A 56,263-nucleotide genomic window follows, 5' to 3' on the forward strand; every position below is an offset into this window, starting at 1 on the left:
GAATCGGACGAGCTCTTCCTCGCCACCGATGAGGACCGCGAGGGCGAGGCCATCGCCTGGCACCTGCAGGAGGTCCTCAAGCCGAAGGTCCCGGTCCGCCGGATGGTCTTCCACGAGATCACCAAGGACGCGATCCAGGCCGCCGTCGCAAACCCGCGCGAGCTGAACAAGAAGCTCGTCGACGCCCAGGAGACCCGGCGCATCCTCGACCGCCTCTACGGCTACGAGGTCTCGCCGGTCCTGTGGAAGAAGGTCATGCCCCGGCTGTCCGCCGGACGGGTGCAGTCCGTGGCGACCCGGCTCGTCGTGGAGCGGGAGCGCGAGCGGATCGCGTTCCGCTCCGCCGAGTACTGGGACCTCACCGGCACCTTCTCCACCGGCCGCGGCGGTGACGCCGCCGAGCCCGGCACCTTCGCCGCGCGGCTGTCCTCCGTGGACGGCCGGCGGGTCGCCCAGGGCCGCGACTTCGGCTCGAACGGGCAGCTCAAGGACGCCGCCCAGGTGCTGCACCTGGACGAGGCGAACGCCCGCGCGCTGGCCGCCGCCCTCGCCGACACCTCGTTCGCCGTGCGCTCGGTCGAGTCCAAGCCGTACCGCCGCTCCCCGTACGCCCCCTTCCGCACCACGACCCTCCAGCAGGAGGCGTCGCGCAAGCTGGGCTTCGGTGCGAAGGCGACCATGCAGGTGGCGCAGAAGCTGTACGAGAACGGCTTCATCACCTACATGCGTACGGACTCCACGACGCTTTCCGACACGGCCGTCACCGCCGCCAGGGCGCAGGTCACCCAGCTCTACGGGGCCGACTACCTGCCGGAGAAGCCGCGCACCTACGCGGGGAAGGTCAAGAACGCCCAGGAGGCGCACGAGGCCATCCGTCCTTCGGGTGATCGTTTCCGCACTCCCGCGGAGACCCGCCTGACGGGCGACCAGTTCCGGCTGTACGAGCTCATCTGGAAGCGGACCGTCGCCTCCCAGATGAAGGACGCGGTGGGCAACTCGGTCACCGTGAAGATCGCGGGACGCGCCTCCGACGGCCGGGACGCCGAGTTCAGCGCCTCCGGCAAGACGATCACCTTCCACGGCTTCATGAAGGCGTACGTCGAGGGCGCCGACGACCCGAACGCCGAGCTCGACGACCGCGAGCGCCGGCTGCCGCAGGTCACCGAGGGCGACGCGCTGACCGCCGATGAGATCACCGCCGACGGCCACGCGACCAAGCCCCCGGCCCGCTACACCGAGGCGTCGCTGGTCAAGGAGCTGGAAGAGCGCGAGATCGGCCGTCCGTCGACCTACGCCTCCATCCTCGGCACCATCCTCGACCGCGGCTACGTCTTCAAGAAGGGCACCGCGCTCGTCCCGTCCTTCCTGAGCTTCGCCGTGGTCAACCTGCTGGAGAAGCACTTCGGCCGGCTCGTCGACTACGACTTCACCGCCGCCATGGAGGAGGACCTCGACCGCATCGCCCGCGGCGAGGCCCAGGCCGTGCCGTGGCTGCGCCGCTTCTACTTCGGCGAGGGCTCGGGGGAGGTCACCGGCCGTGCCGCCGAGGCGGGCAACGGCGACGGCGACCACCTCGGCGGCCTCAAGGAGCTGGTGACCGACCTGGGCGCGATCGACGCCCGGGAGATCTCCTCGTTCCCCGTCGGCGAGGGCATCGTGCTGCGCGTGGGCCGATACGGGCCTTACGTTGAAAGAGGGGAGCGCGGCGCGGAAAATCACCAGCGCGCGGACGTTCCCGAGGACCTGGCGCCGGACGAGCTCACCGTGGCGTACGCGGAGGAGCTGTTCGCCCGGCCGAGCGGCGAGTACGAGCTGGGCACGGACCCGGAGTCGGGCCACCCGATCGTCGCCAAGGACGGCCGCTACGGGCCGTACGTCACCGAGGTGCTGCCCGAGGGCACGCCGAAGACCGGCAAGAACGCGGTGAAGCCGCGGACGGCGTCGCTCTTCAAGTCGATGTCCCTCGACACGGTCACCCTCGACGACGCGCTGAAGCTGATGTCGCTGCCGCGTGTGGTCGGCACCGACGCCGAGGGCGTGGAGATCACCGCGCAGAACGGCCGCTACGGCCCGTATCTGAAGAAGGGCACGGACTCGCGCTCCCTGGAGACCGAGGACCAGATCTTCAACATCACGTTGGAGGAGGCCCTCGCGATCTACGCGCAGCCCAAGCAGCGCGGGCGGGCCGCGGCCAAGCCGCCGCTGAAGGAGCTGGGCACCGACCCCGTCAGTGAGCGTCCGGTGGTCGTCAAGGACGGCCGCTTCGGCCCGTACGTCACGGACGGCGAGACCAACGCCACGCTGCGCCGCGACGACGACGTGGAGACGATCACGCCGGAGCGCGGCTACGAGCTGCTCGCGGAGAAGCGGGCCAAGGCGCCGGCCAAGAAGACCGCGAAGAAGGCGGCCAAGAAGGCTCCGGCCAAGAAGACCGCCGCGAAGAAGACGACGACCGCCAAGAAGACGGCGGCGAAGAAGACGACGACGGCCAAGTCGGCCGCCACGAAGAAGACGGCGGCCAAGAAGACCGCCGCCAAGACGGCGGCCGCGGCCCCGGCGGAGTAGGCGGGGCGGTAGCGAGGCGTTGGGCGGCGGGCCGGATTCCGGTTCCGCCGCCCGGCCGTTTCCGCAGGCGGGCGCCGCTCGTCGTTCGATCAGGTGTTCGCGGCGGCGGTTGGTATTCAGGCGCTCCGGATAGGCTGGCAGGATGACGCGAGCCGAGCAGCCAACAGTGGTGACCTCTCCCCCAGGGGCACTGGCCGCGGACTCCCGCGAGCGTGCCGTCCGCGCCCTGCTGCGCATCCCCTCCTTGCGGCGGCTGTGGAGCGCCCAGGCCGCCGGGGGCGTCGGTGACGCCCTGGGCCTGCTGGTCCTGCTGCTGCTGGCGCTCCAGGCGGCCGTCACCGCCGGGTCCTTCGGCGGCGGGTACCAGGGGGCCGCCTTCGCGGTCGCCGCCGTACTCGGCGCGCGCCTCCTCGCGACGCTGCTCCTGGGCGCCGTCCTGCTCGGCCCCCTCAACTCGCTGCTGGCTCCCTCGGGCCCGCTCGACCGGCGCTGGACGATGGTCGGCGCCGACGCCGTTCGGGCCCTGCTGCTGGCCGTCGCCCCGGTGTGGATCGACTTCACCGAGAGCAAGGCGCTGGCGTCGCTGCTGGTCACGGCCTTCCTCCTGGGCGTCGCCGAGCGCGTGTGGACCGTGGCCAAGGACGGCGTGGCCCCCACCCTGCTGCCCCGGCCGCCCCTTGAGGGCGCCGCCGTCCGGCCCGTCCCGGACCACGGCGACGCGCTGCGGCGACTGACGCTGCGCACGTCCTTCGTCGCCCTGCCGGTCGCCGCGGCGGCCCTCGTCGCCATCACGCTCGTGAGCAACCTGCTGGGGTCCGGCATCGACTGGTTCCACCAGCACCAGCCGGCCCTCGGCTCGTACCTCGCGGCGGCCCTGTTCAACGCCTCCGGCGTGATCGTGTACTTCCTGTCCCTCCCCGGCGCGCGTGAGACGACCGCGCGCTCCCCGCTGGAGGGCCTGCGCCGGCCCAAGCACGAGCAGGCGCCCGACACGGGGCGGACGGGCGGCATCCCCGTCTTCGTCCTGTCCTGCGCGGCCGTCGCCGGCGCGGTCGCCGCGGCCTTCGGTGTCGCCGTCCTCCAGGCCTACGACCTGGGCGGCGGCCCGGTCGCCAGCGGCCTGCTGGCGCTCGCCCTCACCGGCGGACCGGTCGTCGGCATCCGCGTCGCGGGCCGGATCCTGCCCGGGTTCTCCCGCCGCAGGCTGCTGGCCCTCTCGCTCGCCGTGGCGGGCGTCGCCCTGCTGGCCGCCGGGCTGGTGCCCGACGCCACGACCGTGCTGCTGCTCGTCCTGATCGCGGGCGTCGCGGCCGGCGTCGTGGCGAACACCGGCCACACCCTCCTCGACCAGGAGACCGAGGAGGAGCGGCGCCCGCGCACCACGGAGCACCTGCACGCGGTCGTCCGGGTCACCGCGGCGCTGGCCGCGGTCGCCGCCCCCGTCCTCGCCGCGCTCATCGGCCCGCACCGGGCCGAGAGCGGCAACTTCGTCTTCGACCACGGCGGCGCGGCCTTCACACTGATGCTGATCGGCGCGCTGCTGCTGCCGGTGGGCGCGCTCGTCCTGGGCAAGACCGACGACCGGCACGGGGTGCCGTTCCACCGCGACCTGCTGGACGCCGTCCGTGACGGCGACCCGGTCGAGGCGACGGCGGCCAACGGCTTCTTCCTGGTCTTCGACGGTGGCGACGGCGCCGGCAAGTCCACCCAGGTGCAGGCCATCGCCGAATGGATCCGGTCCAAGGGCCACGAGGTCGTCGTCACCCGCGAACCCGGCGCCACGGCGATCGGCAAGCGGCTGCGCGCCATCCTGCTGGACGTCGCGTCGGCCGGGCTGTCGGACCGGGCGGAGGCGCTGTTGTACGCCGCCGACCGCGCGGAACACGTCAACGCCGTCGTCCGGCCCGCCCTGGAGCGCGGCGCGGTCGTCATCTCCGACCGCTACATCGACTCGTCCGTCGCCTACCAGGGCGCCGGCCGCGACCTGTCCCCGACCGAGATCGCCCGGATCAACCGCTGGGCGACGGAGGGGCTCGTCCCGCACCTGACGGTGCTGCTGGACGTCTCGCCGGAGACCGCGCGCGAACGCTTCACCGAGGCGCCCGACCGGCTGGAGTCGGAGCCCGCCGAGTTCCACGAGCGGGTGCGGAAGGGCTTCCTCGCCCTGGCCGCCGCCGACCCGGCGCGCTACCTCGTCGTCGACGCCGGGCAGGAGCCCGAGGCCGTCACCACCGTCGTGCGCCACCGCCTCGACGAGGCCCTGCCGCTGTCCGCCCAGGAGATCGAGGCCCGCGAGGAGGCCCGCAGGGCCGCCGAGGCCGAGGCCCGCCGCAAGGCGGAGGAGGAGGCGGCGCGCAAGGCCGAGGAGGAGCGGCTGGAGCGCGAACGCCAGGAGCAGCTGGCCAAGCTGCGCGCGGAGGAAGAGGAGCGCAAGCGCCGGGAGGCCGAGGAGGCCCGCCGCCTGGAGGCCGAACGGCAGGCGGAGGAGGCGCGGCAGCGCGCCGAGGAGGCGCGCCGGCTCGCGGACGAGGAGCGCCGTCGCCGTGAGGCGGAGGAGCGCGCCCGGGCCGCCGAGCAGGAGCGGCTGCGCAAGCAGGCCGAGGAGGAGGCGCGGCTGCGCGCCGAGGCCGAGGAGCGGCGCCGGGAGAAGCAGCGGAAGGCCGAGGAGGCGCTGCTGCGCGCGGAGGCGGCGCGGACGGCGGCGGATGGTGCTGCTGCGGACGGTGTTGCCGCGGGCGAGGCCGGCGCTGATGATGCTGCCGGTCCTGATGACGTGCCCACGGTCGAGCAGTCGGCGGTGAAGGCGGAGGCGGCTGATCTCTCGAAGCGGGCGAAGGCGCCGGACGCGGAGCGGACCGAGCAGCTCCGGGTCCCGCCCGTGCACCGGCCGGACCCGCGCGAGACGCTGCTCATGCGGGACGCCGACGAGACGGTGACCGTTCAGTCGCCGCTGGTGCACCGCAAGGATCCGCGGGAAGCGGACAAGGGATCGACCCACGCCGAGGAGGCCGGTGCGGAGGACGTGACGGCCGTGCTGCCGACCACCGGTCCTGCGCGGCCCGCCAAGGAGCCGGCCGGCGAGCCCGCCGGTGAGCCCGCCGGAGCCGAGGACGAGACCGCGTACCTGCCGCCCGTGCGCTCGGACGAGCCCGCGCCGGCCGAGGGCGCTGCTGCTGCCCCTGCTGTTCCTGATGCCGTCGATTCCGGTGGTGCCGAGGACGAGACGACGGTGCTGCCCCCGGTGCCGACCCTTCCGCCGCCGGTGCAGCGGGTCACGTGGGGCATGCGGTCGGGAAAGAACGACGCCTCCGCTGACGCCGACGCGGCCGGTACTGCCGCGAAGGCCGTCGGCCCGACGGACGCCGGGCGGGCCGAGGACCCGGTGGACCGGGTTCCGGACTGGCTGTTCCGGCCCGAGGAGTCCGGCGGTGCCGTGGCGCCGGCGGGTTCCGAAGAGCGCGCTCCGGCGGACGACGCGGACGGCATGCGCACGCGCGAGATGCCGCGCCCCGGCGCCGAGGCGGACGCCCCGGCGGACGCGGCGGACAAGGAGCGCAAGGCCCGGCGCCGCCCGGAGTGGGCCGAGGGCCGACGGGAGGGCGACGACGCCGAGGCGCCGACGCTCGCCGACGACCTCTTCGGCCGGCACGACGGCGACAGCGACGGTGGTCCGGGCGGCGCTTCCGGGCGGCGCAAGGGCCGCTGAGCGACCGCGGGCGCCCGCCGCTTACGGGCGGGTGGACCGCGGCGGGAGCCTGGCCCGGGCCCCGTTGTCAGTGGTCTGCCCCACAATGGGTGACCGGGCAGACCGCAGGACGAACGGGCGCGGAGGACAGCCATGGCGGTATGGGACGACCTGGTCGGACAGGACCGGGTCACGGAGCAGCTCTCCGCTGCCGCCTGTGACGCGGACGCGCTGGTCACGGCCGTGGAAGCCGGTCGCGCGGCGGGGCAGGACGCGGCGCCCGCCGACGTGTCCGGCTCTAGGATGACGCACGCGTGGCTGTTCACCGGACCGCCCGGTTCCGGCCGGGCGACCGCCGCCCGCGCCTTCGCGGCGGCCCTGCAGTGCGTCAGCCCGGACCGGGCGCTGCCCGGCGGCGGCCCCGGCTGCGGGTTCTGCGACGGCTGCCACACGACGCTCGTCGGCACCCACGCCGACGTCGAGATCGTCCGTACGGACCTGCTCTCGATCGGCGTCAAGGAGACCCGCGACCTCGTCCGGCGCGCCCAGCTCTCGCCGGCCGGCGGCCGGTGGCAGGTGATCGTGCTGGAGGACGCCGACCGCCTCACCGAGGGCGCGGGCAACGTGCTGCTCAAGGCCGTGGAGGAGCCCGCTCCGCGGACCGTCTGGCTGCTGTGCGCCCCCTCGCTGGAAGACGTGCTCCCGACGATCCGCTCCCGCTGCCGGTCCCTGACCCTGCGCACGCCGTCCACCGCGGCCGTCGCGGACGTGCTCGTCCGGCGGGACGGCATCGAGCCGGAGCTGGCCGGCCGGGTCGCCCGCGCCACGCAGGGCCACATCGGCCGGGCCCGCCGCCTGGCCACGGACGAGCGGGCTCGCGCGCGCCGCGCCTCGGTGCTCAAGCTGCCGCTCCGGGTCGACGACGTGGGTGGCTGCCTGAAGGCGGCGCAGGAGCTGATCGACGCGGCGGCCGAGGACGCCAAGCAGGTCGCCGAGGAGGTCGACACCAAGGAGACCGAGGAGCTGAGGGCCGCCCTCGGGGCCGCGGCCGGCACCGGCGGCCGCCTGCCGCGCGGCACGGCCGGCGCCATGAAGGAACTCCAGGACAAGCAGAAGCGCCGGTCCACCCGTACCCAGCGCGACAGCCTGGACCTGGCCCTGACCGAGCTCACCGGCTTCTACCGCGACGTCCTCGCCCTCCAGCTCGGCTCCCGCGTCGAACTGGCCAACGACGACGACCGGGACACCCTCCGGCGCATCGCCTCCGCCTCACGCCCCGAGCACACCCTGCGCCGCATCGAGGCCATCGCCGCCTGCCGCCAGGCCCTCGACCGCAACGTGGCCCCCCTGCTCGCCGTCGAGGCCATGACGATGGCCCTGCGGGCGGGGTGAGGCCAGAGACGGAGAGCGGAACGGCCGGGCACTTCGATGCCCGGCCCGCGCGGCGCCGCCTGTGCCACAACGAAAAAACCCAGGTCACACTGGGTGTGACCTGGGTTTCGCCGGAGCCGCCTGCGGGATTTGAACCCGCGACCTACGCATTACGAGTGCGTTGCTCTGGCCAACTGAGCTAAGGCGGCAGTGCTGCCGGGCCGAGATCGGCATCAGCAGCGGGCCCAAGTCTACACAGTTCCGGAGGGTGCTCCGTACCGGGCGGTCCTACGGGCTGATGAGCAGGCCAGAGCGGGGGCGGGGAAGGGGGGTCAGGAGCAGCGGAGGCCGGAGCGAGGGGGTGTGCCGGTGAGGAGGTAGGAGTCGATCGCGGAGTCCACGCAGGAGCTGCCGCGGGTGTAGGCGGTGTGGCCGTCGCCGTCGTAGGTGAGGAGGTGGCCGGAGGAGAGCTGGGAGGCGAGGGAGCGGGCCCAGGGGTAGGGGGTGGCGGGGTCGCGGGTGGTGCCGACGACGAGGATGGGCGCCGCGCCGCGGGCCGTGATGCGGTGGGGGTGGCCGGTGGCGTGCGTGGGCCAGTACGCGCAGCTCAGGGAGGCCCAGGCGAGGACTTCGCCGAGCACCGGCGAGGCCTTGCGGAAGGCCGGGAGCGCCTGGCGGACGTCGTCCGGGCCGTGGAAGGCGGGGGGTGCGTCCAGGCAGTTCACGGCGGCGTTGGCGGCCATGAGGTTGGAGTACGAGCCCTTCGCGTTCCGCTCGTAGTAGGCGTCGGAGAGGGCGAGGAGCACGGAGCCGTTGTCGGCGGCCGCCAGGGCCAGGGCCTTGCGGAGGGCGGGCCAGGCGGCCTCGTCGTACATGGCCGCGATCACGCCGGTCGTCGCCAGGCCCTCGGTCAGCCGGCGCGGCTGGCCGGTGGGGAGCGGGTGGGCGTCGACCTTCGCGAGGAAGGAGCGCAGGCGGTTCCCGGCGTCCTCGGGGCCGCGGGTGCCCAGCGGGCAGTCGGTGTGGCGTGCGCAGTCGCGGGCGAAGGCGGTGAACGCGGTCTGGAACCCGGCCGCCTGTTCGCGGTTGACGCGCTCCTGGTCGAGCGAGGGGTCCAGGGCGCCGTCCAGCACCAGCCGGCCGACGCGGGACGGGAAGAGCTCGGCGTAGGTGGCGCCGAGGAAGGTGCCGTAGGAGGCGCCGACGTAGTGCAGTTTCTCGTCGCCGAGCAGGGCCCGCAGGACGTCCATGTCCCGGGCCGCCTCGACGGTGGAGACGTGGCGCAGGACTCTGCCGGCCCGGGCCGCGCAGCCGTTGGCGAACTTCTTCAGGTTCGCCACGAAGCGGCGGGTCTCCACGGAGTTCTGCGGGGTGGGGTCGGACTGGGCGTAGCCGTCCATCTCGCCGTCCGACAGACAGGTGACCGGGGTGCTGCGGCCGACGCCGCGCGGGTCCACGGCGACGAGGTCGTAGCGGGCCCGGACGGACGACGGGTACTTCGCGGCCACGTGGCCCTGCAGGTAGCCGATCGCCGAGCCGCCCGGTCCGCCCGGGTTGACCAGCAGGGACCCCAGGCGTTTGCCGGGTCCGGCGGCCTTTTTGCGGGACACGGCGAGGGTGATGTCGCCGCCGCGGGGGACGGAGTAGTCCAGCGGCACCTTCATGTCCGCGCAGTCGAACGCGGCGCTCTTTCCGCTGCCGCAGGAGTGCCAGCGCAGTTTCTGGGCGTAGTACGGCCGCAGGGGTTCCGCGAGCGCGGCGAGGTCGGTGTCGGTCGCGTCGGTCGCGCGGGAGGTGTCGGTGGTCGTCGTCTGGACGGACGCGCCGGGGGCGTCGGGGTCCATTGGCGCGGCCGCGGCCGGTCCGGGGCCGCCGGCGGCCAGCGCGGAGAGCAGGAGGGCCGCGGCGGCGGCCAGGGTGCCGGAGGTACGGAGCAGGCGGCTGTTGTCCATCGGCAGGTCCCTCTGTGTGGCAGACAGGTGGGCGTGCGGCGTACGGCGTGCGGAAACCACGGGAGACGTGGTGCTTCTGCCCGCATACGGGCGGGTTCGCGGGCCGTACCGGGCCGGGCACGGGTGTACGGAGCGTATCCGGGCGGACACCGGAAAGGGGTAGTCCCGGCGGTCAGGTCGCCTCGTACGAGTGAGGATTCACCCGGGTTGTGGTGTCCTCGGGCCTCCTGTGCTCGGCCGGTCGGCGGGGGGTGTCGGGGGCGCCGGGGGCGTCGGGAGTGTTGGGAGTGCCGAGGGTGTCGGGAGGTGTCCGCGCGAGGGTTTTCCCAAGGGCGTGAGGGTTTTCCCGAGGGATTTCTGCGGCCTCTTGACTCTGGGCATATGAGGAGCAAACTGGTCATACACCAGCCAACGGTGAGAGCCGCACCGTCGATGAAGACGTTCATCGGCCCGAGTGACCCCCATCTCGTCGACTGGCCAGGCCCCCGGGAGAGCCCCTGCCGGGATCGGAGCCGCGGGCGACGGCCCGGACTCGCGGTCCGGTGTGGAGCACCGGGGGCTGACGTATGTCCGCCGTCGGGCGGCCGTACGTCGGCTGTCATGTGGCCGCCGTCGCATGGCCGCGGCCGTGTGCGGCTGCGAGGGGAATCTTTTCTTCCGGCTGGGGGACGGTTTACCTGTGCTGGCGCTGTGCCCAACTCTCCTGCGAATTCGCGCATTCGCCAGTGCGTAGAGGCATGGCCCCCACCCCGCGTCGGAACCGCGACCGGCGCTCCGCATAATGGCGCGGTCGGCGAGAGTGGGGCCGGGTGGCGTGTTGCCGCCGGGTGGGGTGCCGACGCGATACCGGGGGGAACATGTCAGGCGAGCACGCCGTCGCGCCGTCGAATCACGCCGTCGCGCAGCAGGGTCACGCCATCGCGCTGGAAGGTGTCGGCAAGACCTACAACACCACGGGCGCCTCGCCCGCCGTCCGCGCGCTCGACGACGTCTCGGTGACGTTCGGGCGGGCCACGTTCACCGCCGTCATGGGCCCCTCGGGCTCCGGCAAGAGCACGCTGCTCCAGTGCGCCGCCGGTCTGGACCGGCCGGACGCGGGCCGGGTCCACGTGGACGGTGTCGATCTGGGACCGCTCTCCGAAAGACAACTGACCGAGTTTCGGCGCGAACGGATCGGCTTCGTCTTCCAGGCGTTCAACCTCCTCGGCTCCCTCACCGCCGCCCAGAACGTTGGTCTCCCGCTCCGGCTCGCCGGACGCCGTCCCGACCGCCGGGCGGTGCGCGAGGCTCTCGAACAGGTCGGACTGGCAGGGCGGGAGGGGCACCTGCCCTCCCAGATGTCGGGCGGCCAGCAGCAGCGCGTCGCCATCGCCCGCGCCCTGATCGCGAAGCCACAGGTGGTGTTCGCGGACGAACCCACGGGCGCCCTCGACAGCGTCAGCGGACGCACCGTCCTCGAACTGCTCCGCACCCTCGTCGACGTCCGGGGCCGTACCGTCGTCATGGTGACCCACGACCCCGGGGCCGCCTCCTGGGCCGACCGGGTCCTCTTCCTCGCCGACGGCCGCGTCCGCGACGAGCTTCACGGCGCCGGCGCCCAGCTGATCGCGGAGCGCATGGCCGGCCTCGAACCGGCCCGCGCCCACGCGGGGCCGCACGACCACACCTCGGGGAGACACCGTTGAGCGGCCCGAGCGGAACGCCGCGCGGACTGCCCTTCGCCCTCCTGCTCCCGGTCGCCGCCGCCTCGCTGCGCAAACGGTGGACCGCCTTCGCCGGCTCGTTCGTCGCGCTCACCCTCGGTGTCGCCCTGATCGGCGCCACCGGCCTGCTCACCGAGGCCGCCGCCGACGTGGAGAGCCCCGACCCGGCCGCCCCTTCGCTCAAGAAGCTGCTCACCTTCACGGCGGGCGTCTCCGGCTTCGTCTCCGTCTTCGTCGTCGCCTCCACCTTCGCGTTCGCGGTGGCCGCCCGCCGGCGCGAGACCGCGCTGCTGCGTGCCGTCGGAGCCACGCCCCGGCAGGTCAGAGGGCTGGTGCTGGGCGAGGCGCTGCTGGTCGCGCTGGTGGCGTCCGGGTGTGGTGCCCTGCTGGCGCCGGTCCTCGCGTCGCCGCTCGCCGACTGGCTCGTCCGGCGCGCCGTCGCCCCCAAGGGCTTCTCCGCCCCCACGACACCCGGCCCCCTGCTGATCGCGGTCGCCGTGGAGGTCGTCGTCGCCCTGCTGGGCGCCTGGGTCGCGGCCCGGCGGGCGGGCCGCGTGCGCCCCACCGAAGCGCTCGGCCAGGCGGCCGTGGACCGGGGGCGTACGACGGTCGGCCGCGTGCTGTGGGCCGTGCTCGCCCTCGCGGCCGCGGTCGCCGTCCCCCTGCTGCTGGCCGCGATGCCCGAACCGCTGCGGCGGGACCCCCAGTTGCGCGATCCGCGCAATCTGCCCGACTGGGCCCTGGTCTGCGACCTGCTGGCCATCTCCACGGTGGCGCTCCTGGCCCCGCTGCTGGTACCGCCGCTCGTACGGCTCCTCACCCTGCCGGTGCGGCTGTCCGCCGGCGCGATCGGGCTCCTCGCCCGGCAGAACGCGCTCACGGCCGTCCGTCGGACGGTGTCCACGGCCACGCCGGTGTTCCTCGTCGTCGCACTCGCCGGCAGCGTTGTCGGCTCCACCGCGGCGTTCGCCGAGGCGCGCGACGAGCAGACGCGGGCGGCCCTGCGCGCCGACTACGTCATCGAGGCGGACGGCCCGAAGGGCGTCCCGCCCGAGTTCACCCTGCCGGCCCCCGACGGCCGGGACGAAGGCCCGGAGGAGGGCGGCCGGGTGGGCGCGTTCGGCCGCATGGGGACGGGCGGCCGGATGGGGACGGGCGGCCGGATGGGCCTGGACGTCACCGCCGTGGGCGACACCCCGCTGACGGGCCTCGACGCGCGGGCCGGGAGCGGCGCGGCGGACGCGATGGTCACCACCGCCACGGTGGTCGACGGAGACATCACCAGGGCTTGGGAGCTGCCGGCCGAGGCCGGTTCCCTGGCCGACCTCAAGGGGCCCGGCACGGTGGCCGTCTCCACCGGGCTCGCGAAGAGCCGGCACTGGCGGCTCGGCGACCGCCTGTCCGCCGGCCTGGCCGACGGCACGACGGCCACCCTGCGGGTGGTCGCGGTCGTCCGTACACCGCTGAGCCTGAACGAGGTCCTCGTCCCGTACGCGGCGGTGGCGGGCCACGACCGGTCCCTGCGCGCCGACACCGTCTACCTGTCCGCCAGTACCAACGGGTCCGTCTCCGTGGCCTACGCGGCGGAGGACGACGGGGAAGACGCGAGCGGGGTGCGGTTGACGACCGCCGGTGAGTGGACGGGCGGCAACGACAGCCCGCAGAACCGCTACCTGTGGATCGCCCTGGCCGCCATCCTCGGGCCGGCCGTGCTCTACGCCCTCATCGCCGTCGTCAACACGATGGTCATGTCCACCGGCGACCGCCTCCGCGACTTCGCAACCCTGCGGCTCACGGGCGGCAGCGACCGCCAGGTCCTCGGCATGGTCGCCGGGGAGGCGGTCCTGACGACGGCGACGGCCGCGGCCCTCGGACTGCTGGTCACGCTCGCCACGCAGGCGACGACGGCCTGGCTCTACAACGGGTGGATCGACGGCGCGGCCGTCCCCGCCTTCCGGCTCCCGTGGGCGGTGACCTGCACGGCCGCCGGTACGTGCCTCGTCCTCGCGCTGCTCGCCTCGCTCGTCCCGGCCCGGCTCGCCCTGCGTGGACGGGCGTTGGACGCCGTCGGCGGGCGGGAGTGAGACCGCCGGGGCTCCCGGGACGTCCGGGATGATGGCCGCAGCCCGACGGCCGTATGCCGACGACGTTTCGGCGTCGGCTTGGACCACCGCACAGCCAGGAAAGACGGAAAGAACGTGAACAACCCGAACCCCTCCGACCAGCCGAAGGACGCCGACGCCGGGCGGGACGGATCCTCGTCGCCGGACCAGCAGTTGGCGCTGTGCATGTCCCTCGGCCTGTCGGCCGGCCTCGCGCTCGGCTTGCTGTTCGACAACATCGGGCTCGGCCTGTCCCTGGGCATGGGGGTGGGCAGCATGGTCGGCCTCGCCCTCCGCGCGCGGCGCGGGCAGGCGGAGGAGCCGGCGGGACCGGACGGAGGGCAGGGCGGCCCCGTCGGCGGCGCCTGACCGGTTCGTCGGCTGGCCGGATTCCTCTCCCGCCCGTTGCCGGGGACTTCCTCCCGCGCGATGATCACGTCTCGCAGCGACTCGATCACGCAGAGGACTGGAGATCGGACATGGCATTCCGCATCGCGCTCCGCGCCGTCGCCCCGACCCTGGCGGCCGCGGCGCTGACGTTCGCCGTCGCGCAGGGCGCTCCGGCGGCCGCGGCGGCGCACCCGGGCATACCGGCGCCCGCCGCACCGAGCGCGTCCGCCGCGACCGCTTCGAGCACTCCCACCACTCCGGCACGTCAGTCGGCACCGACGGACGACAATCCGTTCCGCGCCATGGAGTTGGAGGGCCTGAAGGCGGAGTACCGCTTCATGTGCCCGGCCGGCCGCTGCGTCGGCTACTGGTCGCTCGCCCTCACCGAGGACCGCCTCAAGCGGCACTACCAGGGCGGGGAGTTCTTCGCCTACGCGCCCGCGAAGGGTGAGTTCGGCTTCTTCGTCGACACGGACATCGTCTACCGCACGGTGAAGAACCCCCGCCAGGTCCGGCTGGTCGACAGCGACTTCACGCGGCGGAACGCCCGTATCGAGATCCGCTACGGCAACCCGGAGCGGCCCCGCCAGGCGGACGTGGTCGCCACGGCGACGACGTGGATGTGACGGCCTCCTGAGGCTCTCCGCTCAGGCATCCCTGCCCACGCCTCCCTGCTCACCCCTCCCTGCTCACACCTCCCTGCTCACCCCTCCGCGGCGGCGAACGGGCCGCCGGGGCCGAAGACCCGCTCGGCGAAGCGTTCGCCGATGCGGCGGTGCCCGCCGTCGTCCGGGTGGAGGCCGTCCGGCAGCGGTACGTCGGCGAAGTCCGGCTCGCCGTAGAGGGCGAGGCCGTCCAGGTAGTGCAGGTTCGCGTCGTCGGCCGCCCGCTGCGCGGTGATGCGGGCGAGCTCGTCCCGGATGACGGTCAGCGTGAGGCGCGTGGGGTCCGACGGGTCGCCGAGGGCCCGGAAGGAGAGCCGGTTCTCCTTGAAATCGGGCATGAGCGGTCCCGGGGTGTTCTCCTGCAGCGGGCAGAAGACGGGCGAGACGACCAGCAGCGGCGTGGTGGGGTGCCTGTCGCGGAGGGTGTCCAGGAACCCGTGGACGGCCGGGGCGAAGGCGCGCCGCCGCATCAGGTCGGTGTTGACCACGTTGATCCCGATCTTGACGCTGATCAGGTCCGCGGGCACGTCGCCCATCGCACGGGCCACGAACGGGTCGAGCAGGGCGTTGCCGCCCAGGCCGAGGTTGACCAGCTCGACGCCGCCCCGCGCGGCGGCCAGCGCCGGCCAGGTGGCGGTGGGGTGCGTGGCGGCGGAACCGTGGCTGATGGAACTGCCGTGGTGCAGCCACACCCTGCGGCCGCGGTCGGGCACGGGCTCCACGGGCGCGTCCGTCCGAAGGGCTACCAGTTCCGTGGTCTCGTCGTGCGGCAGCCAGATCTCGACGTCCTTCGGCTCGCCGGGCAGCCCGTCGAACCGGAGGGTGGCGGACGGGCCGGGGGTGACGACGGAGGTCTGGGCGGCCATGTCGACCGTCCGCACGTTGCCGCCCTCGGCCACGGCGCGCCCGGCCGGGCGGCCGTCGACGAGCAGGTCGTACACGCTGTCCGGCCGCGCCGGCAGGCCCTGGTAGACCGTCTTCGTGGGGAGCACGTCCAGCTCGACGGCGGTGGCGCCGGTCCGGAAGGCCAGCCGGACGCCCGAGGGCTGGGACTCCGCGGACAGCAGGCGCTCGTCCGGGAACCGCTGCCGGACCCAGGTGGGCAACCGGTGCGGCAGCAGGCCGCGTTCCGTGCGTTCCAGTTCGAGGGCGCCGCGCACGATGCCGGCGTCGATCGGGGTGGTGATCCAGTCGGTCACGTCGAACTCCTTACAACGGACGGCACATGACGGAACGTCACGGCGCCCGCGTCACTTCACGAAGCGGCGAGGCAGGACGTACCCACCCTAAGCGCCCCCACTGACATCGGTCCGAGCCCCGTCCGAGGGGGACGTCGTTCCCATCGCGGCCCGGATCCTCGGCTCCGCCCAGTCCAGCCAGCCCAGGTACCACTCGGCGAAGGTCAGCCGCTCGGCGCCGCGCCGCTGGAGTGGCACCAGGCCCTCCCCGACCGCGCGGACGTCCTCCCACATCAGGCCGCGCTCCTCGCCGGTCACGACGAGCAAGGAGTAGTAGCCGCAGCCCTGGTGGCCCAGGCGCAGTGTCCCCCAGGTCAGTTCGGCATCCAGCGCGTCCCACCGGGCGTCCCAGGCGGCCCGGTCCCGCGCGTACGTCTCGTCGTCGGGGTAGGCCGCCCGGCGCGGCTCGTTCTCCTCGTGCTCATCGAGCAGTTCCTGGACCGCGCCGGGCCGGAAGGGCCGCGAGGTGACGCCGGACGTCTCCCCGGCCCGCGGCCCGGTCAGCAGAGGGCTCAGCGGCATCACGCCGTACTCCGGCCCCGCCCCGCTCGCCGCCACCTCCAGGAGGAACGAGCGGTAGTCGGCGGGGAGCGCGACGTTCAGGCGCTCCTCGGCGCGGGCCAGTTCGGCCTCGGTGAGGGGCGGCGCCAGTTCGAAGCGGTGACCGCCGTCGAGCCAGACGGCTCCGAAGACGCGGTCCATCACCTCCGGCGTCGTCCGGAGGGCCAGCACCCTCTCGCGCACGCCCGCCCATATGTCTGTCATGTCGGGCGACGTTACCGGGGACCACCGGTCCTTCACCTCCGCATTTCAACCGGGCGGCGGCGTCCCGCCCGACGCCCTACCGCCCTGCCTCGGCCGCGGCCGAGGTCAGGAACTCCTCCCAGGTGCGGGTGCCGAACGAGGCCCCCTCCAGGGACAGGTTCTCGGCGGCGCGGTAGGCGCGGCCCGCCTTGCCGGGCAGGCGCACCGGCAGCATCAGCCGGTGCTTGCCGTACGCCCGCAGGTAGTCGCGGGCGAGGTCGCCCATGCCGTGGACGGTCGGTCCCGCCAGGTCGGGCACGAGGCCGGCGGGCTCGCCGAGGGCCAGTTCCACGAGCCGCGCGGCCACCTCGCGGGCGTCGACGGGCTGCATGCGGAGCCCGCCGGGGACGGGCACCACCGGCGACTTCGCCATCGAGCGCACCGCCTTCAGGACCAGGTCGTGGAACTGCGCCGCCCGCAGCGTCGTCCACGGCAGCCCCGACTCCGCCACGGCCCGCTCCGCGCCCAGCTTGGCCCGGAAGTAGCCCAGCGGGACCTTGTCCGCGCCGATCACGGAGATGTACACGAAGTGCCGCACCCGGGCGTCGGCGGCGGCCCGGACGAGGTTGCGGGTCGCGACGTCGTCGCCCTTCGGCCCGCCCGCGAGGTGGAGGACGGTCTCGACCCCGTCCAGCGCCGCGGCGAGCGCCCGGCCGCCGTCCTCCGCGAGCAGGTCGCAGGCGACGTACTCGACGCCGTCCGCCGCCTCGCGGCCGTGCCTGCTCAGCACCCGCACCTCGCGGCCCGCCTGCCGCAGGAGGGGGACGACGTGGCCGCCCAGGGTGCCCGTGCCGCCGGTGACGAGGATCGGTGACGTCATGACTGCTCCACTGTGTTCGGGTCCGGAGGGGTACCTCCGGGCGCGTCCTCCGCTTTTCGGTGATCTACTTCTCTGACCCGCAGGGGGAAGGGAATGTGACAGGTGAACGAGCACGATTTCTCAGCCGGCCGGTTCGAGGAGCACCGGAGCCGGCTGCGCGCGGTGGCGTACCGCATGCTGGGCTCGGTGAGTGAGGCCGAGGACGCCGTTCAGGAGGCGTGGCTGCGCTACGACCGGACGGACGTGAGCGAGGTGGAGAACCTCGCCGGCTGGCTGACGACCGTCGTCGGGCGCGTCTGCCTGAACGTCCTGCGCGCCCGTGCGACCCGGCGCGAGGACCCGCTCGACGCCCTGACCGTGCCCGATCCGCTCATCCGCCGCGAGGACGTGCCCGACCCGGAGCAGGAGGCGCTGCTGGCCGACTCGGTCGGACTGGCGCTGATGGTCGTGCTGGAGTCGCTGGCACCGGCGGAACGGCTTGCCTTCGTCCTGCACGACATGTTCGCCGTGCCCTTCGACGAGATCGCGCCGCTGATCGAACGTTCCGCCGCGGCGACGCGCCAGCTCGCCAGCCGCGCCCGCCGTCGCGTCCAGGACCAGGCGCCGGCACCCGACCGCGACCTCGCACACCAGCGCAAGGCCGTCGACGCGTTCTTCGCCGCGTCGCGGGACGGCGATTTCGACGCCCTCGTCGCCGTCCTCCACCCCGACGTCATCCTGCGGTCCGACGGCGGCGTCCGCCGGACGAACGTCCTCAACGGCGCGCACATGGTGGCCTCGCAGGCGGTCACGTTCTCGAAGCTGTCCCCGTACGTCCGCCCGGCCCTGATCAACGGCACGGCCGGCGTCGTGGTCGCCATGGAGGGGCGGGCGCCGATCTCCGTCATGGCCTTCACCGTGGTCGACGGCCGGATCGTGGCCATCGACGTGCTGATGGATCCGGAGCGGCTGGCGGGGCTGGAGGTGGCCGGGATCGGAAAGTGACGTGAGGGCCGAGGGGTGGCATGCGCGCTACGCCGGGTTGGGCAGGTGCGTCCACAGGTCACCGCGGCCGGGCGGGGACAGGCGCATGGACGTCAGGGCCTTCGCCGGGAGCGGCCCGGTGCGGAGGGCGTCGGCCTCGGCGGTCCGCGGGAGGTCCCGGCCGGCGGACCGCAGGAGGGCGCCGAGGACCGGGCCGTCGCCGGCCAGCGGGGCCAGGGCGCCGGTGACGAGGCAGCCGACGACCTTGCGGTGGAGGACGGCCGGATCGTCGGTCAGCAGCCGGCCGGTCAGCGGGGGAGCCGGGATGCCGTGCCGGGCCAGCCGTGCCGGGCTGACGCGGATGTCGGCCAGGTCGCGGTAGACGAGGCGGAGCGGGCGGTCGTCGCGGTCGACGACCACGAGGAGGTTCTGGCCGTGCGCCTCCAGGGCCACGCCGAGGTCGAGCAGCTCCAGGCAGACGCCGAGGGCCAGCCGCGCGAAGGCGGTGGCCCGCGCCAGGCGTTCGGCGGGCGGGTGGGAGGACAGCAGGGCGGGCAGGACGGCGGCCGGGACGACGCGTTCGCCGGCCGCCGCGTCCCCGTACCGGTACGGCGACTCCCGCAGGACCGCCGCCAGGTCGGCCGTTCCCGCGCCGGCCGCCGCGAGCGTACGGGCGATGTGCAGCCGGCCGTCCAGGCGACCGGCGACGCGTGCGGCGAAGTCGGAGGTGGCGAGCGCGTGGGTGACGGAGTACGGCGAGATGTCCCGTACCGCCGACGTCAGTTGCGTGCTCACCGCCGTCTTGACGTGCGTGTTCCCGCCCATGTCGAGGGTGCGGAGGGAGAGCAGCGGGTGGGCCGCCGGGCCCGGGCGCAGGGGCGGGCCGGAGAGGACGTGCGCGGCCTGCCAGGGGTGGACCGGGATCAACGCGGCCAGGCCGTCGCGCAGTTCCGGCGGCCAGGTGCCCACCACCGTCGCGCCTTCGACGGCCGCCAGCCGCAGGTGGACCACCGGCCGGTGCTCCGGCGCGTACGCCAGTTGCTCGGCGGCGGAGAAGCCGGGCCGGGCGCGGCAGGTGGGGTGGTACGGGTGGCCGTCCGTCGGCCACTGCTCCCAGTCCCAGGGCGCCTGGCCCGAACCGGTCGGCGGGTGTGTCGTGTCGCGTCCGTGGCGTGCGGCGCGGGAGAGGGTCAGGGAGGCGACGCTGTGGTCGAGTTCGGCGGCGAAACGCGGACCGTTCGGCAGACCGAGCCGTGCCGAGAGGGCGGTCATGAGTTCCGCCGGATGGTCGTGAGGGACGCCGTCCAGCTCCAGCGCGGTGACGGTGACGGCCGTCGACCAGGGGTCGGACGGCGGGCCGTGCAGCCGGCGGCCGTCGGACAGCCGCAGGGTGACGCTGCCGTGGGCGCTCGTGCGGGAGGTGATCCAGGGCAGGGGTTCGTGGACGAGGCCGCGCCACAGGCGGGTCAGTACGGACGCCCTCGCGCCGGGCAGGAGCGCGCTGAAAGCGTCCGTCAAGTCGGGCGCGGCGGCGGCCAGTTCGCTGGCCAGGATTCGCTCGGCGGAGGTCCGGCACACGCGCATGTCCTACCGCAGGGGAACACCCTCCACACATACTGATGGCCGATGAATGCATTCACTCGGGCCGCTGACGCACTGGCCGTGACGCCGCTGCTCAACTGTCTGCTCAGAGAAGCCGCCGACCCTGCCGACCCCGCTGAGCTCTCCGGCGTCGCCGGAACGGCCGGCCCGGCCGTGGCCGCCGCGTCCGCCGGCCCGTCCTCGGGCGCGGTGCTGGGAGCCCCGGCGGTCCCGGCGATCCCGGTGATGCCGTCGGCCAGGACGTCCCCGTCGGCCTCCGCGGCTCCGTCGGCCTCCGCGGGTCCGGCGGCTGTCGACCCCTTACCCGGACCCGGTCGGCAGCCGTCCCCCGCCGCCCCGCCCTTCCCGCCCCCCTCCACCACCCACACCGTCCACCGGCTCCGCGTCACCGGCCGCCTGTTGCGCGTCCGCGCCGGGCACCGCCCCTCCGCGCCCGAGCTCTGGACGGGACGCGGTTGGCGATCCCTGCCCCACGCCGCTCTGGTGTCCCTCGCGGCGCAGGAGATGCGGGCCGCCACCGGTCTGCCGAACCGCGCCCTGCCCGCCGAGATGGCCGCCAGCAGAGCCGCCGTGGAGGCGGTGCTCGCGGCCCGGGTTCACGCGGTGCCGCCGGAGGACCCGTGGCTGCGGTCGGAGCAGGCGCTGGTCATGGGGCACCCTTTCCACCCGGCGCCGAAGGCGCGCAGCGGCGGCGGCCCGCCCGCCGCCTGGTTGCGGTACGCGCCGGAGGCGTACGCGTGTTTCCCGCTCGTTCTGCTCGGTGTGCGGGAGGACGCGGTCGTGGAGGACGGCGACACCCGCGCGCTGGACGGCCTCGGCGAGGCGCCGCCCGGCTACCGCGTCCTCCCCGCCCACCCCTGGCAGCTCGAACTGGCCGCGCACCGGCCGGAGATGCGCGCGGCGTTCGCCGACGGCCGGCTGGTCCGGCTCGGCCGCACGGCCCTGCGGGCCCGGCCCACGGCCTCGGTGCGGACGGTGTACGTGCCGGGGGAGCCGGGCCCCCCGGGCGACCCGCGCCGGGTGCCGGCCGGGGACCTGTTCCTGAAGTTCAGCCTGGACGTCCAGATCACGAACGACGTCCGCCGGATGCGCCGCCACGAACTCGTCCACGTCCGCCGCACCGACCCCCTGGTCACCGCCGCCTTCGCGGCGATGGGCGGCCCGGCGGCCTGGCTCAGTGAGCGCTGCTACCGCACGGTGGACGGCCTCTTCGAGACCTGCGCGGTCCTCGTCCGGGACGGGCTCTCCCGGCACCTGCTCCCCGGTACGACCGCCGTCCTGGCCGCGGCGCTCGCCGAGGGCTTCGACGGCAACCCCCTCGACCGGGTGACGGATCCGGTGCACTGGTGGACGGCGTACGTGCGGTGCGTCGTGCCGCCCGTGCTGGAGGCGTTCGCGCGGTACGGCGTCGTCGTGGAGTGCCACCTCCAGAACACTCTGATCGCCGTGGACGCACAGGGCACACCCGTCCAGTCCGTCTTCCGCGACGCGGAAGGGGCCAAGGTCCTGGCCGAGATGGCGCGCGCGGCGGCGTGGCGGCGCCTCGCCTACTGCCTGGTCGTCAACAACCTCAGCGAGGTCGCGGGCGCGCTCGCGGGCCGTTTCCCGTGGTGCGGTACGGCGTTGTGGGAGGCGGCCCGGGAGCAGTTCGAGCGCTGCGGCGGCCTGGCGGCGTTCCCGGCCCTGCCCGAACTCCGCGCCCTGCTCGCCTCGCCCACGCTCCCCGGCAAGGCCAACCTGCTCTCGCGCTGGATCGGCGCGGACGGCACCGACCCCCGGTACCTCCCCGTTCCCAACCCGCTCGTCCTGCACACCGGCACCGCGTCGAGCCAGGCGCGCGCCGCCTCGGGCGCCTGTCCGCCCGCGTCCTCTCCTTGACTCCAACCGGGCGTTGTTGCAAGGGAATCGCACCTGGTCGGCGGCGGTATGACCGTTGTAGCCGCAATCGAATTCCCGTGCCATGGTGGGCCTCATGGCACGCTCTCACGCTCGCGCGCACGGCCGTGACCACCAGCATCAAGACCACCGACACCACGGCCATCAGCATCAGCCCCATCAGCCGCACGATCACGCGCACGTCGCCCGCTCACCGCACGGCCGCACGCGCCACCGGCTCGCCCACCTCCTCACGCCCCACCACCACGACGCCGCGCGGAAGACCGACTCGGCGATGGAGGCGTCGCGCGAGGGCATGCGCACGCTGTGGTGGTCGCTGGCGGTCCTGGGCGTGACGTCGCTGGTGCAGGCGGTCGTCGCGGCGTCCTCCGGCTCGGTGGCGCTGCTCGGGGACGCGATCCACAACGGGGCGGACGCGCTGACGGCGGTCCCGCTCGGCATCGCCTTCGTGCTCGGGCGGCGGGCGGCGAACCGGCGGTACACCTACGGTTACGGCCGGGCGGAGGACCTGGCGGGCGTCGCCATCGTCCTCGTCGTCGCCGCGTCGTCAGCGCTCGCCGCCTTCCAGGCGGTCGACCGGCTGATGCATCCGCGGCCGCTCGACCACCCGTGGGCCGTGGCCGTCGCGGCGCTCGTGGGCTTCGTGGGCAACGAGGGCGTGGCCCGGTACCGGGTCCGCACCGGGCGGCGAATCGGTTCCGCGGCCCTGGTGGCCGACGGGCTGCACGCCAGGACCGACGGCTTCACCTCCCTCGCCGTCCTGTTCGGGGCCGGCGGCGCCGCCCTCGGGTGGCCCGCGGCGGACCCCGTGGTCGGGCTGCTCGTCACCGCCGCGATCCTGCTGGTCCTGCGGGACGCGGCCCGCGAGGTGTTCCGGCGGCTGATGGACTCCGTCGACCCGGAACTGGTGGACGGCGCGACGCGGGCCCTACGGGCGGTGGAGGGGGTCCGCGAGGTCGGGCAGGTGCGCATGCGGTGGGTGGGGCACGCGTTGCGGGCCGAGGTGGACATCGTCGTGGACGCGGAGCTGACCGTGGTGAGGGCCCACGAACGCGCCGTCGCGGCCGAACACGCGCTCCTCCACGCCGTGCCCCGGCTGGTCGCCGCGACCGTGCACATCGACCACACGCCCTGCGCCGGGGCGGGCGCCGGCGCCGGCGCCGACCCGCACGCCGCCCTCGCCCACCACCTCACGGCGTAGCCCCGCGCGCCCCGGTGCCGGCGGAATCCGGGTGCGGCAACCAGGCCGCCGCTGTGATGATGCGCTGTCATGGAGACGGACGACGGCGTCATGGAGACGGGCGACAGCACGGACGTGGTGATTCGGCGGGCGGCCGACGCCGACGCGGCGGCGGCCGCGGAGGTGTGGATCGCGTCGTACGGCGTGGCGCTGCCCTCCGTGCGCCGGGCCCACGGGGACGACGAGGTCAGGGCCTGGTTCCGGGAGCTGGTGGTGCCCCACCGGGAGACGTGGGTGGCGGTCGCGGGTGACGCGGTCGTCGGTGTGATGGTCCTCGACGGCGACGAACTCGACCAGCTCTACCTCGCCCCGCCCTGGCAGCGGCGTGGCCTCGGCGGCCGGTTCGTCGCGCTGGCCAAGGAACGCCGGCCGGAGGGCCTGTCGCTGTGGACTTTCGAGGTCAACACCCCGGCCCGGGCCTTCTACGAACGCCACGGATTCGTCGCCGCCGAGCGCACGGACGGCACGGGAAACGAGGAGCGGGAGCCGGACGTCCGCTACGTGTGGCGGCGCGCCGAGGGCGCCTGAGCGGGAAGCCGGGGCCCGGAGCCGTGCGCCGTGGCCAGGCGCCCCCGGAGTGCCGTTGGCGCTTGGCGGTGCCGGTACGCCTCGGGGTGCCCGTGGCGCGCTCGTGGCGCACCTCCGCACAACCCCTTCCGCAGGGGCGGAGGACGCGTGGGAGGGGAAGGTTGGTCACTAGAGCTTTACGTACCGTAATCGAGCGGCGCGACCGACGCTGGAGGAAGACGGCCATGGCCCTGTTCCCTGTCCCCGATCCGAAGCCGAACCAGAGCCCGAACTCGCACCAGAACCCGATCTCGAACCAGAGCCCGAACCTGAAGCCGAACGCGAGCCCGGAGCCGGACCCGCGCCTCGGACCGGGCCGGGCGGGCACCCCCCGCGGCGCTCTCGTCGCCCTGCGGGGCGGGGTCGCGTCCGGGCCCGTCCGAGGGGCTCGCGCCCGTCCGGGGCCGGTGCGCCGGGCGAGCCCCCGTCCACGGCCGGGCCTTGCAGCGGGGGCGGTGATCCCCTTCCGTCCGCCCGGTACGGGCGGGGCGGGCTCGGACGGTGTACCGGGGTGGCGGCGCCGGTGAAGGCGGCGTCCGCGTGCGATCGGTGGTGTGCGGTGTGACGATGGTGATCGGGGATGTGTTCGAAGCGAGTTCATGCTGAGTGGTTCTGGAAGAGGGTGTTCCCATGACCGGCATGAAGAGCTGGAACGTACAGATCAGCATCAAGGAGAACGCCAAGACCGTGAACGCGGAGGCGCGGCTGAGCGGATCCGCCGCCGGAACGATGGTGGGCGAGGGCGTGGCACGCTGCAATCCCGCCGATCAGAACGTGCCGGAAATAGGCGACGAACTCGCCGTGGCCCGTGCCATGTCGTCGTTGTCCCACCAGTTGCTGAACACGGCCGCCACGGATATCGAGCGCCATACCCACAAGCCGGTTCAGGGGCTCACGGTCTGATCGACCGCGACGGAAAGCGGGGGAAAAGCGGAAGCGGATCGTTGCGGAAGCGGATCGTTTTCCCCGGCGAACAGAATGCCGGCGTGCGGAGGCCACGGCGGCGTGCCAGCCTGACCTGGGGCGGACAGGAGCAGGCGGCAGAAAGGCCGGGCGCATGAGTGGCACCAAGTCCTGGACCGTGAACGTCAGCATCAGCGAGCACGACCACGTCGTGACCGCCGAGGCCCGCCTCTCCGGCAAGCCTCCGGGGCCGATGGTCGGCGAGGGCACGGCGCGCTGCCATCCCGCCGACGCCAACGTGCCCGACATCGGTGACGAGCTGGCCGCCTCCCGGGCCCTGCACGTGCTGGCGAACCAGCTGCTCGACATCGCCATCAAGGACATCGAGCAGCACACGCACGAACGCGTGCGGGGGATCGAGCCCTGAGGGGCCCAGCCGCCTTCGCCGTCTCGTGACCGGAAACCGCCCCGGAAGCGCCCCCACGGCCGCCGACGGGCCCTCCGCCATCACCCACGCGCGCCCCGCCTCCGCCACCGGCACCGCCGTCACCACCGGCAACGGCGCCCCGCTCCGGTTTCCGCCGTCTTCCCGCGGGGACTCCCGGCGGCACAGGTGACCGGAGCCTGAGGGCGTCCTCCCCGACGGGCCCGCGCCGCGACGCCCGAACCCCGCCCAGCCCGGAACCCCGCCCAGGGGCGCGCCACGGTAAGCCGTGCGCCCCCGGCACACCTCAGGACGCTTCCGCCGGATGTCACCTATTTGGGTGAATACGTCTGGTGTGTTCGATAGAGACCTGTTTCATTTACACGGGTAAGACCACAAATCGAGTGAATCATCCGGGTATAGGTGTGGCGTGCTTGCCCCTGCGGAATCGGTCTGTAGATATCGGCGCGCCACCAAGGCCGTGCCCTTGGGTATGGGGAGTGCTTCGCATGACCACTGAGGAATCCGAACGGACGTGTCCCTTCCGTCACGATGAAGCGCTGGAACCGGACCCGTTCATGGAGCGGATGCGGACCGAGGCCCCGGTCGCCAAGGTCCGCATGCCGTACGGCGAGGGCGAGTGCTGGCTGGTGACGCGGTACGAGGACGTTCGTACGGTCACCCAGGACCGTCGCTTCAGCCGGGCCGCGCTGATCGGGAAGGACTTTCCGCGCATCACACCGGCGCCGATCGCCCAGTCGGAGGCGATCAACCTGATGGACCCGCCGGCGCTGAGCAGGCTGCGCCGCCTGGTGACCACCGGGTTCAGCAACAAGCAGGTGGAGGAGCTGCGGCCGAAGACGCAGCAGCTCGTCGACAAGCTGCTGGACGCGATGGAGGACGAGGGCTCGCCCGCCGACGTGGCCCACCACCTGGCCGGGAAGCTCCCACTGATGACCATCTGCGAGCTGCTGGCGGTCCCGATGGAGGACCGGCCGCAGCTACGCGCCTGGGCCATGGCCATGATGTCCATGAAGCCCGCGGACAAGGAGGCGGCGGCCGAGGCCAAGGCCGGCCTCCGGCACTACTTCGCCGGCCTCACGGCCGAGCGGCGCCGCAACCCCGGCAGCGACCTGCTGAGCTCCCTCGCCACGGCACGGGTGGGCGACGAGATGCTGGACGAGAAGGAGCTCGCCGTCATGGGCATGCTCCTGCTCGTCACCGGACACGACACCAGCACCTACGAGATCTGCAACATCATCTACACGCTGCTGACCCACCCCGAGCACCTGGCACGGCTGCGCGAACAGCCCGAGATCATGCCGCGGGCCCTGGAGGAACTGCTGCGGTACATCCCGTTCCGCCAGGGCGTCGGCATCCCCCGGGTGGCGCTGGAGGACGTCTCGTTCGACGGCGTGACGATCCCGGCCGGGGACGTCGTCCACGTCTCGTACCTGTGCGCCAACCGCGACGGAGCGGTGTACGACCGCGCGGACGAGCTCGACTTCGACCGGGACGACCCGGTGCCGCACATGACCTTCGGACACGGCTCGCACCACTGCCTCGGAGCCCACCTGGCCCGGATGGAGCTCCAGATCGCCATCGGCACGCTCATCAACCGTTTCCCCGAACTGCGCCTGGCCGTACCGGCGGAGGAGGTGCAGTGGAACACCGTGTCGATCTGGCGCTATCCGCTCACCCTGCCGGTCGCCTGGTGAGGAGGCCGACCATGGCGACTCTGTGCAGACCGGCCATCGCCGTCCCCGAGCACATCATCACCAGGGAAGAGACCCTGGAACTGGCGCGCACCCTGCACGCGGACCACCCGCAGTTGGAGCTGGCGCTGCGCCTCATCGGCAACACCGGGGTCCAGACCCGGCACCTGGTGCAGCCGATCGAGGCCACCCTCAAGCATCCGGGCTTCACCGCCCGGAACAACCTCTACGAAGCGGAGGCCAAGGCGCGGGTGCCCGACGTGGTCAACCGCGCGCTGGAGCACGCCGAACTGACCGTCCGGGACATCGACATGATCGTGTATGTGTCCTGTACCGGCTTCATGATGCCCTCGATGACCGCGTGGCTCATCAACACCATGGGTTTCCGGAACGAGACCCGCCAACTCCCCATCGCGCAGCTCGGATGCGCGGCGGGCGGAGCGGCGATCAACCGGTCCCACGACTTCTGCAGCGCCTATCCCGGGGCCAATGTGCTCATCGTGGCGTGCGAGTTCTGCTCCCTGCTCTACCAGCCGACCGACCTGGGGGTCGGAAACCTGCTGTCCAACGGCCTGTTCGGCGACGCCATCGCCTGTGCCGTGGTCCGCGGGGACGGCGGTACGGGAGTGAAACTCGAACGCAACGGATCGCACCTGGTGCCGGACACCGAGGAGTGGATCTCCTACGGGGTGAAGGACACCGGGTTCCACTTCATCCTGGACAAACGGGTGCCGGGGACGATGGCGATGCTGGCCCCGGCGATGCGGGAGATGGCCGAGCCGCACGAGTGGGACGTCTCCGACCTGGACTTCTACATCGTCCACGCGGGCGGTCCCCGCATCCTCGACGACCTCGGCAAGTACCTGCGGCTGGAGCAGTCGATGTTCCGCTACAGCAGGCAGACGCTGGTCGAGCGGGGAAACATCGCCAGCGCGGTCGTCTTCGACGCGCTGGAGCGGCTGTTCCAGGACGGCGGCGCCGAGCACGCGTCGCGCGGCGTGATCGCCGGCTTCGGGCCGGGCATCACCGCCGAGATCGCCCTGGGCACCTGGTCGGGCGCGGTCACCGGCAACGGTCACCGCGCCCGGAAGACGTCCGCCGACCGGAACTCTTCCGTGACACTGCCGGCCTGAGCGGACGCGGGAGCGCGGGTCACCTTCCCTCTCGGTGACCCGCGCTCCTCGCTGTGCGCTACGGCCCGACGGCGGGCCTGACGGCCTGCTTACAGGTCGAACTCGGAGGGCGCGATGCCCACCGCGAAGCACGCCTCGCGCACGATGGCCTGCTCCTCCTTGTCGAAGTCGCCGTCGGCGCCGCCGATGACGATGCCGATCTGGATGACGGCCCGTGCCTCGGTGGGCTTCTTCTGCACCTTGCCGATGGTCTGGAGGAGGCTCACCTTGCCGAAGTCGAAGTCGGCGGCCAGCTTCTGGCAGTAGTCCGTGAACCTCGCGTGCAGGTCGTCCGCCGGGAAGTTGCGCAGCACCTCGTTGGTGGCGATCAATGAGGCGACGCGCTGCCGCTCCGAAGCGTCCACCGTCCCGTCGGCCGCCGCCACCAGCGCGCACATCGCCATGCTCGCGTCACGGAACGCGCCGCTCTTCAGGTCGTTCTTCTTCGCGACCAGCTGGCCCTGCATCGTCGTGGCCGATTCCTTGAGCCGGTCCCAGAGCGCCATGTGCGTGTATCTCCTTGTTGAAACGGGGGTAGCACTGGCAGAACTGCCCGGGATGCACAGAAGTTCCCCCGAAGCCCGGAAGTCGCGGCCCGGAAACGACAACGCCCTACCCGATCCCCCGTCACCCCGCGCGCCGGCCGGCGAACCTCACTCCGCCGCCAGCGGGTCCAGCACCATCGGCTTGACCTTCCCCTCCATCATCGCCCCCAGCCCCAGCACCGAGCAGTGGTCCGGGTTGGCCGCGATGTGCACGGTCATCCCGGTCGCGTCCTCGATCATCGTGTCGAGCCCCGGCATCAGCGCACTGCCGCCGGCCAGCATCACCCCGCGCGTCCCCAAGTCGGCCACCAGGTCGGGCGGGCAGTCCCGCAGCACGCGCCCTATGGCGTCCAGGACGACGGTGAGCGGCGTGCGCACCGCCTCGCGCACATGGGCGGTGCTCACCAGGACGGTGCGGGAGAGGCCCGTCGCCACGTCCCGGCCGCGGACCTCGGTCTCCGTCCCGCCGCCCATCCGGTCCGCGCGGAGGGCCATGTGCAGCGGGTACAGGCCCTGCGTGGGCAGCATCAACTCGTGCTCGCTGCGCAGGTGCTGGACGATCGCGTAGTCGATGGCGTCCCCGCCGACCTGCACCTTCTCGGCCGCCACGATGGAGCCGAGGGAGAGCACGGCCACCTGGGTGGAGGCCGCGCCGCACACGATGATCATCGTGGCCTCGGGCAGCTCGACCGGCAGCCCGCAGCCGACCGCCGCCGCGACGAGGGTGTCCACCAGCTCGACCCGGCGGGCGCCGAGCCCGGTCAGCGTCTCCACCGCCGCGCGCTGGGCGATCGGCTCGGCGTCGTGCGGCAGGCAGACCGCGGCCCGGAGCAGCGGCTTCCGCCGCCAGGCGCGACGGATCTTGTCGCTGATGAGGTGCCGCAGCATGCGCTGGGCCATGTCGATGTCGACGACCGTGCCCCCGGACACCGGGCGGACGACGCGGATGTGGGCCGGCGTCCGTCCGGCCATGCCCTCGGCGAGGGCCCCGACGGCGATGAGCGAGCCCGTGCGGGTGTTGACCGCGGCGATGCTCGGCTCGTCGACGATCAGGCCGGTGTTGCGGGCGTAGACGCGCGTACGGGACGCGCCGAGGTCGACGGCGATGGTGCAGCGGCTCAGCTGGGCGAGGCTGAGGGTCATCACGGGTCATCTCCCCGGCGGCGGTGCGGTGGCGCGGGACCGCCGAACGGCGGCCCCTGCGGCCATCGTGCGGTGCGGTACGGCGCGCCGCCCGCCGGAGTGCGCCACTCGGAGGAGCGGGCCCGCCGGCGGGCGGGCGCACCGGGGCACGCGGAGGCGGACACCCCCGTCGCCCACCTCCGCGGACCCGGTGCGAAGCAGTCTGCCAGGGGGGTCTGACAACGCCTCTGAGCTGCGGTTTCGCCATTCCGTCCGAGGTGCCGTCCCGACGCGCGTCCGCGCTCCGTCCGGCCTACGCTCGAACCATGAGCGCATCGAGGAAGGAACCGGACGGACGGAGCGGAGCGCCGGCCTGGCAGGTCGCCGCCGACGTCGAGGGCCGCCCCGCCGACCGCGCCTGCGGCCACCTGGAGCAGGTCCGCCCGGTGACCCCGAACACCCCGGAAGGCTGCGAGGAGTGCCTGCGCATCGGGAGCACCTGGGTGCACCTGCGCGCGTGCCTGGTCTGCGGCCACGTGGGCTGCTGCGACAGCTCGCCGCACCGGCACGCGAGCGCGCACGCGCACGGCACGCCCGGTCACGACCTGGCCCGCTCCATCGAGCCGGGCGAGGACTGGGCCTGGTGCTACGCGGACGAGCTGCTGCTCCTTCCGTCGTAACCGCTCCTTCCGTCGTACGAGACGGCCCTCAGCAGCGCGCGCCGGCACAGGCAGCGGACGACCGCCAGGTCGCGGAGCAGGGACCGGCCGGGCAGCGCCGCACCTTCACCGTTATTGAAAACCATTTCCACATAGTAACGGTGATCGTCCGCCGCGCCAGTGGTGCGTACCGGACAAATGGCCGGGAGGTGCCATTGCGGACGGAAGCCCCCGCCTTCGACAATCAGGTACGAAAGCGGATGGGCGGACGCGCCAGGGCCGGGGCGGGGACGGGAACGGGGGCGGCATGGACACCGCGGTGAGCGTGATCGGTTTAGGGGCGATGGGCACCGCGCTGGCCGGCGCGTTCCTGGCCGCGGGTCATCCGACGACGGTCTGGAACCGGACGCGCGCCAAGGCGCTGCCGCTCGTCGGGAAGGGGGCCGTGGAGGCCGCCTCGCCCGGAGCGGCGGCCGGCGCGAGCCCGCTGGTCGTCGTCTGCCTGTCGACGTACGGCGTCGTGCGCGAGGTGCTGGAGCCGTGTGCCGCCGCGCTCCCGGGCCGGACACTGGTCAACCTCGCCTCCGGCTCCCCGGTGCACGCGCGGGAGGCCGCCGGCCTGGCGCGGGAGCGGGGCCTCGACTACCTCGACGGCGCGGTCCTGACGACCCCGTCCGGCGTGGGCCGGCCGGACGCCCTGCTGCTCTACGGCGGCCCGCGGCCCGCCTTCGACGCGCACCGCGACGTCCTGGCGGCGCTCGGCGACCCCGTGTACCTGGGCGACGACCCGGCCCTGGCCGCCGTCCACGACGCCGCGCTGCTCGGCCTGCTGTGGTCCACGCTCACCGGCTGGCTGCACGGGGTCGCGCTCACCGGCGCCGACGGGCCGGGTGGCGGGGTGCCGGCGACGGCCTACACCGCGGTCGCGGGCCGCTGGATGGCGACCGTCGGGCGGCTGATGGAGGCGCACGCCCGGCAGATCGACGCGGGGGAGTACCCGGCGGAGGAGTTCCCGCTGGACCTGCACCTGAGGCTCATGGGGCTGCTGGCGCACGCCGGCGAGCTACGAGGGGTGGAATCCGGTCTTCCGGAGGTGTTCCTCGGGCTGGCCGGGCGCGCGGTGGCGGACGGGCACGGCGTCGACGGTTTCGCCCGCCTCATCGAGTACGTCCGGGGGCCCGCCGGCCCGTGACCGTCGTGCCGTCCGTCCCCAACTCTCCGGCCCGCCCCGCGAATACGCTCGGGAAGTGGCCGGAGTACGGTCGCGATACGGGAGAGGCGAGCCGTAGCGCGAAAGGGGAAGGCCGTAGGGCGAAGTGCCGGAATGGGCGGGCCGTGGGAGGAATCACGCGCGCCGCAGCGCTCCCGCGCTATGCGGAGGTTTCGCGTCAATAACGGGCGCGACAGCGGCAATTGTCCCGGGCAAGCGGAAATGGGCGTGGGAAAACGGCGCCGCGACGTAGTGGCGGCACCACCCTCAGTGCACGTGCATCTGCTCGTGCCGGGGAATGTGAACCGCGGCTATGATCCGAAGAAGTTGCCATCCCCGTAAACGAATGGGGATGCCCCCTGCGGCGATCCGGGAGACTCCAGTGCCACACGTCTACAACGGCATGGTTGCATCGGGCATCGACGGGGTCGTCTGGAGGAAGAGCCGGCACTCCAACTCTCAGGGCTCCTGCGTGGAGTTCGCGAAGTTGCCGGGTGGCGGGGTTGCCGTTCGCAACTCCCGCCACCCGGATGGCCCCGCTCTCATCTACACCCCCGCGGAGATCGAGGCCATGCTCTTGGGCGTCAAGGACGGTGAATTCGACTACCTGGTGGGCGAGTGACCGCGGAATGCGGTTATTCGCGCGGCAGCCGGAACAGCGCCCAGACGACCTTGCCGTGCAGTGCGCCCGCCAGGGGGTGCCAGCCCCAGGCGTCGCTGAACGAATCCACCAGCAGCAGTCCGCGCCCGTGCTCGTCGCCGGGGGCCGCCACCCCCGCGAGCGGCCCCTCCTCACTCGGATCGCGTACCGCGCATACCAACCGCGTGGTCCACCGCATGAGATGCAGACGTACGGGTGGCTCGTACCCTCCGTCGACGCGACCGGTCGGTACGGCGTAGCGCAGGGAATTGGTCACCAGTTCGGAGACCACCAGCGCAACGTTGTCGAAGACGTGCTGGACCCCCCACTGCGACAGAGTGGCTCCGGTGAACCGCCGGGCGGTGCGGACGGCCTCGAAGCGTGGCGGCAAGGCACAGGAAGCGGAGTTCGACACCGCGGATGAGTCGAACCGGGGCAGCCCCCGCCAGACGGGGGAGAGCACAGTCGATCCTTCGGTACCCATCCGAGGCACTCCTGCAATCGTGGACGTGACGTGCACGTGTGCGTGCTCCATCGTTCCCAATGCGCAGGGCGGATGCAAGGGCAGATGCACGTGCACGTGGGGGATTTGGGGGCGCACCTGAGGATTGGTGAGCAATTATTCCTACGCCCCCCGCCGTAGCACACCGGTCGATGGCCGGTATCCGTAACCGGGTGTGCACACAACGGAGCCCGGTGGTGGCAGACTTCGGCGCCGGGGGTAGCGGGGGTCACCCTCGGAAGGGTGAGCGGAACGGCGGACAGGCAGGCCGGACCAGACCGGAAGGAAGGGTCGACGAGATGACCACGAGCGAGTCGAGCGGTTCCGTGGTACGCCGCATCCTCCTCGGCTCCCAGCTGAGGAAACTGCGCGAGTCCCGGGGGATCACCCGCGAGGCGGCCGGGTACTCGATCCGCGCGTCCGAGTCGAAGATCAGCCGCATGGAGCTCGGCAGGGTGAGCTTCAAGACGCGGGACGTGGAGGACCTGCTCACCCTCTACGGCATCACGCGGGAGAGTGAACGGGAGGCGCTGCTCGGCCTGGCAAGGGAGGCCAACGTCGCGGGCTGGTGGCACAGCTACGGCGACGTGCTGCCCAGCTGGTTCCAGACCTACGTCGGCCTGGAGGGCGCCGCCTCGCACATCGGGATCTACGAGGTGCAGTTCGTCCACGGCCTGCTCCAGACCGAGGGCTACGCGCACGCCGTCGTGGTCCGGGGCCAGCCCGGGGCCGACACCGCCGAGGTGGAACGCCGGGTGTCGCTGCGCATGGAGCGGCAGAAGCTGCTGTTCTCCGAACGGGCGCCGCACTTCCACGCCGTCCTCGACGAGGCCGCGCTGCACCGCCCGTACGGCGACGCGGACGTGATGCGCGGGCAGCTCCAGCACCTCATCGACCTCTCCGAACAGCCCAACGTGACCCTCCAGGTGATGCCCTTCCGGCACGGTGGTCACGCTGGTGAGAGCGGGGCGTTCACCGTGCTCCGCTTCCCCGAGTCGGACCTGCCGGACGTGGTGTACCTGGAGCACCTCACGGGCGCGCTCTACCTGGACAAGCCGGAGGAGGTCGCCCAGTACGAACGCGTCATGGGCCGGCTGCGCGCGGACAGCCTCTCCCCGTCGGGAACGCGCGACCTCATGCGGCGCCTGCTCCAACTCGCCTAGCTCGTCAGTACGATGACCGGCAATCAGCAAGTCTGAACCAGCTCGGCCGGACGGCCGGGCTCCGGCAGACAGGGATGACGCATGTCGTACTCCTCCGCGTTCAGGGATCTCGCGTGCCAGTACATCGACGGCCGGTGGCGGCCGGGGACGGGCTCGTGGGACATCGTCGACTTCAACCCGTACGACGGGGAGAAGCTCGCCTCCATCACGGTGGCCGGCGTGGACGAGGTCGACGAGGCGTACCGGGCGGCCGAGCGCGCGCAGGTGGCGTGGGGGAACACCAACCCGTACACCCGGCGGCTGGTCTTCGAGCGGGCGCTGCGGATCATCGACGACCACGAGGACGAACTGACCTCGGTGATCATGGCGGAGTGCGGCGGGACGGCGCTGAAGGCCGCCTTCGAGCTCCACCTGGCGCGCGAGTTCCTGCGGGACGCCGTCCAGCTCGCGCTGCGGCCCGAGGGCCGCATTCTGCCCTCGCCGGACGACACCCGCGAGAACCGCCTCTACCGGGTGCCGGTCGGGGTGGTCGGCGTGATCAGCCCGTTCAACTTCCCGTTCCTGCTGTCGCTGAAGTCCGTGGCGCCCGCCCTGGCGCTCGGCAACGCGGTGGTGCTCAAGCCGCACCAGAACACGCCCGTCTGCGGCGGCGGGCTGCTCGCCAAGGTGTTGGAGGACGCGGGGCTGCCGCCCGGCGTGCTGAACGTCCTGGTCACCGACATCGCGGAGATCGGGGACGCGCTCATCGAGCACCCGGTGCCCAAGGTGCTCTCGTTCACCGGCTCCGACAAGGTCGGCCGGCATGTGGCGACCGTGGCCGCCGGGCACTTCAAGCGGGTGGTGCTCGAACTGGGCGGCAACAGCGCGCTGGTCGTCCTCGACGACGCGGACGTCGACTACGCGGTGGACGCGGCGGTCTTCAGCCGGTTCATCCACCAGGGGCAGGTCTGCATGGCCGCGAACCGGGTGCTCGTGGACCGTTCCGTGGCGGACGAGTTCACGGAGAAGTTCGTGGCGAGAGTGAAGTCCCTCAAGGTCGGCGACCCGGCCGATCCCGCCACGCACATCGGCCCCCTCATCAACTCCGGTCAGGCGGAGGCCGTCACGTCCCTCGTGGACCAGACCGTCGCGGAGGGAGCGACCGCCCTCGTCCGCGGCCGTACCGTCGGCACCCTGGTCGAGCCGACCGTCCTCACCGACCTCCCCGAGGGCTCCGCAGTCCTCCGGCAGGAGATCTTCGGCCCCGTCGCGCTGATCATCCCCTTCTCCGGCGAGGAGGAGGCCGTGAAGATCGCCAACGCCACCCCCTACGGGCTGAGCGGCGCCGTCCACACGGGCGACGTCGAACGCGGCGTCCGCTTCGCCAAGCGGGTGGAGACCGGGATGATGCACGTCAACGACGGCACCGTGCACGACGAGGCGATCGTGCCGTTCGGCGGCGAGAAGCACTCGGGCCTCGGGCGGCTCAACGGCGACGCCATGGTGGACGCCTTCACGACGACGAAGTGGATCTCCGTCCAGCACGGGCGCAGCACGTTCCCGTTCTGAGGATCCTCCCTCCGGCCGCAGTAGGTCAGCCAATGACCTACTGCGGTCCTACTGTTGGCCCGTCAGCAAGAAGCGACGGAAGGAACGGCGGAGTCCTATGCCTACTCATGTGATCGAGAAGGATGTCAGTGACGAGCGGGGAACCCTGCTGGCCTTCCTGGACGCCCAGCGCGGCGGCATCCGCCGGGCGTTCCTCGGCCTGTCGGACGAGCAGGTCCGCTCGCGCCCCAGCGCCAGCGAGATGTCCCTGATCGGCCTGCTCAAGCACGTCATGCACGCGGAGCGCAACTGGCTGGAACTCGCGAGCGGCACGAGCCCCGACATCGACGCCGCCGAGGCGGAGAAGCGCTTCGTGGCGGCCTGGCACCCGGACGAGAGCGAGACCGCCCCCGCCCTCCTCGCCGCCTGGCGGGAACAGGCCGCCGAGGTGGAACGTTTCGTCCGCGCCCTGCCCACCCTGGAGGACACCTTCGCCCTCCCGCCGGCCCCCTGGTTCCCCAAGGACGCCCGGGTGTCGATGCGCTGGCTGCTGCTGCACCTGATCGAGGAGATCGGCCGGCACGCCGGGCACGCGGACATCATCCGCGAGTCGATCGACGGCAAGACCGCGTTCGTCCTCGTCGACGAGGAGTACGCCCAGGCGGGCTGACGGGCCGCCCGCTCCCGGTCTCCGCCTGACCTGGGGCGTCAGGTCGGGCGGAGAGGCGCCGCGCCGAGTACGGGCGGGCGTCAGGGCTCAGACGTCGATCAGGGAGCGGAGGTCGACCTCTACGGGGAAGGGCCGGTCGGTCTTGAGGACGCCGGTGTGGATGGCCTGGTCGGGCCGAGGGACGTAGCAGTCGACCTCGCGGTGCTTCCAGAACTCGTACACCACCGGTGACTCCTCCTCGTCGCGCTCCACGCGCCAGTAGGAGTCGATGCCCGCGCCGCTGTACACGGCGGGCTTGTAGAGACGGTCCTCGGAGGCGGAGCCGGGCGACACCACTTCCACGGCGAGTACGACCTTCTCCGCCGGGATGCAGTCCACCGTGGCGATGTCGAGACCGGTCTTGTCGAAGACGACGATGTCCGGTTTGGGGACGTTCTTGCGGTCGATGAAGATCGACTGCTCACTGTTGACCATCAGGTTCGCCGGTCTGCTGCCTCGCAGGCGGTAGTACAGCTCGTCCCGCACGGTGTTGTGCCACCACTTCGCCGCCCCTCGTACCACGATCTTCCCGCCCAGTAGTTCCCAGTCGAACGGCAGGACCAGTTCCTCCACCTGTGCGTACGTCCAGCCGTCGGCCGGCGGGTACATCCAGTTCTCGGGCGTGGCCTGCTCGTCCTGTCGGCTGGCTCCTGAGGCCATCACTGCTCCCATGGCGGAGATCGTGGCGGGTGCTCGGCACGTCCTTCCCGCCTCCGACCGTAGCGCCACCCGTGCGGGTGGCGCCGGACCGTTTTTCCTCGTCACGCAGACCTTTTCCCGGCTACGCGCCGCTCGGACCGCGGGGCGGCCGCGGGGTGCCTCACGAGTGCGGTGCGATCACCACCGCCGTGCCGTACGCGCACACCTCCGTGCCGACGTCCGCGGCTTCCGTGACGTCGAAGCGGAACATCAGCACCGCGTTGGCGCCCCGGGCCCTGGCCTGCTCGACCAGGCGCTCCATGGCCTGGTTGCGGGTCTGGACGAGGGTCTTGGTGAGGCCCTTGAGCTCGCCGCCGATCAGTGACTTCAGGCCGGCGCCGATCTGGCTGCCGACGTGCCGCGACCGCACGGTGAGGCCGAAGACCTCACCGATGACGCGCTCGACCCGGTATCCGGGCACGTCGTTCGTCGTGACCACGAGCACATCGGCCTGCTCGTGCTGACCGCCGCCATACTCGTCGATCCCCATGCCTGCCCACTTTCCTCGGTTCGGTCCGTACGGAAATTCTTCCGCCTGACGAGCGGGACGCACCCCAGTGCCGCCGGGTTGCCCCGACCGGGGGACGCGCGCGGCACGGGCGGGGGCGCGGCCCGGGCGGGGCGAGCGGGGGAGTGCGGGCGGAGGCGCCTGGAACCGGGGGGCTCCCGGTCGCGTTGCTACCGTTGAGCGGCACGCCTTCTCCCCCCGCCTGTGCCCGGGCCTCGCACGAGCCTGCGCCCACGACCCAGGAGCCTGTCACCGTGACCCCCGTGACCAACCTCGCGCTCGGCCCCCAGTGGCTGGACGCGGACTACCTGATCGGCCAGTTCGGCCTGCTCGGTGTGTTGGCGATCGTCTTCGCCGAGTCCGGCCTGCTGATCGGTTTCTTCCTCCCGGGCGACTCGCTCCTCTTCACCACGGGCCTCCTGGTGACCACCGGCAAGCTGGACGACTACCCCCTGTGGGTGGTGTGCGTCCTGGTCGTGCTTGCGGCGGTCCTCGGCGACCAGGCGGGCTACCTCTTCGGGCGGAAGGTGGGCCCCGCCCTCTTCCGACGCCCGGACTCCAGGCTCTTCAAGCAGGAGAACGTCGAGAAGGCGCACGAGTTCTTCGAGAAGTACGGGCCGAAGTCGCTGGTCCTGGCCCGGTTCGTGCCGATCATCCGTACCTTCACGCCGATCATCGCCGGTGTGAGCCGGATGAACTACCGCTCCTTCCTGATCTTCAACATCATCGGCGGCACCCTGTGGGGCGCCGGCGTGACGCTGCTGGGCGCGGTGCTCGGCAAGATCGAGTTCGTGCGGACCAACATCGAGATGATGCTGGTCGCGATCGTGCTGATCTCCGTGGTGCCGGTGGCCATCGAGCTGCTGCGCGCCCGGTCCAAGTCCCGCAAGGACGGTCCGGCGCCCGACGCCGGCGGGGTGCCCAGCGGGCCCCAGCCGCCCCGCGAGTACACGCAGGTGCCGCCGCACTACCAGGACGTCCAGCCGTACCCGCTGCAGCAGCCGGAGCAGGGGCGGTCCGCGCGGCGGCAGTCCGGAAAGCGGCAGGCAGGGAAGCCGCAGGCCGGGAAGGAACAGGCCGGGAAGCGGCAGCCCGCGCCGCAGCCGGGGCAGGCGCCGCGGCCCGGGCCGGGGCAGGACGACACCCGTGACGCGCGGCGGCCGGAGGCGGGCGGGCCCCCGCAGGCCGCTTCGTACCCGCAGCCGGGCCAGTACCCGCAGCCGAACCCGTACCCGCAGCACCCTCAGCACCCGCAGACGGCGGGGCACCCGCAGCCTCCGCAGGCCGGGCAGTACCCCTACGTCGCGCCGGTCCCGCAGACGTCGCCGGCCCCGCAGAGCCCGCAGCACCTCCAGAACCCTCAGAACCCTCAGAACCCTCAGAACCCCTCCTACTCCCCGTACCCCCAGGCCGCACAGCACCCCCAGCACCCCCAGCAGCCTCCGTACCCGCAGCAGCCGCTCTACGGCGGGCAGCCGCAGCCCGCGGACGACCCCGGGTACTCCCCGTACCTCCAGCCCCCGCAGGGCCCGCAGGAGCCGTACGACCCACAGGGCGCGCAGGACCCGCACGACCCGCAGGACCCGCAGCGCGGTCACCGCGGACGGCACGCGCGCCGCTGACGTCCGCCTGCCGCCCCTTCTGCCGCCCTTCCCGCCGTCACCCCGCTCGTCCACCGGCGCGGGGTACTTCACCCACAGGGCCACGCGAAGTTCACACGCGTCTCGCCACCCCCACTGGGCACTCGCACTCCTGATCGGGCATGGTTGACCTGGGCAGGAGGCGTGGAGGAGCGCGTGGTGGCTGATCAGCAGCGGGGCGGCGGCCCACCGGATCCCGGCGAGGACCGCAAACCGCAGAGCGACGAGGCGCGCAGCGCGTTCACCCCGCCCCTCGGCGTGCCGCTGCCGACGCCGCCGGAGGACGAGCACCCGACCTCGGAGTTCGCCGTCCCCGAAGGCGTGGCCGAACCGGAGGACCGGCGTCCGGAGGGTTCGGCCTTCAGCCGGCCCGCCTCCCTCTCGTACCCGGAGATCACCCCGCCGCTCGGCACCCCCCTCGTCAGCCTCACCAAGGACGCGCCCTGGCAGGACCGGATGCGGACCATGGTCCGGATGCCGGTCGGCGAGCGGCCGCTGCCGGAGCGCGCGGTCAAGGAGGAGGAGACCGGGCCCGCCGTCCCCCGCGTGCTCGACCTGACCCTGCGCATCGGCGAGCTGCTGCTCGCGGGTGGCGAGGGCGCCGAGGACGTCGAGGCGGCGATGTACGGCGTCGCGCACGCCTACGGGCTGCACCGGTGCGAGCCCAACGCGACCTTCACCCTGCTGTCCGTCAGCTACCAGCCGTCCCTCGTGGACGATCCCGTCACCGCCAGTCGCACCGTACGCAGGCGTGGCACGGACTACACCCGTCTCTCGGCCGTCTTCCGGCTCGTCCACGAGATCACGTCCCAGGGGCTCACCCTGGAGGAGGCGTACCGCGGCCTCGCCGAGATCCGCCGCAACCGACACCCGTACCCCGGCTGGGGCCTGACCCTGTCCGCCGGGCTGCTCGCCGGCGCGGCGTCCATGCTGGTCGGCGGCGGGGTCGTGGTGTTCCTGGCGGCGGCGGTCGGAGCCATGCTGGGCGACCGGCTGGCGTGGCTCGCCTCGGGGCGCGGACTGCCGGAGTTCTACCAGTTCGTGGTGGCCGCGATGCCGCCGGCGGCGATGGGCGTGGCGCTCAGCACCGCCACCGACTACGTCCACGTGCAGGCCTCCGCCGTGATCACCGGCGGGCTGTTCGCGCTGATCCCCGGACGGGCGCTGGTCGCGGGCGTCCAGGACGGCCTGACCGGCTTCTACATCACCGCCTCGGCGCGGCTGCTGGAAGTGGGCTACCTGATCGTCGGCATCGTCTGCGGCGTGATGATGGTGCTCTACGGCGGCGTGCGGGTCGGCGGTACCACGCTCGACCCGGAGGCGGCGCTCCAGCGCCAGGAACGGCCCGTCGTGCAGATCATCGCGGCGATGCTGCTGGCCTTCTCGTTCGCCGTGCTGCTCCAGCAGGAACGTCACACCGTGCTGTACGCGACGCTCAACGGCGGCGTCGCCTGGGTGGTCTACGGGGCGCTCGCCGACACCGGCGGCCTCGACCCGGTGCCCGCCACGGCCATCGCCGCCGGGCTGGTGGGCCTCTTCGGGCAGCTGCTCTCGCGCTACCAGTACACGTCGGCGCTGCCGTACGTCACGGCGGCGATCGGGCCGCTGCTGCCCGGTAGCGCGGTGTACTTCGCGCTGCTGAACTTCGCCCAGAACAAGCTCGACACCGGCATGGCCAGCCTCACCAAGGCGGCCGCGCTGGCCCTGGCCATCGCCATCGGGGTGAACCTGGGGTCCGAGGTGGCCCGGATGTTCCTCGTGGTGCCGGGCGCCGCGGCGTCCCGGCGCGCGGCGAAGCGGACGCGCGGCTTCTGACCGCCGGAAAAGCGGAACGGGGCCGGAACGCGGACGCGCGGCCGCCGAGGAGCCCCTCAGGGGCCCTCAGGAGCCGCGCGTTCCGTTCGGCGCGTCAGATCATCACGGATCAGTGGTGGGAGCCGCCCGCGGCCTCCAGGCGCTTGTAGGACGCCTCGATCTCGGCCTCGGCCTCCGCGCGGCCGACCCACTCGGCGCCCTCGACCGACTTGCCCGGCTCCAGGTCCTTGTAGACCTCGAAGAAGTGCTGGATCTCCAGGCGGTCGAACTCCGACACGTGGTGGATGTCGCGCAGGTGCTCGACGCGCGGGTCGTTGGCCGGGACGCAGAGCAGCTTGTCGTCGCCGCCCGCCTCGTCCGTCATGCGGAACATGCCGATGGCGCGGCAGGTGATGAGGCAGCCCGGGAAGGTGGGCTCGTCCAGGATGACAAGGGCGTCCAGCGGGTCGCCGTCCTCGCCGAGGGTGTTCTCGACGAAGCCGTAGTCGGCGGGGTAGCTGGTGGAGGTGAAGAGACGGCGGTCCAGACGGATGCGACCGGTCTCGTGGTCCACCTCGTACTTGTTCCGCGAACCCTTCGGAATCTCGATGGTGACGTCGAACTCCACGAGTGGCTCCTTCATGATCAACACATACGTCTGGTGGTTAAGTGTCCCCTACGCAGGTGTGTGGTGGCGAAAGGGGCTGGTCCGTCATGCCCGGGAGCGTCCGTCGGCAGGCCCGGTGGTGGCCCGCCGCCCTGCCTCCGCGGTCCGGTACCGGGCGGTTCACCGCGGTCTCCACGGCGGTGGGACTGCTGGCCGCGGCCGGGGCGGTGGCGGTCGCCGGGCCCTGGGACGGCGGACAGCGTACGGCCGAACGGGTCCGCGCCGCAGCCGCCGACCGGGCGGCTTCCGTCCGGGGCGTCCCCTACGGGTCCTCCCGGGCCGGGCCCGTACTCGCCGGGGTGTCCGGGCTGTCCACGGGTCCCGCCGCGGCGGGCGCGGCCAGCCTCGCCGCCGCGCTGGAACCGCTGCTCGCCGACGAGGCGCTGGGCCCCCGCGTCTCGGCGTCCGTCGTCGACGTGGCCACCGGCGAGCGGCTGGTCGGGGCGAACGAGGCAGCGGCGGTCACTCCCGCCTCCACCGTCAAACTCGCCACTTCCCTCGCGGCCCTCTCGGCGCTCGGCGCGGATCACCGCATCGAGACCGCGGTGACGCTCGCGTCCGACGGGATCGTGCTCGTCGGCGGCGGCGACCCCACCCTCACCGCCCGCCCCGCCGCTCCCGGCCGGGAGGCCGCCGGCCTGCCGGCCCTGGCCGACGCGACGGCCCGTGCCCTCAAGGCCCTCGGTACCGGCCACACGGCGCTCCGGTACGACGTCTCCCGCTACTCCGGGCCCGTACCGCACCCGATCGGCCCCAACGAGAACCTCGCGCCGGTCAGCGCCCTCATGGTGGACGAGGGCCGGCTGGACGACAGCGACCACGGCCCTGCGGACCGTACGGCCGACCCCGCCGGGGACGCCGCACGGAAGTTCGCCGCCCTGCTGGGGGAGCGGGGCGTACGCGTCGAGGGCGAGCCCGCCGAGGGGCGCTCGCCCGCCGGCGCCCGGCGGCTGGCCGCCGTCTCCTCCGCCCCGCTCTCCGACCTCGTCGAGCGGGCCCTGACCCACAGCGACAACGACATCGCCGAGGCGCTGGCCCGGCAGACCGCCCTCGCCGACGGGCAGCCGGCGAGCTTCGAGGGGGCGGGGCGGGCGGTGGCCGCGCGGCTGGCGCGGCTCGGCCTGCCGACGGCCGGTGCGCACTTCGCCGACGGGAGCGGCCTCGACCGGGCGGACCGGGTGTCCGCCGATCTCCTGGCCCGGCTCTTGGCCCGCGCCGGCGATCGGGGGTCTCCTGAGCTGCGTTCGGTGCTTACCGGGTTGCCGGTGGCGGGGTTCAACGGGACGCTTCAGGGGCGCGTGGCCGGTGGCCGGGGGGTGGTGCGGGCCAAGACCGGCACTCTCTCCGGGGTGAACGCGCTGGCCGGGACGGCGGTTACGGGGAGCGGACGGTTGCTGGCGTTCGCTTTCCTGGCGGACGCGACGTCGGATCCGGAGGAGGCTCCGCGGGCACTGGACGCGTTGGCGGCGGCGGTGGCCGCCGCCAGGTGAGGTGCCCCGGCCCCACCCTTTCACCGTTTCTTGCGGGGACAAGCCCCCGCACCCCCGAAACCGCGCTCCGCGCGGTCGTCCTCAAACGCCGGACGGGCTGACCCAGCCCGTCCGGGGCACCCTCCGCCCCCCTCCGCAACCGCGCCGCACCACGTACCGTGAACCCATGACGAGCATCGGTGGTGCGGAGATGGTCGACTGGAAGCTCGCGGTGGCGACCGCGACGCGGCTCGTGCGGCCGGGGCCGGAGGTGAGCCGGGACGAGGCCCGCGCGGTGGTCGCGGAGTTGCGGCGGCACGCCAAGGCGTCGGAGGAGCACGTCCGGGAGTTCACCGGGATGACACCGGCGGGCGCGGGAGCGGACACCCCGGTGCTGGTGGTGGACCGGGCGGGCTGGATCCGGGCGAACGTCGCCGGGTTCCGGGCGGTGCTCGGGCCGCTGCTGGAGAAGATGGAGAAGCGGCGGGGCGGCCTGCCGGGCGGCGCCGTGCTGGGCGCGGTCGGCGGCAAGGTCACCGGCGTGGAGCTGGGCATGCTGCTGTCGTTCCTGGCCTCGCGGGTGCTGGGCCAGTACGAGACGTTCGCGCCGGCCACCCGGGAGCTGCCGGGCGGGGCGGGCGGCGGCCGGCTGCTGCTGGTGGCGCCGAACATCGTGCACGTGGAGCGCGAACTGGAGGTCGACCCGCACGACTTCCGGCTGTGGGTGTGCCTGCACGAGGAGACGCACCGCACCCAGTTCACGGGCGTGCCGTGGCTGCGCGACCACATCGAGGGCGAGGTCCAGGCGTTCCTCGCCGAGACCGACATCGATCCCGCCACCCTGCTGGAGCGGCTCCGCGAGGCGCTCCAGGCGCTGGCCGGCGGGCGCCCGCCGGAGGACGCGGAGGAGCGGGGCGCGCGCAGCATCGTCGAGTTGGTGCAGACTCCGGCCCAGCGGGAGGTGCTGGGGCGGCTGACGGCGGTGATGTCCCTGCTGGAGGGGCACGCGGACTACGTCATGGACGGGGTGGGCCCGCGGGTCGTGCCGTCCGTCACCGAGATCCGCGAGAAGTTCCAGCAGCGGCGGGCCAGTGGCGCGGGCCGGCTGGACCAGGCGCTGCGCAAGCTGCTGGGACTGGACGCCAAACTGCGGCAGTACCGTGATGGCGAGCGGTTCGTCCGGGCGGTGGTGGACCAGGTCGGCATGGAGGGCTTCAACAAGGTCTGGACCTCGCCGAACACCCTGCCGACCAAGGCCGAGATCGCCAAACCCACGGACTGGGTCGCGCGGGTGCACAGCCGCGCCGACGGGTGACGGCGTCACGCCCCTGACGGACGAACGCTCCCGTAATCACCCGTCCGAGGGACCGTGTGCCAGGGGTGGGCGTGCGATGCTCGGGTAAAGGCTCGTCTCTGTCACCATCTACGCACACAGCGTGACGGCGCAGCCCGCACGTCCCCACAACCCCTTCCCGTCAGCTCCTCGTTGGAACGATTGGACACTCGGACATGGGTCCACACCCCGCGGTCGCGGCGATACGCCTGGCGGTCCGCCGCGTTCTCCACGACGTCCTCACCCTCGCTCCGTCCGAAACCGCAACCGCGAGCGCCTCCGGCGGTTCCAGGCCCCCGCTCGTCCTGGCCGCCTGCTCCGGCGGCGCCGACTCCATGGCGCTCGCCTCCGCCCTCGCCTTCGAGGCCCCCCGGCTCGGCCTCCGCGCCGGCGGCGTCACCGTCGACCACGGCCTCCAGGAGGGCTCCGACCTCCGCGCCGCCGAGGTGGTGAGCCGCCTCCTCGCCCTCGGCCTCGACCCCGTCGAGGCGCTCCCCGTGACCGTCGGCCGGGAGGGCGGCCCGGAGGCCGCCGCCCGTGACGCCCGCTACGCCGCCCTGGACGAGGCCGCCGAACGCCACGGCGCCGCGGCCGTGCTCCTCGGCCACACCCGGGACGACCAGGCCGAGACCGTGCTCCTGGGCCTCGCCCGCGGCTCCGGCACCCGCTCGCTGTCCGGGATGGCCGTGGCCTCCGGGGTCGGGGGCCGCTACCGCAGGCCGTTCCTGGAGTTGGACCGGCAGACCGCCCGCAAGGCGTGCCTGGTGCAGTCGCTGCCGGTCTGGGACGACCCGCACAACGTCGACCCGGCCTACACCCGCTCCCGGGTCCGCCACGAGGCCCTGCCGGTCCTGGAGAAGGCGCTCGGCAAGGGCGTCGTCGAGGCCCTGGCCCGGACCGCCCAGCTCTCCCGGGACGACGCGGACGCCCTCGACTCCTGGGCCGTCGCCGTGGAGCCGTCCGTCCGGGACGACACGGGCGCCCTGGAGGTCGCCAAGCTCTACGCGCTGCCCCCCGCCGTCCGCCGCCGGGTGCTGCGCCGGGCGGCCATCGAGGCCGGTTCCCCGGCCGGTTCCCTCTTCGCCCGGCACATCGAGGAGGTCGACCGGCTGATCACCGGCTGGCGCGGTCAGCGGGCCATCAACCTCCCCGGGCGCGTCGCGGTTCGCCGGCATGGTGGCAGACTGGTCCTTCGGCAGGGCTGAATCGAACGACCGTGAGTGACCGCGGGCAGGCCCGGCCGGACCCTGGCCGGGCGGCAGGCGCCCGGACGGCCGGATGAGCCCCAATCGAACGAGAGTGGCGCGGGTGGACGAGAAGGACATGGGCACCGACCTCAAGTCGGTGCTCATCACCAAGGAAGAGATCGACGCGAAGCTGGCCGAGCTGGCCGCGAAGATCGACGCGGAGTACGCGGGCAAGGACCTGCTCATCGTCGGTGTCCTCAAGGGCGCCGTGATGGTGATGGCGGACCTGGCGCGCGCGCTGTCCAACCCCGTCACCATGGACTGGATGGCCGTGTCCTCCTACGGCGCGGGCACCCAGTCCTCCGGCGTGGTCCGCATCCTCAAGGACCTCGACACCGACATCAAGGGCAAGCACGTCCTGATCGTCGAGGACATCATCGACTCCGGCCTGACCCTGTCGTGGCTGCTGTCGAACCTCGGCTCCCGCGAGCCGGCGTCCCTGAACGTCGTCACCCTGCTGCGCAAGCCGGAGGCGGCCAAGGTCGCCATCGACGTGAAGTGGGTCGGCTTCGACATCCCGAACGAGTTCGTCGTCGGTTACGGTCTCGACTTCGCGGAGAAGTACCGCAACCTGCCCTTCGTGGGCACCCTCGCGCCGCACGTCTACGGCGGCTGACCCTCCCCGACCTGGGAGGACGGTATTGCCCCCGAAGGGCCCGGCGATTGCCGGGCCACCGGGAACCCCTCACGGTTTTCCGCCGTTGGAGGAGGGGAAGACGGATTTGTTGACCGTCTGCGGCGGCGTCGGGTGACAATGCTGGGGTACCGTCCGAAGGTCAGTCTTTTCAAGCATTCTTTAGCAAGCACTGCAAGGTCGAGCAGAACACCGTACGCACAGGCACCCCGATCGAGGGGCACCGTGCCTCACTGTGGCAGGAGGGACGGGGCGCTCGCGCCCCGTATGGATGGACGTGAAGCGCTACTTCCGTGGGCCGGTCATGTGGATCGTGCTGGCCGTCCTCGCCGTGGTCGTGTTGATGCAGGTCGTCGGCTCGTCCGGCGGCTACAAGTCGGTGGACACCAGTCAGGTCGTCGCGGCCATCCGTGACAACAGGGTGAAATCGGCCGAGCTGACCACGGGCGACGAAAACAAGATCAAGGTCGAGCTCAAGAGCGGCCAGAAGATCAAGGGCAGCGGCAAGGTCCAGGCGAACTACATCGGCGACCAGGGCGTCCAGCTGTCCGCGATGCTCCAGAAGGCCGTCGACCAGAAGGACAAGGACGTCCTGCCCGAGGGCTACAACGTGGCGACGTCCAAGCAGAACCCCTTCATCGGGGTGCTGCTGTCCCTGCTGCCCTTCGTCCTCATCGTCGTCGTCTTCCTGTTCCTGATGAATCAGATGCAGGGCGGCGGCTCCCGGGTGATGAACTTCGGGAAGTCCAAGGCCAAGCTGATCACCAAGGACACCCCGAAGACGACCTTCGCCGACGTGGCCGGGTCCGACGAGGCCGTCGAGGAGCTCCACGAGATCAAGGAGTTCCTGCAGGAGCCCGCAAAGTTCCAGGCCGTCGGCGCCAAGATCCCCAAGGGCGTGCTGCTCTACGGCCCGCCCGGTACCGGCAAGACGCTGCTCGCGCGTGCCGTCGCGGGCGAGGCGGGCGTCCCGTTCTACTCGATCTCCGGCTCGGACTTCGTCGAGATGTTCGTCGGTGTCGGCGCCTCCCGGGTCCGCGACCTGTTCGAGCAGGCCAAGGCCAACGCCCCGGCCATCGTCTTCGTCGACGAGATCGACGCCGTCGGCCGGCACCGCGGCGCGGGCCTCGGCGGCGGTCACGACGAGCGCGAGCAGACGCTCAACCAGCTGCTCGTCGAGATGGACGGCTTCGACGTCAAGGGCGGCGTCATCCTGATCGCGGCCACCAACCGGCCCGACATCCTCGACCCGGCGCTGCTGCGCCCGGGCCGTTTCGACCGGCAGATCGCCGTCGACCGCCCCGACATGCAGGGCCGTCTGGAGATCCTCAAGGTCCACCAGAAGGGCAAGCCGGTCGCCCCGGACGTCGACCTCGCGGCCGTCGCCCGCCGTACCCCCGGCTTCACCGGTGCCGATCTCTCCAACGTCCTGAACGAGGCCGCCCTGCTGACGGCCCGCAGCGACAAGAAGCTGATCGACAACCACATGCTGGACGAGGCGATCGACCGCGTCGTGGCCGGCCCGCAGAAGCGGACCCGGATCATGAGCGACAAGGAGAAGAAGATCACCGCGTACCACGAGGGCGGACACGCCCTGGTCGCGGCGGCTTCGCCCAACTCCGACCCGGTCCACAAGATCACGATCCTGTCCCGGGGCCGCGCGCTCGGCTACACCATGGTCCTGCCGGACGAGGACAAGTACTCGACCACGCGCAACGAGATGCTCGACCAGCTGGCCTACATGCTGGGCGGCCGCGCGGCCGAGGAGCTCGTCTTCCACGACCCGACCACGGGTGCCGCGAACGACATCGAGAAGGCCACCGCCACGGCCCGCGCGATGGTCACCCAGTACGGCATGACCGAGCGGCTCGGCGCGATCAAGTTCGGCTCCGACAACTCCGAGCCGTTCCTGGGCCGTGAGATGGCGCACCAGCGCGACTACTCGGAAGAGGTCGCCGCGCTGGTCGACGAAGAGGTCAAGAAGCTCATCGAGACCGCGCACAACGAGGCGTGGGAGATCCTGGTCGAGAACCGCGACGTCCTCGACAACCTCGTTCTGGCGCTCCTGGAGAAGGAGACGCTGAACAAGGAGGAGATCGCCGAGATCTTCAAGCACATCGTGAAGCGCCCGGCCCGCCCGGCGTGGACCGGTTCCTCGCGGCGCACGCCGTCCAGCCGCCCGCCGGTGCTCTCCCCCAAGGAGCTCGCCCCGAGCAGCAACGGCGCCGCCGGTGCCACCGGCGTCGACTCGGTGGAGCTGCCGGAGGACATCCGCCCGGAGTGAGCCGAGCCCCAGGGCCGGAATGGATGCCGCGTCTCCCAGGTTTTAGCCTGGGGGCGCGGCATCGCGCATTCGCGCGCTCCTCCGGCCGGGTGAACGGCCGGGCGAACGGGGGCCGCCGCATGGCGCGTACGCACGAGAGAACGAGGCAACATGATCGATCCGGTGACCCTGGACGGCGAGCGAGCCATCGGGCCGTTCGACGAGAAGCGGGCCGAGCAGGCCGTCCGCGAACTGCTGATCGCCGTCGGGGAGGACCCGGACCGCGAGGGCCTGCGGGAGACCCCGGCCCGTGTCGCGCGCGCCTACAAGGAGATATTCGCCGGCCTGCGGCAGGAGCCGGCCGACGTGCTGACCACCACCTTCGACCTGGGCCACGACGAGATGGTGCTGGTCAGGGACATCGAGGTCTACAGCACCTGCGAGCACCACCTCGTCCCGTTCCACGGCGTCGCCCACATCGGCTACATCCCCGCGACCAGCGGGAAGATCACCGGCCTGTCGAAGCTGGCCCGGCTGGTGGACGTCTACGCGCGCCGTCCGCAGGTGCAGGAGCGGCTCACCACGCAGATCGCGGACTCCCTGGTGGAGATCCTGGAGGCGCGGGGCGTCGTCGTGGTGATCGAGTGCGAGCACATGTGCATGTCGATGCGCGGCATCCGGAAGCCCGGCGCCAAGACGATCACGTCCGCGGTGCGGGGGCAGCTGCGGGACCCGGCGTCCCGCGCGGAGGCGATGAGCCTCATCATGTCGGCGCGCTGAGCCCGGTCGACGGGCCGGGCGCAGAAGACAAGCCGGGAAACACGAAGGCCGCCCGCTGCGCTGCGGGCGGCCCGAGGAAGTCGACGCGCGTCACGCGCTGAGGCGGCTGCCCATCCACTGGAGGGTGCCGGGGATCTCGCGGCGCCAGGTGTTGAAGTTGTGACCGCCGCTCTCCAGGATCATCGAGGAGACCCGGGTGGGGTGCTTGGCGGCGAGGTCGATGAACTTCATCGTGTCCTTGTAGTTGTGCTCGCCCTGCTTGCTGCTGGTGACCAGCATCGAGATCTTGGGCAGCGGCTTGTGCTTCAGCCGCCAGATCAGGTTGTTCTCCTGCTCCAGCTGCTTGCTGCCGCCGAAGAGGGAACCGGTCGTGGGGTCCTGCGGGGCCTTGTAGTAGCCGGACAGCGAGGCGGCGGCGCCGTACGCCTCCGGGTGGCGCATCGCGAGCTTGAGCGCGCAGTAGCCGCCGGTCGAGTCGCCGATCATGCCCCAGTTGGCGGCCTTGGTGCCGATCCGGTACTGCTGCGAGAGCGCCTTGCGCAGGTCCTTGGTGAAGAAGGTCTCGGTCTTGGGGCCGTCGGGTATGTCCATGCACTCCGTGTCCCGGGGCGGGGCGACGGTCGGCCGCATCATCACCAGGATGGTGGGCTGCATCTTCTTGTCCTTGGCCAGCTTGTGCGCCGTCTGCGGGTAGTGCAGGCCCTTGATCAGCGCCTCGGCGGTGCCCGGGTAGCCGGTCAGCACGACGGAGGCCGGAAAGGTGCGCTTGGCGAAAGCGGGCTGGAAGTACTCCGGCGGCAGGTACACGTAGGCCGGGCTGGCGATCCGGGACTCGGGCCCCTGGATGTTGACCTTCTCGATCCGGCCGGCCACCCGCGGCACCGAGGCCCGGGGCACGTTCACCTGCTGGGTGCCCACCACCTGGACGCGGTGCGCGCCCGCGCTGTGGTCGACGACGACGCCCTGGTCCTGCTCCTGGCCGAAGAGGTCGGCCCACGAGGCGTAGAAGCCGAACGAGTAGTTCGCGTACAGGCCGATGGCGGCGAACAGGGACAGCTGGGTGACGAACAGCATGCCGACGCGGCCCAGGATGGAGCCCACGTTCCGCTTGCCGAGCCGCGGCCAGAGCCAGACGGTCAGCGCGAAGAGCACAACCGCCAGCACTGCGGCCAACAGCAGAACTGTCTTGCTGGTGAGACCCATGAGGTGCTTTCTGCCGAGCGACCCGGCGCCGGGTCGCGGAATGGTTACTTCTATCCGGGCCCGCCGCCGGCGGAACCTCCGCCCCTGAACCGTCGTCCTACAGGGCGCACATTGTCCGGAGCGGTACGGCCAGATGCCGTATGCCCACTCGACATGGACGACGGGAAGAGATGTCTGTCAGGGAAGATGGCAAAAAGTCCGATGGGGTTCCTTCGGGTCCGAAGTGGCTGTCGGTGCTTGCCCGCATGGCCAAGGGGCCTCGGCCGGAGCGTGTTCCGGCCGTCGTAGGCACGGTCGCGGCGGTCATCGGTCTGATGGACATCGCCGCCGGCGTCATCCCGCGCTTCCGCTTCAGCAAGATCCATACGCTGGCCGAGGTGCTCCCCGGAGCCGTCACGCAGCTGGCCGCCGCCGCGTCGATCGTCGTCGGCATCCTGCTGCTGATGCTCGCCCACGGCCTCAAGCGCGCGAAGTCGCGCGCCTGGTGGGCCGCCGTCGTGGTGCTGCCGGTGGGCGCCGCCGCGCACCTGATCTACCGGCACTCCATCCCGGGCGCGGTCTTCTCGCTGCTGCTCTTCGCCTACCTGGTGCGGCACCGGAACGCGTTCACCGCGCTGCCCGACCCGCGCAGCCGCTGGAAGGCGCTGGCCAACTTCATCCTGATGGGCGGCGCCAGCTTCGCCCTCGGCTGGGTGATCGTCGGCTCGCACCCGGACCAGATGGTCGGCGACCCGCCGGTGCTGGAGCAGATCGAGCACGTCCTGTGGGGTCTGTTCGGCTTCGAGGGATCGATCCGCTACACCGGCGGCGTCGACTACGTCGTCGGCTACTCCCTCGGCGCCCTCGGTCTGCTGACCGTCGCCACCACCGCGTTCCTGGCCTTCCGGCCGCAGTACCCGGCCGCCGTCCTCACCGAGGAGGACGAGGACCGGCTGCGCGAGCTGCTCGCCAAGCACGGCGACCGCGACTCGCTGGGCCACTTCGCGCTGCGCCGCGACAAGAGCGTCGTCTTCTCCCCGTCCGGCAAGGCCGCCGTCTCCTACCGCGTGGTCTCCGGCGTCATCCTCGCCAGTGGTGACCCGATCGGCGACGTCGAGGCCTGGCCGGGCGCCATCGAGAAGTTCATGGAGCTGGCCAAGCGGCACTCCTGGACCCCGGCCGTCAACGGGTGCAGCGAGACCGGCGGCGAGGTCTGGACCCGGGAGACCGGTCTGGACGCCCTGGAGATGGGCGACGAGGCCATCGTCGAGGTCGCCGACTTCAGCCTCAGCGGCCGGGCCATGCGCAACGTCCGCCAGATGGTCAAGCGCATCGAGCGCAACGGCTACAGCACCAAGGTCCGCCGCGTCGGCGACCTGAGCCCCGAGGAGCTCGCGGTCGTCCAGCAGGCCGCCAACGCCTGGCGCGACACCGAGGAGGAGCGCGGCTTCTCCATGGCGCTGGGCCGGATCGGCGACCCGAAGGACCTGGACGCCATCATCGCCACCGCGCACAAGGACGTCGAGGAGGGCGAGAACGCCCCCTTCGGCGACCTGCGGGCCATGCAGCACTACGTGCCGTGGGGCAAGGACGGCAGCTCGCTGGAGCTGATGCGCCGCGACCGCGGCGCCGACCCGGGCATGAACGAGCTGCTGATCGTCGCCTTCCTCCAGGCGGCGCCCGACCTGAAGATCAAGCGCCTGTCGCTGAACTTCGCGTTCTTCCGCTCGGCCCTGGAGCGCGGGAGCAAGCTGGGCGCCGGACCGGTGGTCCGGATCCAGCGCGGGGTCCTGATCTTCCTGTCGCGCTGGTTCCAGATCGAGTCGCTGTACAAGTTCAACGAGAAGTTCCGGCCGCGCTGGGAGCCGCGCTTCATCGTCTTCCCGAACAGCCGCGACCTGCCGCGCATCGGCTTCGCGATGATGCAGGCGGAGGGCTTCCTGGAGCTGCCGCGGCTGCTGCGCCGCCGCCCGGCGCCGCCCAAGCCGAGCTTCGACGACGACGCGACGGTGGAGCAGGCGGAGGTCACGCGCGCCGCGTGAGCCCCGCCCGTCCCGGCCCAGAGCCCTTCCCGGAACCGCTTCCGGGGAGGGCTCTCGCCGTGTCGGCCGGTCGCCGCCGCTCGGGGCCCACGGCCTACGCTGGTGGGCATGAGTACCTTGCACGCTCGTATCGGGCCCGTCGGTCTGCCGCGGTGGGACCGCTGTGCGGTGATGGGCGTGGTCAACGTGACGCCCGACTCGTTCTCCGACGGCGGCCGCTGGTTCGACACGGCCGAGGCGGTCAAGCGGGGCCTGGACCTCGTCGCCGGCGGCGCGGACCTGGTGGACGTGGGCGGCGAGTCCACCCGGCCGGGGGCGCTGCGGGTGGACGAGGCCGAGGAGCGGCGCCGGGTGGTCCCGGTCGTCCGCGAGCTGGCCGGCGAGGGCGTCGTGGTCTCGGTCGACACGATGCGGGCCTCGGTCGCGGAGGCGGCCCTGGAGGCCGGCGCCGGGCTGGTCAACGATGTGAGCGGCGGGCTCGCCGACCCGGCGATGGTCCCGATGGCGGCGCAGGCCCGGGTGCCGTTCGTGGTCATGCACTGGCGCGGTTTCAGTGAGGACATGAACAGCCGGGCGGTCTACGACGACGTGGTCGGCGAGGTGGTCGACGAGCTGCGGCGGCGGGTGGACGCGGTGGTGGCGGGCGGTGTCGAGCCGGAGCGGCTGGTGATCGACCCCGGCCTGGGCTTCGCCAAGAACGCCGGGCACGACCTGGCCCTGCTCGCCCGGCTGGACCGGCTGCGGGCCGAGCTGGGGCTGCCGCTGCTGGTCGCGGCGTCCCGCAAGCGCTTCCTCGGCCGGGTGCTGGCGGGTCCCGACGGCGTTCTGCCGCCGGCCCGCGAACGGGACGCGGCGACGGCCGCGGTCTCGGTGCTGGCGGCGCGCGAGGGCGCGTGGGCGGTGCGGGTGCACGAGGTGGGCGCGAGCGCGGACGCCGTGCGCGTGGTGAGCGCCGTGGACGCCGCGCGCACCGGAGCCCCCGAGGGGGCGGTGTGAGCTCGGCGCGCACGGACGCCGAGCGGGTCGAGCTCGCCAACACGGCCCTGTACGAGGCGGTGGAGCGCGGCGACACCGAGGCCATGCACCGGATGTGGCTGGACGACCCCGGTACCGAGGTGTCGTGCGTGCACCCGGGCTGGCCGGTGCTGCGCGGCCGGGGCGAGGTGCTGCGCTCCTACGCGCTGATCATGGCGAGCACCGACTACATCCAGTTCTTCCTGACCGACGTCGAGGTGTCGGTGGCCGGTGACACCGCCCTGGTGACCTGCACGGAGAACATCCTCAGCGGAGCGCCCGCGGAATCCGAGGGCGAGCTCGGGCCGCTGGTGGGCCAGCTGGTCGTGGCGACCAACGCGTTCCGCCGGGTGGGGTCGGAGTGGAAGGTGTGGTCGCACCACGGTTCGCCGGTGCTGGCGGGCCGGGACGACGAGGAGTACGCGGAGCGCGAGGAGGGTCCTGAGGACCTGGACGGCGGCTCCGGGCCGGTCGGACCGCTGGGCTGACGGGCGCCCTTCCCAAGCGTCCTTCCCAAGCGTCCTTCCCGGGGGTGCGGACCGGCCCGCACGTCATCGCCGCGCGTCAGTGTGATGGATTCGTGACCACTCGTTCGAGCTGCTTCCCCGGCGGGTATGGGTGCTCATACGCCGGCCGGGGAACGCGGCGGACGCCGGTGACCAGCATCACAGCCGTTCCCGGGCCGGGACACCCGCGGCCGGACGCTGTCGGTGCTCGCAGGTAGATTCGACGTTGGGTATCCCGGTCGAAGGCCGGGGACGGGTGACGCTCCGGCCGCCGCCGGGAGTCCCTCCCCCGTGGCCGCGAGGGCACGGGAGGTACCCGTCACCGACGACCAGCAGGAGTGATTCGTGTGGATCGTGTCGCGCTGCGCGGCTTGAAGGCTCGCGGGCACCATGGGGTCTTCCCCCGAGAACGCGAGGAAGGCCAGACCTTCGTCGTGGATCTCGTGCTGAGCCTGGACACCCGGCCCGCCGCGGCCGACGACGACCTCACGAAGACCGTCCACTACGGCATCGTGGCCGAGGAGGTGGTCGGCATCGTCCAGGGCGAGCCGGTCGACCTCATCGAGACCCTCGCCGAGCGGATCGCCGAGCAGTGCCTGAAGCACGAGCCGGTACGGGAGGTCGAGGTGGTCGTGCACAAGCCGGACGCCCCGATCACCGTGCCCTTCGACGACGTGACCGTAACGATCACCCGGAGCCGAGTATGAGCAGCAGCGACCCGACCGTGCAGCCGGTGCCCGCCTCCGTGGTGGAGCAGGTGGACGCCGCCGACGTGACCCTGAGCAACCCGCAGTGGGCCGTGCTGTCGCTCGGCAGCAACCTGGGCAACCGCCTGGAGACGCTCCAGGGCGCGATCGACGCCCTGGAGGACACGCCCGGCCTGCGGGTGAAGGCGGTCTCCCCGGTCTACGAGACGGAGCCCTGGGGCGTCGAGCCCGGCTCCCAGCCGGCCTACTTCAACGCGGTGGTGCTGGTGAAGACCACGCTCCCGCCGGCCTCGCTGCTGGAGCGCGGACATGCCATCGAGGAGGCGTTCGAGCGCGTGCGCGACGAGCGCTGGGGGCCGCGGACCATCGACGTGGACATCGTCACTTATCAGGACGTGATCTCCGACGACCCGCTGCTGACGCTGCCGCATCCGCGCGCCCACGAGCGTGCCTTCGTGCTGGTTCCGTGGTACGACGTGGACCCGGAGGCTGTTGTTCCGGGACGCGGGCCGGTCGCCGACCTGCTGTCCGGGCTCGCCCGCGAGGGCGTCCGGCCGCGGGTGGACCTGGAACTCCGGCTGCCCGAGTAGCCGTTGGTTCAGTGGCGGCACGGGCGCCGCGCTCGGAGGGACGGATCGATGGCGATGAAGACGACGAGGGGCTGACGGCTCGGTGAAGCAACTTCGGATCGGGATGCTGCTCGGCCTGTTCGCCGCGGCCGGGGTGCTGTCCTGGGCCGGTGCCCGGCTCTGGGACGCCTTCGACACGCTGCCGAGCGTGCCGGTCGCGGCGCCGATCGTGCTGGCCGTGATCGCCGTCGTCCTCTTCTCGACGGCCCTCTCGCTCCGCGGCCGGCTGCGCGCGCAGCGCGAGCGGCGCCCCGGCGCCAAGGGCGTCGACCCGCTGCTGGCGGCCCGGGCCGTGGTGTTCGGCCAGGCCAGCGCCCTGGTCGCGGCGCTGGTGTCCGGCGCGTACGGCGGGGTGGGGGTGTTCCTGCTGCTGGACGGCATGGAGACCGACGCCCGCCGGGAGCAGACGATCTACGCCGGGGCCTCGGTGCTGGCCGGGGCTTGTGTGGTGGCCGCGGCGTTCTTCATGGAGCGGGTCTGCAAGCTCCCGGAGGACGACGACGAGGGGCCGGGGGAGGGGAAGCCCGCGTAGGCTCCCCCGCTCCCCGGGGAGCCGCTCAGCTCGGCGCGGGCGCCTGCAGCCCCCCGCCGGTCGGCTCGGTCCGGTCGGCCCGCCGCGCGTCGTCCCCGACCGAGCGCCGCAGGGCTCCGTGCAGGCTGGTCGGGGTGAGGACGCCGAGGAAGTGGTCCCTGCGGTCGCCGTCGAGCACCGCGATCCACCCGGCGTCGTGCTGGAGCATGGTGCTGAACGCCTGCTTCAGCGACGCCCCCAGGGGCAGCCAGGCGTCCATGTGCCGGGCGTGGTCCCGTACGGTGCCGCCGTTCGCGTGGACGATCGCGTCCGCCGCCACCCAGCCGTGCAGCCGCTCGCCGTCGTCGAGGACGACGGCCCAGTCGGCGTGCTCGCCGGCGAGCACGCCGAGGGCGGACTCCACCGGGTCGTCCAGGTGGACGACGGGAGGCTGCTCCAGGTCGCCGCGTTCGATCGGGGTGACGGAGAGCCGCTTCAGACCGCGGTCGGCGCCGACGAAGTCGGCGACGTAGGGCGTGGCGGGGGCGCCGAGCACCATCGAGGGCGCGTCGAGCTGCTCGATGCGGCCGTGCCCGTAGACCGCGATGCGGTCCCCCAGCCGGACCGCCTCCTCGATGTCGTGGGTGACGAAGAGCACGGTCTTGCGCACCTGTGACTGGAGGCGCAGGAACTCGTTCTGCAGCCGTTCGCGGACGACCGGGTCGACGGCGCCGAACGGTTCGTCCATCAGGAGGACGGGCGGGTCGGCGGCGAGGGCGCGGGC

49 protein-coding genes and 1 tRNA gene (2 of these 50 running past the window's edge) are annotated in these 56,263 nt (G+C 72.6%); 35 read left to right on the top strand and 15 right to left on the bottom strand.

The window, feature by feature from the left end:
* The 3 genes from topA to JNW98_RS02385 form a co-directional block, all read left to right on the top strand.
* A protein-coding gene (gene topA, locus JNW98_RS02375) for a type I DNA topoisomerase (protein ID WP_223766350.1) crosses the window boundary here: on the top strand, positions 1-2,565 show its 3' portion. It extends 285 nt beyond the left edge of the window; the window shows 2,565 of its 2,850 coding nt (coding positions 286-2,850); the start codon falls outside the window, past its left edge; the stop codon is at positions 2,563-2,565.
* A gap of 142 nt (positions 2,566-2,707) precedes the next feature.
* Positions 2,708-6,271, top strand: a complete 3,564-nt coding sequence (gene tmk / locus JNW98_RS02380; RefSeq protein ID WP_223766351.1) for a dTMP kinase — start codon at positions 2,708-2,710, stop codon at positions 6,269-6,271.
* A gap of 132 nt (positions 6,272-6,403) precedes the next feature.
* The gene (locus JNW98_RS02385; protein WP_223766352.1) at positions 6,404-7,642 is read left to right on the top strand and encodes a DNA polymerase III subunit delta'; all 1,239 of its coding nucleotides are present in this window, start codon (positions 6,404-6,406) and stop codon (positions 7,640-7,642) included.
* 114 nt (positions 7,643-7,756) lie between these two features.
* Here JNW98_RS02385 and JNW98_RS02390 read toward each other — a convergent pair.
* Both JNW98_RS02390 and JNW98_RS02395 read right to left on the bottom strand, forming a co-directional pair.
* Positions 7,757-7,830: transfer RNA gene (locus tag JNW98_RS02390), tRNA-Thr, on the bottom strand.
* Between the two features lie 123 nt (positions 7,831-7,953).
* Positions 7,954-9,573 carry an alpha/beta hydrolase gene (locus JNW98_RS02395; RefSeq protein WP_223766353.1) on the bottom strand — a complete coding sequence of 540 codons (1,620 nt, stop codon included), beginning with the start codon at positions 9,571-9,573 and terminating at the stop codon, positions 7,954-7,956.
* An 857-nt stretch (positions 9,574-10,430) separates the two neighbouring features.
* Here JNW98_RS02395 and JNW98_RS02400 point away from each other — a divergent pair.
* The 4 genes from JNW98_RS02400 to JNW98_RS02420 all read left to right on the top strand — a co-directional run bounded on the left by JNW98_RS02400 (position 10,431) and on the right by JNW98_RS02420 (position 14,394).
* The gene (locus JNW98_RS02400) at positions 10,431-11,258 is read left to right on the top strand and encodes an ABC transporter ATP-binding protein (protein ID WP_223766354.1); all 828 of its coding nucleotides are present in this window, start codon (positions 10,431-10,433) and stop codon (positions 11,256-11,258) included.
* Positions 11,255-13,360 carry an ABC transporter permease gene (locus JNW98_RS36470; RefSeq protein WP_308015449.1) on the top strand — a complete coding sequence of 702 codons (2,106 nt, stop codon included), beginning with the start codon at positions 11,255-11,257 and terminating at the stop codon, positions 13,358-13,360. The genes JNW98_RS02400 and JNW98_RS36470 overlap by 4 nt, the downstream gene beginning before the upstream one ends.
* A 114-nt stretch (positions 13,361-13,474) precedes the next feature.
* Complete coding sequence (locus JNW98_RS02415; RefSeq protein WP_223766355.1) at positions 13,475-13,747, top strand: glycine zipper domain-containing protein; 273 nt, start codon at positions 13,475-13,477, stop codon at positions 13,745-13,747.
* Positions 13,748-13,857: 110 nt separating this feature from the next.
* Positions 13,858-14,394 carry a hypothetical protein gene (locus JNW98_RS02420; protein WP_223766356.1) on the top strand — a complete coding sequence of 179 codons (537 nt, stop codon included), beginning with the start codon at positions 13,858-13,860 and terminating at the stop codon, positions 14,392-14,394.
* Positions 14,395-14,471: 77 nt separating this feature from the next.
* Here JNW98_RS02420 and JNW98_RS02425 read toward each other — a convergent pair whose 3' ends face one another.
* From JNW98_RS02425 to JNW98_RS02435, 3 genes are all read right to left on the bottom strand, one after another.
* The gene (locus JNW98_RS02425; RefSeq protein WP_223766357.1) at positions 14,472-15,632 is read right to left on the bottom strand and encodes a GDSL-type esterase/lipase family protein; all 1,161 of its coding nucleotides are present in this window, start codon (positions 15,630-15,632) and stop codon (positions 14,472-14,474) included.
* An 87-nt stretch (positions 15,633-15,719) separates the two neighbouring features.
* The gene (locus JNW98_RS02430) at positions 15,720-16,436 is read right to left on the bottom strand and encodes an SMI1/KNR4 family protein (protein ID WP_223766358.1); all 717 of its coding nucleotides are present in this window, start codon (positions 16,434-16,436) and stop codon (positions 15,720-15,722) included.
* Between the two features lie 76 nt (positions 16,437-16,512).
* Positions 16,513-17,295, bottom strand: coding sequence for an SDR family oxidoreductase (locus JNW98_RS02435; RefSeq protein ID WP_223766359.1), 783 nt, complete (start codon positions 17,293-17,295; stop codon positions 16,513-16,515).
* Positions 17,296-17,397: 102 nt separating this feature from the next.
* Between JNW98_RS02435 and sigJ the strand changes: the two genes are divergently transcribed.
* Entirely contained in the window at positions 17,398-18,279 is an 882-nt protein-coding gene (gene sigJ / locus JNW98_RS02440) for an RNA polymerase sigma factor SigJ (RefSeq protein WP_223766360.1), read from the top strand.
* A gap of 27 nt (positions 18,280-18,306) precedes the next feature.
* Here the strand turns inward: sigJ and JNW98_RS02445 are convergent, their stop codons facing one another.
* Positions 18,307-19,842, bottom strand: coding sequence for an IucA/IucC family protein (locus JNW98_RS02445; RefSeq protein WP_223766361.1), 1,536 nt, complete (start codon positions 19,840-19,842; stop codon positions 18,307-18,309).
* A gap of 42 nt (positions 19,843-19,884) precedes the next feature.
* On the opposite strand from JNW98_RS02445, the gene JNW98_RS02450 reads away from it, so the two are divergent.
* From JNW98_RS02450 to JNW98_RS02480, 7 genes are all read left to right on the top strand, one after another.
* Positions 19,885-21,738: an IucA/IucC family protein gene (locus JNW98_RS02450; RefSeq protein ID WP_223766362.1), complete on the top strand. Its 1,854-nt coding sequence runs from the start codon at positions 19,885-19,887 to the stop codon at positions 21,736-21,738.
* A 94-nt stretch (positions 21,739-21,832) separates the two neighbouring features.
* Complete coding sequence (locus tag JNW98_RS02455; RefSeq protein ID WP_223766363.1) at positions 21,833-22,957, top strand: cation diffusion facilitator family transporter; 1,125 nt, start codon at positions 21,833-21,835, stop codon at positions 22,955-22,957.
* 69 nt (positions 22,958-23,026) lie between these two features.
* A complete protein-coding gene (locus tag JNW98_RS02460; protein WP_223766364.1) occupies positions 23,027-23,524 on the top strand; it encodes a GNAT family N-acetyltransferase in 498 nt (165 codons plus the stop codon).
* Between the two features lie 669 nt (positions 23,525-24,193).
* Entirely contained in the window at positions 24,194-24,466 is a 273-nt protein-coding gene (locus JNW98_RS02465; protein ID WP_223766365.1) for a DUF1876 domain-containing protein, read from the top strand.
* 154 nt (positions 24,467-24,620) lie between these two features.
* Positions 24,621-24,893 carry a DUF1876 domain-containing protein gene (locus JNW98_RS02470; RefSeq protein ID WP_223766366.1) on the top strand — a complete coding sequence of 91 codons (273 nt, stop codon included), beginning with the start codon at positions 24,621-24,623 and terminating at the stop codon, positions 24,891-24,893.
* A gap of 506 nt (positions 24,894-25,399) precedes the next feature.
* Complete coding sequence (locus tag JNW98_RS02475; protein WP_223766367.1) at positions 25,400-26,608, top strand: cytochrome P450; 1,209 nt, start codon at positions 25,400-25,402, stop codon at positions 26,606-26,608.
* An 11-nt stretch (positions 26,609-26,619) separates the two neighbouring features.
* Positions 26,620-27,738, top strand: a complete 1,119-nt coding sequence (locus tag JNW98_RS02480; RefSeq protein ID WP_223766368.1) for a type III polyketide synthase — start codon at positions 26,620-26,622, stop codon at positions 27,736-27,738.
* A gap of 89 nt (positions 27,739-27,827) precedes the next feature.
* Here the strand turns inward: JNW98_RS02480 and JNW98_RS02485 are convergent, their stop codons facing one another.
* Complete coding sequence (locus JNW98_RS02485) at positions 27,828-28,283, bottom strand: tellurite resistance TerB family protein (RefSeq protein ID WP_223766369.1); 456 nt, start codon at positions 28,281-28,283, stop codon at positions 27,828-27,830.
* 147 nt (positions 28,284-28,430) lie between these two features.
* Entirely contained in the window at positions 28,431-29,465 is a 1,035-nt protein-coding gene (locus JNW98_RS02490) for a rod shape-determining protein (RefSeq protein ID WP_223766419.1), read from the bottom strand.
* 305 nt (positions 29,466-29,770) lie between these two features.
* Here JNW98_RS02490 and JNW98_RS02495 point away from each other — a divergent pair, with 305 nt between their 5' ends.
* Complete coding sequence (locus JNW98_RS02495) at positions 29,771-30,124, top strand: UBP-type zinc finger domain-containing protein (protein ID WP_308015450.1); 354 nt, start codon at positions 29,771-29,773, stop codon at positions 30,122-30,124.
* On the opposite strand, the gene JNW98_RS02500 is transcribed toward JNW98_RS02495, so the two are convergent.
* Complete coding sequence (locus JNW98_RS02500) at positions 30,091-30,249, bottom strand: hypothetical protein (RefSeq protein ID WP_223766370.1); 159 nt, start codon at positions 30,247-30,249, stop codon at positions 30,091-30,093. The two genes, JNW98_RS02495 and JNW98_RS02500, sit on opposite strands and share 34 nt — an antisense overlap.
* Before the next feature lie 161 nt (positions 30,250-30,410).
* On the opposite strand from JNW98_RS02500, the gene JNW98_RS02505 reads away from it, so the two are divergent.
* Together JNW98_RS02505 and JNW98_RS02510 are read left to right on the top strand one after the other, a co-directional pair.
* A complete protein-coding gene (locus tag JNW98_RS02505) occupies positions 30,411-31,295 on the top strand; it encodes an NAD(P)-dependent oxidoreductase (protein WP_223766371.1) in 885 nt (294 codons plus the stop codon).
* Positions 31,296-31,695: 400 nt separating this feature from the next.
* Positions 31,696-31,935: a DUF397 domain-containing protein gene (locus tag JNW98_RS02510; RefSeq protein ID WP_040888156.1), complete on the top strand. Its 240-nt coding sequence runs from the start codon at positions 31,696-31,698 to the stop codon at positions 31,933-31,935.
* A 13-nt stretch (positions 31,936-31,948) separates the two neighbouring features.
* Here JNW98_RS02510 and JNW98_RS02515 read toward each other — a convergent pair whose 3' ends face one another.
* Positions 31,949-32,437, bottom strand: coding sequence for an ATP-binding protein (locus JNW98_RS02515; RefSeq protein WP_223766372.1), 489 nt, complete (start codon positions 32,435-32,437; stop codon positions 31,949-31,951).
* A 317-nt stretch (positions 32,438-32,754) separates the two neighbouring features.
* Between JNW98_RS02515 and JNW98_RS02520 the strand changes: the two genes are divergently transcribed.
* From JNW98_RS02520 to JNW98_RS02530, 3 genes are all read left to right on the top strand, one after another.
* On the top strand, positions 32,755-33,618 hold the full coding sequence (locus tag JNW98_RS02520) for a Sco1979 family transcriptional regulator (RefSeq protein WP_223766373.1): 864 nt from the start codon (positions 32,755-32,757) through the stop codon (positions 33,616-33,618).
* A gap of 81 nt (positions 33,619-33,699) precedes the next feature.
* Positions 33,700-35,166 carry an aldehyde dehydrogenase family protein gene (locus JNW98_RS02525; RefSeq protein ID WP_223766374.1) on the top strand — a complete coding sequence of 489 codons (1,467 nt, stop codon included), beginning with the start codon at positions 33,700-33,702 and terminating at the stop codon, positions 35,164-35,166.
* 97 nt (positions 35,167-35,263) lie between these two features.
* Entirely contained in the window at positions 35,264-35,815 is a 552-nt protein-coding gene (locus tag JNW98_RS02530) for a DinB family protein (RefSeq protein WP_223766375.1), read from the top strand.
* 87 nt (positions 35,816-35,902) lie between these two features.
* On the opposite strand, the gene JNW98_RS02535 is transcribed toward JNW98_RS02530, so the two are convergent.
* Together JNW98_RS02535 and JNW98_RS02540 are read right to left on the bottom strand one after the other, a co-directional pair.
* A complete protein-coding gene (locus tag JNW98_RS02535; protein ID WP_223766376.1) occupies positions 35,903-36,526 on the bottom strand; it encodes a Uma2 family endonuclease in 624 nt (207 codons plus the stop codon).
* Positions 36,527-36,674: 148 nt separating this feature from the next.
* Positions 36,675-37,043 carry a YbjQ family protein gene (locus JNW98_RS02540; protein ID WP_004940357.1) on the bottom strand — a complete coding sequence of 123 codons (369 nt, stop codon included), beginning with the start codon at positions 37,041-37,043 and terminating at the stop codon, positions 36,675-36,677.
* Between the two features lie 272 nt (positions 37,044-37,315).
* Between JNW98_RS02540 and JNW98_RS02545 the strand changes: the two genes are divergently transcribed.
* Both JNW98_RS02545 and JNW98_RS02550 read left to right on the top strand, forming a co-directional pair.
* The gene (locus JNW98_RS02545) at positions 37,316-38,683 is read left to right on the top strand and encodes a VTT domain-containing protein (protein ID WP_308015451.1); all 1,368 of its coding nucleotides are present in this window, start codon (positions 37,316-37,318) and stop codon (positions 38,681-38,683) included.
* A 174-nt stretch (positions 38,684-38,857) separates the two neighbouring features.
* Entirely contained in the window at positions 38,858-40,516 is a 1,659-nt protein-coding gene (locus JNW98_RS02550; protein WP_372459143.1) for a threonine/serine exporter family protein, read from the top strand.
* Between the two features lie 109 nt (positions 40,517-40,625).
* On the opposite strand, the gene JNW98_RS02555 is transcribed toward JNW98_RS02550, so the two are convergent.
* Entirely contained in the window at positions 40,626-41,123 is a 498-nt protein-coding gene (locus JNW98_RS02555; RefSeq protein WP_004940362.1) for an inorganic diphosphatase, read from the bottom strand.
* 86 nt (positions 41,124-41,209) lie between these two features.
* On the opposite strand from JNW98_RS02555, the gene dacB reads away from it, so the two are divergent.
* The 6 genes from dacB to folE all read left to right on the top strand — a co-directional run bounded on the left by dacB (position 41,210) and on the right by folE (position 48,888).
* On the top strand, positions 41,210-42,652 hold the full coding sequence (gene dacB, locus JNW98_RS02560) for a D-alanyl-D-alanine carboxypeptidase/D-alanyl-D-alanine endopeptidase (protein ID WP_223766378.1): 1,443 nt from the start codon (positions 41,210-41,212) through the stop codon (positions 42,650-42,652).
* Between the two features lie 166 nt (positions 42,653-42,818).
* Positions 42,819-43,946 (top strand): Rv3626c family coenzyme F420 biosynthesis-associated protein, encoded by a 1,128-nt coding sequence (locus JNW98_RS02565; RefSeq protein WP_223766379.1) that lies wholly within the window; start codon positions 42,819-42,821, stop codon positions 43,944-43,946.
* A 194-nt stretch (positions 43,947-44,140) separates the two neighbouring features.
* The gene (gene tilS, locus JNW98_RS02570) at positions 44,141-45,169 is read left to right on the top strand and encodes a tRNA lysidine(34) synthetase TilS (protein ID WP_223766380.1); all 1,029 of its coding nucleotides are present in this window, start codon (positions 44,141-44,143) and stop codon (positions 45,167-45,169) included.
* A 118-nt stretch (positions 45,170-45,287) separates the two neighbouring features.
* Positions 45,288-45,827, top strand: coding sequence for a hypoxanthine phosphoribosyltransferase (hpt, locus tag JNW98_RS02575; RefSeq protein WP_004940393.1), 540 nt, complete (start codon positions 45,288-45,290; stop codon positions 45,825-45,827).
* A 289-nt stretch (positions 45,828-46,116) separates the two neighbouring features.
* A complete protein-coding gene (gene ftsH / locus JNW98_RS02580; RefSeq protein WP_223766381.1) occupies positions 46,117-48,129 on the top strand; it encodes an ATP-dependent zinc metalloprotease FtsH in 2,013 nt (670 codons plus the stop codon).
* 150 nt (positions 48,130-48,279) lie between these two features.
* Entirely contained in the window at positions 48,280-48,888 is a 609-nt protein-coding gene (gene folE / locus JNW98_RS02585; protein WP_004940397.1) for a GTP cyclohydrolase I FolE, read from the top strand.
* Positions 48,889-48,978: 90 nt separating this feature from the next.
* On the opposite strand, the gene JNW98_RS02590 is transcribed toward folE, so the two are convergent.
* Entirely contained in the window at positions 48,979-50,091 is a 1,113-nt protein-coding gene (locus JNW98_RS02590; RefSeq protein ID WP_223766382.1) for an alpha/beta hydrolase, read from the bottom strand.
* A 170-nt stretch (positions 50,092-50,261) separates the two neighbouring features.
* On the opposite strand from JNW98_RS02590, the gene JNW98_RS02595 reads away from it, so the two are divergent.
* The 6 genes from JNW98_RS02595 to JNW98_RS02620 all read left to right on the top strand — a co-directional run bounded on the left by JNW98_RS02595 (position 50,262) and on the right by JNW98_RS02620 (position 55,500).
* Entirely contained in the window at positions 50,262-52,112 is a 1,851-nt protein-coding gene (locus JNW98_RS02595; RefSeq protein ID WP_372459144.1) for a phosphatidylglycerol lysyltransferase domain-containing protein, read from the top strand.
* Positions 52,113-52,220: 108 nt separating this feature from the next.
* Entirely contained in the window at positions 52,221-53,108 is an 888-nt protein-coding gene (gene folP, locus JNW98_RS02600; RefSeq protein ID WP_223766384.1) for a dihydropteroate synthase, read from the top strand.
* A complete protein-coding gene (locus JNW98_RS02605) occupies positions 53,105-53,614 on the top strand; it encodes a nuclear transport factor 2 family protein (RefSeq protein WP_223766385.1) in 510 nt (169 codons plus the stop codon). The genes folP and JNW98_RS02605 overlap by 4 nt, the downstream gene beginning before the upstream one ends.
* Positions 53,615-53,979: 365 nt before the next feature.
* Positions 53,980-54,339, top strand: coding sequence for a dihydroneopterin aldolase (gene folB / locus JNW98_RS02610; RefSeq protein WP_372459146.1), 360 nt, complete (start codon positions 53,980-53,982; stop codon positions 54,337-54,339).
* Positions 54,336-54,929, top strand: a complete 594-nt coding sequence (folK, locus tag JNW98_RS02615; protein ID WP_223766387.1) for a 2-amino-4-hydroxy-6-hydroxymethyldihydropteridine diphosphokinase — start codon at positions 54,336-54,338, stop codon at positions 54,927-54,929. The genes folB and folK overlap by 4 nt, the downstream gene beginning before the upstream one ends.
* An 82-nt stretch (positions 54,930-55,011) precedes the next feature.
* On the top strand, positions 55,012-55,500 hold the full coding sequence (locus tag JNW98_RS02620) for a DUF3180 domain-containing protein (protein WP_223766388.1): 489 nt from the start codon (positions 55,012-55,014) through the stop codon (positions 55,498-55,500).
* A gap of 25 nt (positions 55,501-55,525) precedes the next feature.
* Here the strand turns inward: JNW98_RS02620 and JNW98_RS02625 are convergent, their stop codons facing one another.
* Positions 55,526-56,263 carry the 3' portion of an ABC transporter ATP-binding protein gene (locus tag JNW98_RS02625; protein ID WP_223766389.1) on the bottom strand. It continues 441 nt past the right edge of the window, so only the last 738 of its 1,179 coding nucleotides appear in the window; its start codon lies beyond the right edge, outside the window — the gene reads right to left on this strand; its stop codon occupies positions 55,526-55,528.

Origin of the sequence: Streptomyces huiliensis, assembly GCF_020037025.1 — a bacterium.
Taxonomy (GTDB): Bacteria; Actinomycetota; Actinomycetes; order Streptomycetales; family Streptomycetaceae; genus Streptomyces; species Streptomyces huiliensis.

Excerpts from the sequence above, each read along its gene's own strand:
- tmk (WP_223766351.1), top strand. The coding sequence starts at position 2,708 with ATGACGCGAGCCGAGCAGCCAACAGTGGTGACCTCTCCCCCAGGGGCA.
- JNW98_RS02385 (WP_223766352.1), top strand. The coding sequence starts at position 6,404 with ATGGCGGTATGGGACGACCTGGTCGGACAGGACCGGGTCACGGAGCAG.
- JNW98_RS02395 (WP_223766353.1), bottom strand. The coding sequence starts at position 9,573 with ATGGACAACAGCCGCCTGCTCCGTACCTCCGGCACCCTGGCCGCCGCC.
- JNW98_RS02400 (WP_223766354.1), top strand. The coding sequence starts at position 10,431 with ATGTCAGGCGAGCACGCCGTCGCGCCGTCGAATCACGCCGTCGCGCAG.
- JNW98_RS02420 (WP_223766356.1), top strand. The coding sequence starts at position 13,858 with ATGGCATTCCGCATCGCGCTCCGCGCCGTCGCCCCGACCCTGGCGGCC.
- JNW98_RS02430 (WP_223766358.1), bottom strand. The coding sequence starts at position 16,436 with ATGACAGACATATGGGCGGGCGTGCGCGAGAGGGTGCTGGCCCTCCGG.
- JNW98_RS02435 (WP_223766359.1), bottom strand. The coding sequence starts at position 17,295 with ATGACGTCACCGATCCTCGTCACCGGCGGCACGGGCACCCTGGGCGGC.
- JNW98_RS02445 (WP_223766361.1), bottom strand. The coding sequence starts at position 19,842 with ATGCGCGTGTGCCGGACCTCCGCCGAGCGAATCCTGGCCAGCGAACTG.
- JNW98_RS02450 (WP_223766362.1), top strand. The coding sequence starts at position 19,885 with ATGAATGCATTCACTCGGGCCGCTGACGCACTGGCCGTGACGCCGCTG.
- JNW98_RS02455 (WP_223766363.1), top strand. The coding sequence starts at position 21,833 with ATGGCACGCTCTCACGCTCGCGCGCACGGCCGTGACCACCAGCATCAA.
- JNW98_RS02460 (WP_223766364.1), top strand. The coding sequence starts at position 23,027 with ATGGAGACGGACGACGGCGTCATGGAGACGGGCGACAGCACGGACGTG.
- JNW98_RS02465 (WP_223766365.1), top strand. The coding sequence starts at position 24,194 with ATGACCGGCATGAAGAGCTGGAACGTACAGATCAGCATCAAGGAGAAC.
- JNW98_RS02470 (WP_223766366.1), top strand. The coding sequence starts at position 24,621 with ATGAGTGGCACCAAGTCCTGGACCGTGAACGTCAGCATCAGCGAGCAC.
- JNW98_RS02475 (WP_223766367.1), top strand. The coding sequence starts at position 25,400 with ATGACCACTGAGGAATCCGAACGGACGTGTCCCTTCCGTCACGATGAA.
- JNW98_RS02480 (WP_223766368.1), top strand. The coding sequence starts at position 26,620 with ATGGCGACTCTGTGCAGACCGGCCATCGCCGTCCCCGAGCACATCATC.
- JNW98_RS02485 (WP_223766369.1), bottom strand. The coding sequence starts at position 28,283 with ATGGCGCTCTGGGACCGGCTCAAGGAATCGGCCACGACGATGCAGGGC.
- JNW98_RS02490 (WP_223766419.1), bottom strand. The coding sequence starts at position 29,465 with ATGACCCTCAGCCTCGCCCAGCTGAGCCGCTGCACCATCGCCGTCGAC.
- JNW98_RS02495 (WP_308015450.1), top strand. The coding sequence starts at position 29,771 with ATGAGCGCATCGAGGAAGGAACCGGACGGACGGAGCGGAGCGCCGGCC.
- JNW98_RS02500 (WP_223766370.1), bottom strand. The coding sequence starts at position 30,249 with ATGGTTTTCAATAACGGTGAAGGTGCGGCGCTGCCCGGCCGGTCCCTG.
- JNW98_RS02505 (WP_223766371.1), top strand. The coding sequence starts at position 30,411 with ATGGACACCGCGGTGAGCGTGATCGGTTTAGGGGCGATGGGCACCGCG.
- JNW98_RS02515 (WP_223766372.1), bottom strand. The coding sequence starts at position 32,437 with ATGGGTACCGAAGGATCGACTGTGCTCTCCCCCGTCTGGCGGGGGCTG.
- JNW98_RS02520 (WP_223766373.1), top strand. The coding sequence starts at position 32,755 with ATGACCACGAGCGAGTCGAGCGGTTCCGTGGTACGCCGCATCCTCCTC.
- JNW98_RS02525 (WP_223766374.1), top strand. The coding sequence starts at position 33,700 with ATGTCGTACTCCTCCGCGTTCAGGGATCTCGCGTGCCAGTACATCGAC.
- JNW98_RS02530 (WP_223766375.1), top strand. The coding sequence starts at position 35,264 with ATGCCTACTCATGTGATCGAGAAGGATGTCAGTGACGAGCGGGGAACC.
- JNW98_RS02535 (WP_223766376.1), bottom strand. The coding sequence starts at position 36,526 with ATGGGAGCAGTGATGGCCTCAGGAGCCAGCCGACAGGACGAGCAGGCC.
- JNW98_RS02540 (WP_004940357.1), bottom strand. The coding sequence starts at position 37,043 with ATGGGGATCGACGAGTATGGCGGCGGTCAGCACGAGCAGGCCGATGTG.
- dacB (WP_223766378.1), top strand. The coding sequence starts at position 41,210 with ATGCCCGGGAGCGTCCGTCGGCAGGCCCGGTGGTGGCCCGCCGCCCTG.
- JNW98_RS02565 (WP_223766379.1), top strand. The coding sequence starts at position 42,819 with ATGACGAGCATCGGTGGTGCGGAGATGGTCGACTGGAAGCTCGCGGTG.
- tilS (WP_223766380.1), top strand. The coding sequence starts at position 44,141 with ATGGGTCCACACCCCGCGGTCGCGGCGATACGCCTGGCGGTCCGCCGC.
- hpt (WP_004940393.1), top strand. The coding sequence starts at position 45,288 with ATGGGCACCGACCTCAAGTCGGTGCTCATCACCAAGGAAGAGATCGAC.
- ftsH (WP_223766381.1), top strand. The coding sequence starts at position 46,117 with ATGGACGTGAAGCGCTACTTCCGTGGGCCGGTCATGTGGATCGTGCTG.
- folE (WP_004940397.1), top strand. The coding sequence starts at position 48,280 with ATGATCGATCCGGTGACCCTGGACGGCGAGCGAGCCATCGGGCCGTTC.
- JNW98_RS02590 (WP_223766382.1), bottom strand. The coding sequence starts at position 50,091 with ATGGGTCTCACCAGCAAGACAGTTCTGCTGTTGGCCGCAGTGCTGGCG.
- JNW98_RS02595 (WP_372459144.1), top strand. The coding sequence starts at position 50,262 with ATGTCTGTCAGGGAAGATGGCAAAAAGTCCGATGGGGTTCCTTCGGGT.
- folP (WP_223766384.1), top strand. The coding sequence starts at position 52,221 with ATGAGTACCTTGCACGCTCGTATCGGGCCCGTCGGTCTGCCGCGGTGG.
- folK (WP_223766387.1), top strand. The coding sequence starts at position 54,336 with ATGAGCAGCAGCGACCCGACCGTGCAGCCGGTGCCCGCCTCCGTGGTG.